This is a genomic window from Methyloglobulus sp., from assembly GCF_964779595.1.
The window spans coordinates 1-57,671 of record NZ_CBAROL010000010.1 but is presented as its reverse complement, the minus strand read 5'-3'; the positions used below and the strand labels follow the sequence as shown (position 1 = coordinate 57,671).

53 protein-coding genes, 1 tRNA gene and 2 pseudogenes (1 of these 56 running past the window's edge) are annotated in these 57,671 nt (G+C 45.5%); 9 read left to right on the top strand and 47 right to left on the bottom strand.

The window, feature by feature from the left end:
- The 14 genes from rpiA to rpsU form a co-directional block, all read right to left on the bottom strand.
- Positions 1-515, bottom strand: partial view of a ribose-5-phosphate isomerase RpiA gene (gene rpiA, locus AC1YY3_RS05740; RefSeq protein WP_481823499.1) — the 5' portion only. 139 nt of this gene lie to the left of the window's left edge; 515 of the gene's 654 nt are visible here — the first part of the coding sequence; its start codon is at positions 513-515; its stop codon lies beyond the left edge, outside the window.
- 365 nt (positions 516-880) lie between these two features.
- Entirely contained in the window at positions 881-1,306 is a 426-nt protein-coding gene (locus tag AC1YY3_RS05735; protein ID WP_481823498.1) for a PIN domain-containing protein, read from the bottom strand.
- Complete coding sequence (locus tag AC1YY3_RS05730) at positions 1,278-1,520, bottom strand: AbrB/MazE/SpoVT family DNA-binding domain-containing protein (protein ID WP_481823497.1); 243 nt, start codon at positions 1,518-1,520, stop codon at positions 1,278-1,280. The genes AC1YY3_RS05735 and AC1YY3_RS05730 overlap by 29 nt, the downstream gene beginning before the upstream one ends.
- A 65-nt stretch (positions 1,521-1,585) precedes the next feature.
- On the bottom strand, positions 1,586-2,509 hold the full coding sequence (locus AC1YY3_RS05725; protein WP_481823496.1) for a CPBP family intramembrane glutamic endopeptidase: 924 nt from the start codon (positions 2,507-2,509) through the stop codon (positions 1,586-1,588).
- Positions 2,506-3,261 carry a 16S rRNA (uracil(1498)-N(3))-methyltransferase gene (locus tag AC1YY3_RS05720; RefSeq protein WP_481823495.1) on the bottom strand — a complete coding sequence of 252 codons (756 nt, stop codon included), beginning with the start codon at positions 3,259-3,261 and terminating at the stop codon, positions 2,506-2,508. Before AC1YY3_RS05720 ends, AC1YY3_RS05725 begins: the two co-directional genes overlap by 4 nt.
- Before the next feature lies 1 nt (position 3,262).
- A complete protein-coding gene (locus AC1YY3_RS05715) occupies positions 3,263-4,624 on the bottom strand; it encodes an adenosylmethionine--8-amino-7-oxononanoate transaminase (protein WP_481823494.1) in 1,362 nt (453 codons plus the stop codon).
- Between the two features lie 108 nt (positions 4,625-4,732).
- Positions 4,733-5,578, bottom strand: coding sequence for a methylenetetrahydrofolate reductase [NAD(P)H] (gene metF / locus AC1YY3_RS05710; RefSeq protein WP_481823493.1), 846 nt, complete (start codon positions 5,576-5,578; stop codon positions 4,733-4,735).
- A gap of 99 nt (positions 5,579-5,677) precedes the next feature.
- The gene (ahcY, locus tag AC1YY3_RS05705; RefSeq protein WP_481823492.1) at positions 5,678-6,970 is read right to left on the bottom strand and encodes an adenosylhomocysteinase; all 1,293 of its coding nucleotides are present in this window, start codon (positions 6,968-6,970) and stop codon (positions 5,678-5,680) included.
- Positions 6,971-7,009: 39 nt separating this feature from the next.
- On the bottom strand, positions 7,010-8,170 hold the full coding sequence (gene metK / locus AC1YY3_RS05700; RefSeq protein ID WP_482194354.1) for a methionine adenosyltransferase: 1,161 nt from the start codon (positions 8,168-8,170) through the stop codon (positions 7,010-7,012).
- Positions 8,171-8,238: 68 nt separating this feature from the next.
- A tRNA-Ile gene (locus tag AC1YY3_RS05695) sits at positions 8,239-8,315 on the bottom strand.
- 19 nt (positions 8,316-8,334) lie between these two features.
- Entirely contained in the window at positions 8,335-10,158 is a 1,824-nt protein-coding gene (rpoD, locus tag AC1YY3_RS05690) for an RNA polymerase sigma factor RpoD (RefSeq protein ID WP_481823490.1), read from the bottom strand.
- A gap of 67 nt (positions 10,159-10,225) precedes the next feature.
- Complete coding sequence (gene dnaG, locus AC1YY3_RS05685; RefSeq protein ID WP_481823489.1) at positions 10,226-12,037, bottom strand: DNA primase; 1,812 nt, start codon at positions 12,035-12,037, stop codon at positions 10,226-10,228.
- Positions 12,000-12,452, bottom strand: coding sequence for a GatB/YqeY domain-containing protein (locus AC1YY3_RS05680; protein ID WP_481823488.1), 453 nt, complete (start codon positions 12,450-12,452; stop codon positions 12,000-12,002). The genes dnaG and AC1YY3_RS05680 overlap by 38 nt, the downstream gene beginning before the upstream one ends.
- 9 nt (positions 12,453-12,461) lie before the next feature.
- Entirely contained in the window at positions 12,462-12,695 is a 234-nt protein-coding gene (gene rpsU / locus AC1YY3_RS05675; RefSeq protein WP_349027748.1) for a 30S ribosomal protein S21, read from the bottom strand.
- Positions 12,696-12,809: 114 nt separating this feature from the next.
- On the opposite strand from rpsU, the gene tsaD reads away from it, so the two are divergent.
- Entirely contained in the window at positions 12,810-13,814 is a 1,005-nt protein-coding gene (tsaD, locus tag AC1YY3_RS05670; protein WP_481823487.1) for a tRNA (adenosine(37)-N6)-threonylcarbamoyltransferase complex transferase subunit TsaD, read from the top strand.
- An 8-nt stretch (positions 13,815-13,822) separates the two neighbouring features.
- Here the strand turns inward: tsaD and plsY are convergent, their stop codons facing one another.
- Positions 13,823-14,392 (bottom strand): glycerol-3-phosphate 1-O-acyltransferase PlsY, encoded by a 570-nt coding sequence (gene plsY, locus AC1YY3_RS05665; RefSeq protein WP_481823486.1) that lies wholly within the window; start codon positions 14,390-14,392, stop codon positions 13,823-13,825.
- An 88-nt stretch (positions 14,393-14,480) separates the two neighbouring features.
- On the opposite strand from plsY, the gene folB reads away from it, so the two are divergent.
- Together folB and folK are read left to right on the top strand one after the other, a co-directional pair.
- Positions 14,481-14,834 carry a dihydroneopterin aldolase gene (gene folB, locus AC1YY3_RS05660; RefSeq protein ID WP_481823485.1) on the top strand — a complete coding sequence of 118 codons (354 nt, stop codon included), beginning with the start codon at positions 14,481-14,483 and terminating at the stop codon, positions 14,832-14,834.
- A gap of 1 nt (position 14,835) precedes the next feature.
- The gene (folK, locus tag AC1YY3_RS05655) at positions 14,836-15,324 is read left to right on the top strand and encodes a 2-amino-4-hydroxy-6-hydroxymethyldihydropteridine diphosphokinase (RefSeq protein WP_481823484.1); all 489 of its coding nucleotides are present in this window, start codon (positions 14,836-14,838) and stop codon (positions 15,322-15,324) included.
- A 71-nt stretch (positions 15,325-15,395) separates the two neighbouring features.
- Here folK and AC1YY3_RS05650 read toward each other — a convergent pair whose 3' ends face one another.
- From AC1YY3_RS05650 to AC1YY3_RS05625, 6 genes are all read right to left on the bottom strand, one after another.
- Positions 15,396-15,806, bottom strand: a complete 411-nt coding sequence (locus tag AC1YY3_RS05650) for a hypothetical protein (protein WP_481823483.1) — start codon at positions 15,804-15,806, stop codon at positions 15,396-15,398.
- A gap of 354 nt (positions 15,807-16,160) precedes the next feature.
- Complete coding sequence (gene htpG, locus AC1YY3_RS05645; RefSeq protein WP_481823482.1) at positions 16,161-18,119, bottom strand: molecular chaperone HtpG; 1,959 nt, start codon at positions 18,117-18,119, stop codon at positions 16,161-16,163.
- Between the two features lie 248 nt (positions 18,120-18,367).
- A complete protein-coding gene (locus AC1YY3_RS05640) occupies positions 18,368-19,366 on the bottom strand; it encodes a glycosyltransferase family 4 protein (RefSeq protein ID WP_481823481.1) in 999 nt (332 codons plus the stop codon).
- A gap of 14 nt (positions 19,367-19,380) precedes the next feature.
- On the bottom strand, positions 19,381-20,724 hold the full coding sequence (locus AC1YY3_RS05635; RefSeq protein WP_481823480.1) for an MFS transporter: 1,344 nt from the start codon (positions 20,722-20,724) through the stop codon (positions 19,381-19,383).
- The gene (locus AC1YY3_RS05630) at positions 20,717-22,036 is read right to left on the bottom strand and encodes a dicarboxylate/amino acid:cation symporter (RefSeq protein WP_481823479.1); all 1,320 of its coding nucleotides are present in this window, start codon (positions 22,034-22,036) and stop codon (positions 20,717-20,719) included. The genes AC1YY3_RS05635 and AC1YY3_RS05630 overlap by 8 nt, the downstream gene beginning before the upstream one ends.
- Positions 22,037-23,314 carry a dicarboxylate/amino acid:cation symporter gene (locus tag AC1YY3_RS05625; RefSeq protein ID WP_481823478.1) on the bottom strand — a complete coding sequence of 426 codons (1,278 nt, stop codon included), beginning with the start codon at positions 23,312-23,314 and terminating at the stop codon, positions 22,037-22,039. It lies immediately after the preceding gene.
- 405 nt (positions 23,315-23,719) lie between these two features.
- Between AC1YY3_RS05625 and AC1YY3_RS05620 the strand changes: the two genes are divergently transcribed.
- Positions 23,720-24,442 carry a hypothetical protein gene (locus tag AC1YY3_RS05620; RefSeq protein WP_481823477.1) on the top strand — a complete coding sequence of 241 codons (723 nt, stop codon included), beginning with the start codon at positions 23,720-23,722 and terminating at the stop codon, positions 24,440-24,442.
- Positions 24,443-24,457: 15 nt separating this feature from the next.
- Positions 24,458-25,159, top strand: a complete 702-nt coding sequence (locus AC1YY3_RS05615) for a S8 family peptidase (RefSeq protein WP_481823476.1) — start codon at positions 24,458-24,460, stop codon at positions 25,157-25,159.
- A gap of 435 nt (positions 25,160-25,594) precedes the next feature.
- On the opposite strand, the gene secA is transcribed toward AC1YY3_RS05615, so the two are convergent.
- Positions 25,595-28,315 (bottom strand): preprotein translocase subunit SecA, encoded by a 2,721-nt coding sequence (gene secA, locus AC1YY3_RS05610; RefSeq protein WP_481823475.1) that lies wholly within the window; start codon positions 28,313-28,315, stop codon positions 25,595-25,597.
- Between the two features lie 219 nt (positions 28,316-28,534).
- On the opposite strand from secA, the gene AC1YY3_RS05605 reads away from it, so the two are divergent.
- Positions 28,535-29,032 (top strand): DUF3465 domain-containing protein, encoded by a 498-nt coding sequence (locus AC1YY3_RS05605; RefSeq protein WP_482194353.1) that lies wholly within the window; start codon positions 28,535-28,537, stop codon positions 29,030-29,032.
- Positions 29,033-29,109: 77 nt separating this feature from the next.
- On the opposite strand, the gene AC1YY3_RS05600 is transcribed toward AC1YY3_RS05605, so the two are convergent.
- Complete coding sequence (locus AC1YY3_RS05600) at positions 29,110-29,310, bottom strand: cold-shock protein (protein ID WP_349027737.1); 201 nt, start codon at positions 29,308-29,310, stop codon at positions 29,110-29,112.
- Positions 29,311-29,683: 373 nt separating this feature from the next.
- Here AC1YY3_RS05600 and AC1YY3_RS05595 point away from each other — a divergent pair, with 373 nt between their 5' ends.
- The gene (locus tag AC1YY3_RS05595; protein ID WP_481823473.1) at positions 29,684-30,163 is read left to right on the top strand and encodes a DciA family protein; all 480 of its coding nucleotides are present in this window, start codon (positions 29,684-29,686) and stop codon (positions 30,161-30,163) included.
- Positions 30,164-30,166: 3 nt separating this feature from the next.
- Here AC1YY3_RS05595 and lpxC read toward each other — a convergent pair whose 3' ends face one another.
- The 20 genes from lpxC to AC1YY3_RS05495 form a co-directional block, all read right to left on the bottom strand.
- Positions 30,167-31,090: a UDP-3-O-acyl-N-acetylglucosamine deacetylase gene (gene lpxC, locus AC1YY3_RS05590; protein WP_481823472.1), complete on the bottom strand. Its 924-nt coding sequence runs from the start codon at positions 31,088-31,090 to the stop codon at positions 30,167-30,169.
- Between the two features lie 79 nt (positions 31,091-31,169).
- Positions 31,170-32,330: a cell division protein FtsZ gene (ftsZ, locus tag AC1YY3_RS05585; protein WP_481823471.1), complete on the bottom strand. Its 1,161-nt coding sequence runs from the start codon at positions 32,328-32,330 to the stop codon at positions 31,170-31,172.
- A gap of 33 nt (positions 32,331-32,363) precedes the next feature.
- A complete protein-coding gene (ftsA, locus tag AC1YY3_RS05580) occupies positions 32,364-33,590 on the bottom strand; it encodes a cell division protein FtsA (protein ID WP_481823470.1) in 1,227 nt (408 codons plus the stop codon).
- 34 nt (positions 33,591-33,624) lie between these two features.
- Positions 33,625-34,365: a cell division protein FtsQ/DivIB gene (locus AC1YY3_RS05575; RefSeq protein ID WP_481823469.1), complete on the bottom strand. Its 741-nt coding sequence runs from the start codon at positions 34,363-34,365 to the stop codon at positions 33,625-33,627.
- 3 nt (positions 34,366-34,368) lie between these two features.
- The gene (locus tag AC1YY3_RS05570; protein WP_481823468.1) at positions 34,369-35,292 is read right to left on the bottom strand and encodes a D-alanine--D-alanine ligase; all 924 of its coding nucleotides are present in this window, start codon (positions 35,290-35,292) and stop codon (positions 34,369-34,371) included.
- The gene (murB, locus tag AC1YY3_RS05565) at positions 35,289-36,179 is read right to left on the bottom strand and encodes a UDP-N-acetylmuramate dehydrogenase (protein WP_481823467.1); all 891 of its coding nucleotides are present in this window, start codon (positions 36,177-36,179) and stop codon (positions 35,289-35,291) included. Before murB ends, AC1YY3_RS05570 begins: the two co-directional genes overlap by 4 nt.
- Positions 36,166-37,623 carry a UDP-N-acetylmuramate--L-alanine ligase gene (gene murC / locus AC1YY3_RS05560; RefSeq protein WP_481823466.1) on the bottom strand — a complete coding sequence of 486 codons (1,458 nt, stop codon included), beginning with the start codon at positions 37,621-37,623 and terminating at the stop codon, positions 36,166-36,168. The genes murB and murC overlap by 14 nt, the downstream gene beginning before the upstream one ends.
- Positions 37,620-38,675, bottom strand: a complete 1,056-nt coding sequence (gene murG / locus AC1YY3_RS05555; RefSeq protein WP_481823465.1) for an undecaprenyldiphospho-muramoylpentapeptide beta-N-acetylglucosaminyltransferase — start codon at positions 38,673-38,675, stop codon at positions 37,620-37,622. Before murG ends, murC begins: the two co-directional genes overlap by 4 nt.
- On the bottom strand, positions 38,660-39,823 hold the full coding sequence (gene ftsW / locus AC1YY3_RS05550) for a putative lipid II flippase FtsW (RefSeq protein ID WP_481823464.1): 1,164 nt from the start codon (positions 39,821-39,823) through the stop codon (positions 38,660-38,662). Before ftsW ends, murG begins: the two co-directional genes overlap by 16 nt.
- Complete coding sequence (gene murD / locus AC1YY3_RS05545; protein WP_481823463.1) at positions 39,820-41,247, bottom strand: UDP-N-acetylmuramoyl-L-alanine--D-glutamate ligase; 1,428 nt, start codon at positions 41,245-41,247, stop codon at positions 39,820-39,822. The genes ftsW and murD overlap by 4 nt, the downstream gene beginning before the upstream one ends.
- Positions 41,244-42,326, bottom strand: coding sequence for a phospho-N-acetylmuramoyl-pentapeptide-transferase (gene mraY, locus AC1YY3_RS05540; protein WP_481823462.1), 1,083 nt, complete (start codon positions 42,324-42,326; stop codon positions 41,244-41,246). The genes murD and mraY overlap by 4 nt, the downstream gene beginning before the upstream one ends.
- A 3-nt stretch (positions 42,327-42,329) precedes the next feature.
- Positions 42,330-43,691 (bottom strand): UDP-N-acetylmuramoyl-tripeptide--D-alanyl-D-alanine ligase, encoded by a 1,362-nt coding sequence (locus tag AC1YY3_RS05535; RefSeq protein WP_481823461.1) that lies wholly within the window; start codon positions 43,689-43,691, stop codon positions 42,330-42,332.
- On the bottom strand, positions 43,672-45,183 hold the full coding sequence (locus tag AC1YY3_RS05530) for a UDP-N-acetylmuramoyl-L-alanyl-D-glutamate--2,6-diaminopimelate ligase (protein WP_481823460.1): 1,512 nt from the start codon (positions 45,181-45,183) through the stop codon (positions 43,672-43,674). Before AC1YY3_RS05530 ends, AC1YY3_RS05535 begins: the two co-directional genes overlap by 20 nt.
- 12 nt (positions 45,184-45,195) lie before the next feature.
- Complete coding sequence (locus tag AC1YY3_RS05525; protein ID WP_481823459.1) at positions 45,196-47,022, bottom strand: penicillin-binding transpeptidase domain-containing protein; 1,827 nt, start codon at positions 47,020-47,022, stop codon at positions 45,196-45,198.
- Positions 47,023-47,313, bottom strand: coding sequence for a cell division protein FtsL (ftsL, locus tag AC1YY3_RS05520; RefSeq protein ID WP_481823458.1), 291 nt, complete (start codon positions 47,311-47,313; stop codon positions 47,023-47,025). It lies immediately after the preceding gene.
- A gap of 3 nt (positions 47,314-47,316) precedes the next feature.
- Positions 47,317-48,243 (bottom strand): 16S rRNA (cytosine(1402)-N(4))-methyltransferase RsmH, encoded by a 927-nt coding sequence (rsmH, locus tag AC1YY3_RS05515; protein WP_481823457.1) that lies wholly within the window; start codon positions 48,241-48,243, stop codon positions 47,317-47,319.
- Positions 48,244-48,256: 13 nt separating this feature from the next.
- Entirely contained in the window at positions 48,257-48,760 is a 504-nt protein-coding gene (gene mraZ, locus AC1YY3_RS05510) for a division/cell wall cluster transcriptional repressor MraZ (protein ID WP_481823456.1), read from the bottom strand.
- Positions 48,761-49,101: 341 nt separating this feature from the next.
- Complete coding sequence (locus AC1YY3_RS05505; protein WP_481823455.1) at positions 49,102-49,719, bottom strand: TIGR04282 family arsenosugar biosynthesis glycosyltransferase; 618 nt, start codon at positions 49,717-49,719, stop codon at positions 49,102-49,104.
- Entirely contained in the window at positions 49,719-50,516 is a 798-nt protein-coding gene (locus tag AC1YY3_RS05500) for a sterol desaturase family protein (protein WP_481823454.1), read from the bottom strand. The genes AC1YY3_RS05505 and AC1YY3_RS05500 overlap by 1 nt, the downstream gene beginning before the upstream one ends.
- The gene (locus tag AC1YY3_RS05495) at positions 50,504-51,193 is read right to left on the bottom strand and encodes a TIGR04283 family arsenosugar biosynthesis glycosyltransferase (RefSeq protein WP_481823453.1); all 690 of its coding nucleotides are present in this window, start codon (positions 51,191-51,193) and stop codon (positions 50,504-50,506) included. The genes AC1YY3_RS05500 and AC1YY3_RS05495 overlap by 13 nt, the downstream gene beginning before the upstream one ends.
- A gap of 244 nt (positions 51,194-51,437) precedes the next feature.
- Here AC1YY3_RS05495 and AC1YY3_RS05490 point away from each other — a divergent pair, with 244 nt between their 5' ends.
- Positions 51,438-52,019 carry a DNA-3-methyladenine glycosylase I gene (locus AC1YY3_RS05490; protein ID WP_481823452.1) on the top strand — a complete coding sequence of 194 codons (582 nt, stop codon included), beginning with the start codon at positions 51,438-51,440 and terminating at the stop codon, positions 52,017-52,019.
- 182 nt (positions 52,020-52,201) lie between these two features.
- Here AC1YY3_RS05490 and AC1YY3_RS05485 read toward each other — a convergent pair whose 3' ends face one another.
- The gene (locus AC1YY3_RS05485; protein ID WP_481823451.1) at positions 52,202-52,783 is read right to left on the bottom strand and encodes a beta-class carbonic anhydrase; all 582 of its coding nucleotides are present in this window, start codon (positions 52,781-52,783) and stop codon (positions 52,202-52,204) included.
- A 170-nt stretch (positions 52,784-52,953) separates the two neighbouring features.
- Here AC1YY3_RS05485 and AC1YY3_RS05480 point away from each other — a divergent pair, with 170 nt between their 5' ends.
- Positions 52,954-53,859 carry a LysR family transcriptional regulator gene (locus AC1YY3_RS05480; RefSeq protein WP_481823450.1) on the top strand — a complete coding sequence of 302 codons (906 nt, stop codon included), beginning with the start codon at positions 52,954-52,956 and terminating at the stop codon, positions 53,857-53,859.
- A 303-nt stretch (positions 53,860-54,162) separates the two neighbouring features.
- Here the strand turns inward: AC1YY3_RS05480 and AC1YY3_RS05475 are convergent.
- The 3 genes and pseudogenes from AC1YY3_RS05475 to AC1YY3_RS05465 all read right to left on the bottom strand — a co-directional run.
- Positions 54,163-57,015: pseudogene (locus AC1YY3_RS05475) on the bottom strand (class I SAM-dependent DNA methyltransferase).
- Positions 57,016-57,048: 33 nt separating this feature from the next.
- Entirely contained in the window at positions 57,049-57,255 is a 207-nt protein-coding gene (locus AC1YY3_RS05470) for a hypothetical protein (protein WP_482194352.1), read from the bottom strand.
- A gap of 82 nt (positions 57,256-57,337) precedes the next feature.
- Positions 57,338-57,523, bottom strand: a pseudogene (locus AC1YY3_RS05465) (aquaporin); the annotation flags it as partial.
- Positions 57,524-57,671 lie beyond the last annotated feature (148 nt).

Genomic DNA, 57,671 nt, shown 5'->3' with positions numbered 1-57,671 from the left:
TGGACATCAATAATCTGATTGCCGTTGTCGGTGATACAACCTTCTCGCCACACGGGCTGACCACCTAATTTAACCATTTCCCGCGCCACGTAGCTACGCGCCATCGGAATTACCTCAATTGGCAGCGGAAACTTTCCCAACACGTCGACACGCTTAGAACCATCTGCGATACACACAAACTTTTTACTGGCTGCGGCTATAATTTTTTCCCGCGTCAGCGCCGCGCCGCCGCCTTTAATCAATTGCTTATGCGGCGTGATTTCATCAGCACCATCGACATAAACCTCAATCGTACCCACGGAATTCAAATCCAGCACGGGAATTCCAGCCTGCTTCAACAATAACGTAGTTGCCTCGGAGCTGGATACCGTACCTTCAATGTCGCCCTTCATATCCGCCAGATAGTTGATGAAATACTTTACTGTAGAACCTGTGCCTACACCAATAACAGGCACATCTTTGATATATTTCAATGCCGCTTGCGCCACTTTTTGTTTTAGTTCATCTTGTGTCATGAGTTTACCGTTGTTGTGATTAAAATTAGGGGGACTTACAAAACCACAGAAAGTACCCGTTGGAAAACAGGCAGTTATAATACCTCAGATATGAAGTTTCCTCAGCCGATTTTTTATCGCTTTTTTTCTATCAGATAAAAATTATGGGTAGTGGGTTAATCCTGTATTTTTTAATGACCTCATCGGCTTCATGCCTGTGAGTCGCGTGTATTTTGGAGTGACAAACCTAGGTTTGTCACTCCAAAATATCAAGTCACAGGTTTAACCCACTACCAAAATTATGAGTGCTTGTTGAATTGAACAATGCGTTAGTCTATTCGTTGGTTTAGCTGATGTTAAAGGTAATGCTAGCTCGCGCCTTAGCCTTAAACCACCATTCGAATAACATCTGCACCTAAAACCTCAAATTCGGGGTCGCTGGCCAGTAAAACCGCTTGCTCTTTGATAGCCAAGGCTGCGGCAAAGCAATCGGCGTAAGACATGGGATAAGTCGCTTTCAGCTTTACCGCTTGCCAAAATATTTCTTCGGTAAAGGCAATAATTTCAATGGGTAACAAGGATATTTCACCGCGTTTACGTTCAGCAACTGTCCAGCCAAATTGTTTGCCGATACGGTAAACCACTTCGCCGAGATTGATTTGATGCAGCAATACCCGCGCATCGCCACTGGCTGCACCAGCTAAAATCTCGGCAACACGTTCTGCTCCAGGCTCATCCTGTGCCAACCGTAAGAGAGCGCAGGCATCCAATACGTAAACCTGTTTAACCTCTGCCATCTTGGGCAACTTCATTGCGATGTTCTTCAATCATCTGATTTGCCAAAGAATCAGTTGTTTTCAAAGAACCCCGAAAAGCTAAAATAGGATCAGAAGGTAATAGGTATAACTCAAGGTGATCTCCGACTTCACGAATCTCAAGCGGCATACCGGGCTTGATCCCATAACGGTGGCGTATTTCTGCTGGGATAACAATTTGACCTTTGTTCAGGACATTCATGGTTTGCATGTTTAACTCTTTGAATATAGTTTAACTCTGTTAAAAAAGTTTAACATAAGCCTTAAAGTGTGCCACTAATATTTTCGGTCATTTAGCCGTTGGTATAAGAAATAACCAACAATCGCCAAAGTTAACCATATTGTCACCAACGGCCCGATAACGCCATCGTAGCTGCTGACCAAATAGAGATAATCAGAGTTGGGATTGATGTTGAATAGACTTTTGCTTAATTTAATCTGCCACACCCAACAGGCATGGCAGCCTATACATAGCCCTAAACTGACTTTCACCTGGGTTCTTAGCACACCCAAGAACACGCCAACTGCAAATAAGGCAAAAAATGCCGACAGGATTTCGGGGTTTAGCAAATGCGTAAAGGCTTCTCCCAGCAACGTAAAACCGCTGAACAAATTAAGTTCTTGAGTAGGGATTTGGGTTTTGCTGTCCAAGAAATGCAGGATGGCGTAATAAAATGCGCTGATTAAAATCGCCGCCCGGACGGACATTTTCTTGTTTAACCCTGTCAGTAAAATTCCCCTGAAAACAGGTTCTTCAAACAATGAAATGAGCAGCGCGAGCGATAATTCAATACCCAGTTTTTTGCTTACCCAGAAGAGTGTCCAGGGCTGGGACTCATCAATAATATTTACGCCAAGCAGGTAAAGTGCGATAAAAACAGGCATCAAGGTGATAAAACCCAAACCCACTCCTTGCAATAACTGTTTTATAAACACAGGTCTCACCGAAAAACCCAGATCAAATTTGCTTAAGCCCAGATAGTGCATCGCTGGGAAAATGCTCAACACCAAAAATAACTGGGTAGATTTCCTGATGATAGTCCGAAACGACAGTCCGTCATCCCATATCGACACCATAAAATAAGCCAGGATGCAGGCAAGGAAAGTGGCAGTTAACAATACCAACAGCGGCACACTAGCGTACAGAAGACTAAGTACTGAGGGCTGAGGACTGAAGGCTGTAGCGGATTTTTCTGTCATCTGTCTTCAGTCCCCTGTCCTGTGACACCAAAATCCCCCCATAACATCTGCACGGCGGCCAAGGCGGCGATGGCGGCAGTTTCCGTCCTTAATATCCGGCTTCCTAAGCGCACTGGGATAAATCCTGCCGTTTTGGCCGTGTTACGTTCCTGGTCGCTAAAGCCGCCTTCAGGCCCAGTTAATAAAGTCACTTTCATATCATCAGGTTGTAACTCTGCCAATGACTTTTCTGCGTAAGGATCAAGAAACACTTTTAAACCTTGTTGATTGCTTACCCAGTTTTGCAAAGTCGTTATCTCTGTTAATTCAGGTAACACAGTCCTGCCGCTTTGTTCCGCCGCATGTTGGGCGATTTTCTGCCAATGTAATGAGCGTTGCAGTTTTTTTTCGCCCTTGAACTGCACGACACAGCGTTCCGTTATTAGCGGTGTAATCTGGTTAACGCCCAATTCCACGGCTTTTTGTACCGATAAATCCATGCGGTCACCACGGGAAATCCCCAACCCTAAGGTAACTGACAATGGCGACTCTACGCTACGGTCATTCCAGGATTTAACCGCAACCAGCACAGTTTTTCGGCTGACTTCGCCAAGTACGCACACATATTCTCCGCCATTGCCGTTAAACAGGATAACCGCATCGTCTTTTTTTAGCCGCAGTACTGTCCTCACATAATGCCCGCTGTCATCATCCAGTTCGACCTGCTCGTTCAGTGCAAGTGGCAAATCAACATATAGCCTGGAGACCCGCATATCAATCCCTTACCGCTTGCTGAATGCCATCCCAGGCCACTTCAGCCATTAACCGCAATTCGTCTTCGTTAATGATATAAGGTGGCATAAAATAAATGACATTGCCCAACGGACGTAATAACACCCCTTTGGATAGCGCATATTGATAAACCCGTAAGCCGCGCCGTTCCTGCCAAGGATAAGGTTCTTTTGTGCGTTTATTTTTTACCATTTCAATCGCCACTATCATGCCCGTTTGCCGTACTTCGGCAACGTGTGGATGGTCATGGAATTGTGCTGCCACTGTTGCCAGTGTCTTTGCCAAGGTTTGGTTTTTTGCAATGATGTCCTGCTGCTGAAAAATCTCCAGCGTTGCAAGCGCAGCCCTACATGCCAGCGCGTTACCGGTATAACTGTGGGAATGTAAAAATGCAGTCAACTTTTGATAATCATCATAAAACGCCTGATAAATGTCATTGGTCGTCAATACCGCAGACAAGGCCAAATAGCCGCCCGTCAAACCCTTAGATAAACACATAAAGTCGGGGGTGATTGCCGCTTGTTCGCAGGCAAATAAGGTTCCGGTACGACCAAAACCGACAGCGATTTCATCCGCAATAAGATGTACATCATATTTATCGCAAGCCTCGCGCAGTAATTTTAAGTATACGGGGTCGTACATCCTCATATTACCGGCACATTGCACTAAAGGCTCGATAATCACGGCACAAACCGTATCGGCGTGATCCTGTAAGGTATTCTCCATAAGTGCAAAACGGCGCGAGGAATACTCCGCCCAGGATTCGCCGGGTTCACGGTAATAGCAATCTGGCCCAGAGACGGTAATCACGTCCATCAATAACGGCGCATAGGTCTCCTTATACAACGGCACATTGCCGACCGCCAACGCGCCCAAGGTTTCGCCGTGGTAGCTATTTTCCAGCGTGATGAATTTGGTTTTTTGGGTTTGACCCGATTCGTTCGATTGATTCCGCCAATAGTGGAAACTCATTTTGAGAGCGACTTCCACCGCTGCTGAACCATTGTCGGCATAAAAGCAACGGTTAAGCCCTTCGGGCGTTATTTCCACCAGTTTTTCCGCCAGCTTGATAGCGGATTCATGAGTAAAACCCGCAAAAATGACGTGTTCGAGCGTATCAAGTTGGTCTTTTAGCGCCGCATTGATCGTGGGATTGGCATGTCCAAACAGATTTACCCACCAGGAACTGATAGCATCCAGATAACGGTTGCCATCGAAATCTTCCAGCCAAACGCCTTGCCCTTTTTTGATAGGAATGATCGGGAAGGTCTCGTGGTCTTTCATTTGTGTGCAAGGATGCCACAAAACGGAAAGGTCACGATTGGAGAAAGAATGGTTGGTCATGGGCAATGCACTAAGCTGTAGTCACAACATTCGTTCACAATGCGGTTTGGTGACTCTGGTTTCTTAGCACACAAAACAGGAGCTGAGGATTGTAAGGCAGATGCCGACTTATCGCCGCAAACTTTCTAAAATCGCCAACGTAGGTGCGGATTGGTTCATGGTATAAAAATGCAGCCCTGGCGCACCACCATCCAATAATCGCTGGCAAAGATTACTGACCAAATCCAGACCGAAAGCTTGTATAGACGCACGGTCGTCACCAAAATCGACCAAGCGTTTGCGTAACCAGCGGGGAATGTCCGCGCCGCACATTTCTGAAAAGCGGAATAACTGGGCATATTGGGTTATCGGCATTATTCCAGGCACGATGGGGATGGTTATGCCATTCTTTTCGCACAGATCGACGAAATAGAAATACGCTTCGGCATTGTAAAAATACTGAGTGATCGCCGCATTTGCGCCCACTTCAACCTTACGTTTGAAGTTTTTGAAATCTTCTGTTGCGCTGGGAGCTTGGGGATGCACTTCGGGGTAAGCTGCGACATGGATTTGGAAATCATCGCCTGTTTCCTGGCGGATAAATGCCACAAGTTCGTTGGCATAACGAAATTCCCCCGCCGACATCATGCCGGAGGGCAAATCACCACGCAAGGCGACGATCCTTGATATGCCATGTTCCTGGTAGCTTTTCAGGATAGCCCTTATGTTTTCCTTGGTCGAAGCCACGCAGGATAAATGCGGCGCGGCGGCTATACCTTTCTGCTGTATATCAACAACGGTGTCAAAGGTTTTATCACGGGTCGTACCGCCAGCACCAAAGGTGACTGAGAAGAATTCGGGATTTAATACCGCCAACTTACTGTGTACCAATTGTAAGTTAGCAGTACCTTCGTCAGTCTTTGGAGGATAAAACTCAAAGCTGAATTGTTGCGGATGATTTTGTTGTGATTGCATCAGTATCTGTAGGCTGGGTTAGCGTAGCGTAACCCAGCAATAATGCTGCAAAATGCTGGGTTACGCTACACTAACCCAGCCTACTATTATGAATACTAATTAATAACGGTAATGATCTGCTTTATATGGACCTTCAATCGGAACATTAATGTAATCTGCTTGCTTCTCAGTCAACACGGTAAGATTCACACCCAATTGTTCCAGATGCGATCTTGCTACTTTTTCATCCAATTTTTTAGGCAGGATATAGACTTTATTTTCGTAACTCTTAGCATTTTGCCACAATTCCATTTGCGCTAATACTTGGTTGCAGAAGGAGTTGGACATGACGAAGCTAGGATGTCCAGTTGCACAGCCTAAATTCACTAAACGACCTTCTGCCAAAATAATCAAGCGCTTACCATCAGGAAAAATGACATGGTCAACCTGTGGTTTGATGTTTTCCCAAGTGTATTGACGCAACGATGAGATCTCAATTTCAGAGTCAAAGTGACCAATATTACAAACGATTGCTTGGTTTCTCATAACAAGCAAATGTTTATGGGTAATTACGTTGAAATTGCCAGTTGCGCTAACAAATATGTTTGCAAGTGGTGCAGCATCTTCCATCGTGACCACACGGAAACCTTCCATTGCGGCTTGTAAAGCGCAGATCGGGTCGATTTCGGTAATCCAAACGGTTGCACCTAAGCCACGCAAGGATTGTGCGCAACCTTTACCGACATCGCCATAACCGCAGACGACAGCGATTTTTCCGGCGATCATGACATCTGTCGCACGCTTGATGCCATCGACCAGAGACTCACGGCAACCGTACAGGTTATCGAATTTGGATTTAGTGACTGAATCATTGACGTTAAAGGCAGGGACTTTCAAGGTATTTTTGGCAACCCGTTCATACAAGCGCAAAACACCTGTGGTGGTTTCTTCCGACAAACCTTTGACTTCCGCCATCAGTTCGGGGAATTTATCGTGCATCATGTTGGTCAGGTCGCCACCATCGTCCAGGATCATATTAGGCCGCCAGCCATTTGGTCCGATAATGGTTTGTTCAATACACCAGTCAGCTTCGGCTTCGGTTTCGCCTTTCCAGGCAAATACAGGAATACCCGCCGCAGCAATAGCAGCAGCAGCATGGTCTTGGGTCGAGAAAATATTGCAGGACGACCAACGTATTTCTGCACCTAATGCTGTCAGAGTCTCGATTAACACGGCGGTTTGGATGGTCATGTGCAAGCAACCAGCAATACGTGCGCCTATCAAGGGTTTTGCCGCACCGAATTCCCTACGCAAGGCCATCAAACCTGGCATTTCGGTTTCGGCGATATTGATTTCTTTACGTCCCCAATCGGCTAGGGCAATATCGGCTACTTTGTAATCGTTTTGGCTCATTTGAGTTCCTGAAGTCATTGTGTATATTGGGTCGTTGAATTAAATGCCAGCGGCATCTTTTAATACTTCGATTTTGTCAGTTTTTTCCCAACTGAAGGTGCTTTCCGTGCGCCCAAAGTGGCCGTAAGAAGCTGTCGGTTGGTAAATAGGTTTCAGTAAGTCCAACATGGCGATCAAACCTTTAGGTCTGAGATCAAAATGTTCTCGCACGATTTGCACTAATCTGTCTTCCGTCAATTTGCCTGTGCCGAAGGTTTCAACGGCTATTGAAGTCGGCTCTGCAACACCAATCGCATAAGATACTTGGATCTCACAACGATCCGCCAAACCTGCCGCGACTATATTTTTTGCCACATACCGTGCCATATAAGCGGCTGAACGGTCTACTTTTGAAGGATCTTTGCCGGAGAACGCGCCGCCACCGTGCCTTGCCATACCACCATAAGAATCTACGATAATTTTACGACCCGTCAAGCCACAATCGCCCACAGGACCGCCAATAATGAATTGACCCGTTGGATTAATGAAGTATTTGGTATCTTTATGCAGCCATTCTTTAGGCAAAACGGGTAGAATAATTTCATCCATTACTGCTTCATGCAGGGCTTTTGTGCTGATGTCTGGCGAATGCTGGGTCGATAACACCACAGCATCAATCGCTACCGGTATGTTGTTTTCGTAGCGGAATGTAATCTGGCTTTTTGCATCAGGACGTAGCCAAGGCAAGGTCTTGTTTTTGCGGACTTCGGCTTGGCGTTTGACTAATAAATGAGAATATGTAATAGGGGCTGGCATCAAAACGTCGGTTTCATTACTTGCGTAACCAAACATCAAGCCTTGGTCACCCGCACCTTGTTCGTGGTTTTCACCTTCATCCACACCCATCGCAATGTCTTCTGATTGTTTGCCGATTGCATTCAATACCGCACAGCTTTTGCCATCGAAACCAATATCGCCATTGTCGTAGCCTATATCGCAGACGACTTTTCTGACCAGTTCTTCCATATCCACCAAAGCATCGGTAGTAACTTCACCTGCTAAAACTACCATGCCGGTTTTGACTAAGGTTTCACAAGCCACACGGGAGCGAGGATCTTGCGCCAACAAGGCATCAAGTATGGCATCAGAAATTTGGTCAGCAACCTTATCTGGATGTCCTTCTGAAACAGATTCTGATGTAAATATGAAGTTATTGCTCACAATACCACCTTTGTTAATAGTAAACTTGAATAGCCAAAAGGCTGCACAGGCAGCCTCTATGTACTTAATGGTGGGCCCTGTAGGACTTGAACCTACGACCTGCCGATTATGAGTCGGATGCTCTAACCAACTGAGCTAAGGGCCCTGTGTTTATTTAAATGAAGCTATTCACCATCCAAAAAGCATCTTAATTGCTCTGATCTGGACGGATGCCGTAGCTTCCTTAAGGCTTTCGCCTCGATTTGACGGATGCGCTCACGGGTGACATCAAACTGCTTGCCGACTTCTTCAAGCGTATGATCGGTGTTCATATTGATGCCAAAGCGCATACGCAGAACTTTTGCTTCCCTTGCAGTCAATCCAGCCAACACATTCTGGGTGGATTCACGCAAGCCCGCAATAGTCGCCGCTTCAATTGGGGACAACACCCTTGAATCTTCAATAAAATCGCCCAAATGCGAATCTTCATCATCACCAATCGGGGTTTCCATGGAGATAGGCTCTTTGGCGATCTTTAACACCTTACGGACTTTGTCTTCCGGCATTTCCATACGCACTGCCAGTTCTTCGGGTGTTGCTTCACGACCTAATTCCTGGAGAATCTGCCTTGAAATCCGGTTCAACTTGTTGATGGTTTCTATCATGTGGACTGGGATACGAATCGTCCGCGCTTGATCGGCAATGGAGCGGGTGATCGCCTGCCTGATCCACCAAGTAGCATAAGTGGAAAACTTGTAGCCACGGCGGTACTCAAATTTATCGACCGCTTTCATCAAGCCAATATTGCCTTCTTGAATTAAATCAAGGAACTGCAAGCCACGATTGGTATATTTTTTCGCAATGGAGATAACCAAACGCAAATTGGCTTCGATCATTTCCTTTTTGGCGCGTCTAGCTTTTGCCTCGCCAATCGAAATGCGGCGGTTAATGTCTTTTAAACCACCAATGGTCAGCCCAAAGTTAACTTCAATCTCAGCTAATACTTTCCGAGCTTTACGTAACTCTTTCTCATACTCCTTTAAAACTGCCGAATACGGGTTATTCTTGTCAAAATACTGCTCTAGCCAGTCCGCGCGAGTTTCATTATTTGTATAAGCAGCAATAAACTCCAGACGGGGCATTTTTGCTTTTTTCACAAATATATCATGGATCACTCTTTCCTGTTCACGTACGGAAGCGACTCCATCAGGAATAATGGCTGTGAGTTTTTTCAGGTATTGTGGCGCCCATTTCAGCTCGATAAACAAGCCGGCGAGTGTTTCAAATGCGTTTTCCGTCTGCTCACTGACATAGCCATATTCACTAATAGCCGATGAAGCTGCTTTCAGTTGCTCTCTGAGTTGGTCAATTTTTTCTTTAACTTCATCTAAATTGAGTCCTTTTACATCTTCTTCAGGGCTGGCTACTTCAGCACCTTCTAAACCTTCAACGGCTTCAATAGAAGCCGGACTAATCAATAAGTCCTCAGGTTCGCTTAAGTCAGTAAAGCCCACAATCATGTCTGACAGTCTAATGCTGCTTTCTTCTTCAGAAATGGAATCAAATGATTGCAAAACATCTTCAACAACCACGCAAGACCGAGAAATAGCCTTAACAAGCTGTTGATTGCCTTCTTCAATGCGTTTGGCAATTTTTAATTCATCAGCGCGGGTTAACAACTCAACGGAACCCATTTCGCGCATATACATGCGTACGGGATCGGTCGTACGCCCAAATTCGCTATCGACAGAAGCTAAAGCGGCAACCTCTTCGGCATCTTCATCGTCAGTAGTAACCGTAGCAGAATCGGTAATCAGAGAGTCTTCATCAGGCGCAGCTTCGTAAACCTGGATACCTAAATCGTTTATGGTGCCAATGAATTCTTCGATTTGCTCAGGATCGGAAATATCACTGGGCAAGTGATCGTTCACCTCAGCATAAGTCAGGTATCCCTGCGCTTTGCCTTTGGCTATCAATTGCCTGAGTTGAGAATGTTGGTCTTGACTCATATTTTTCCCATGCCTTACTTTGGTTTAACCTGACTGAAATCAACCGCCAATTGTACTATAAAATTTGTTATATTGCACCGCTATGTTTAATAACCAAGAGCTTACGCAATAATTCCTTTTCGTCCTGATTCAAGCCATTGTCCTTCCCTTTTGCCAGCAATCCATCAAGACAAGCTTCTCTGGCTTGAGCTAGTAACCTATCCAAAGCATCACTAAATTCATTTTCCACGCCTTCCGCCTCGACATTTTGCCCCGAAGTCAGCAAACCCAATGAGGCTAGATCTTTAATAATTTTTTCATCAGGATGATTTCGGTAATGTTCAAGTAATACCGCAGTATTGGCTGGTTTTATTCTCAAAACCACCGCCAGAATATCTCTGAACAATTGAATACCAGAAAATTCCAGTCCATCCCAAATAATTTCCTTCTGCTCGACCTTGCTGATGAGTTCTGGATGCTGCACCAGTAAGGCAATGATTAGCCGTGGCAACGATGGCAAACGCCGTTCATGGGGTCGATTGCCTATTGATTTGGGATTAAGTCTAGCTGGATTTCCTGAAACATCCAGCAAACTTGATCGGGTTAATTCATTCAATCTGACAAACATCATGTCTCGAAACACACTTAATGGCAGCCTCTCTAAGTAAGGCTTTGCTTTATTTATCAATTGTGACCGACCTTCCATTTCGTCAAGCTTAAGGTCGCTAGCTAACGTGCTAAAAAAATAATCCGATAAGGGTTGAGATTGCTGTACGCGCTCGGCAAAACCCTCCGCACCTTCTTCACGCACCAGCGAATCAGGGTCATGGTTCTGCGGCAGCAACATGATGCGGACTTGCCGACCATCTTTAAGTGCGCCGAATGCCGACTCCATTGCACGCCAAGCGGCATCACGTCCGGCTTTATCGCCGTCAAAGCAAAATACCAGTTCGGATGAAAACCGGAATAATAAATCGAGATGGGCTTGCGATGTCGCAGTTCCCAAGGTTGCTACGGAATAGTGAATTCCACTTCCCGCCAAGGCGATAACATCCATATAGCCTTCAACGATGAGAATCCGTTTGGGCTTAGCTTCTTTACGGAGCAACTCGAAGAGGCCATAGACCTCTTTGCCTTTTTGAAAGACTGGTGTTTCCGGTGAATTCAAGTACTTAGGCATTGAATCATCCAATACCCGCCCACCAAAACCGACAATTCGACCGCGCTTGTCCCTAATAGGGTACATAACGCGCCCACGAAAGCGGTCATACGCCCTACCATCCTTATCAATCAACAGTCCTGCTTGGATTAGCTGGTTTTGATCAAAACGATTAGCTAATGCCTGCCATTCATCGGGCGCGTAGCCAAGCATGAATTCCTTGGCACAATCGTCATTAACGCCCCTGGATTTTAGATAGCTAACGGCTTTTTTTCCGGCTTCGTCGGTTCTAAGGCATTTCACGTAGTAAGCCGCCACTTGTTCCAGTAGCTGATATTGGTCGCTGATGTTTTCTGGTTTTTGTGTAGTTCCTTTAAAATCAACCGCTTCCCTAACCACGTCAACACCCGCAAAAGTAGCGAGGTCTTCGACGGCTTCGACAAAATCCAAATGGCTGAAATCCATCAAAAAACCAATAGCATTGCCACTTGCGCCGCAACCGAAGCAATGAAAAAACTGTTTGTTGCGGTTGACTGAAAAACTAGGCGTTTTCTCGGAATGAAACGGACACCGAGCGACGTAGTTCGCGCCGGTTTTCTTAAGTGGAACGTGGGAATCGATTAAATCGACAATATCAACCCTGGTCAGCAGGTCGTCGATAAAATGCTTGGGAATCCTGCCGGACATCGCCAGAGCGGGATGCTTAGTTGGGGAACGCGGCCTTGATTTTGGCGCTGACAACTGCCATATCGGCGCGTCCTTGCATTTTTCCTTTGAGCAATGCCATCACTTTGCCCATATCTTTCACTGATTCCGCGCCGGATTCGGCAACGGCGGCATTCACCATGCCATCAATTTCGGCTTCGGTAAGGGCTTGCGGCATAAAATCCTGGATCACCAGCACCTCTGCTTCCTCAATGGCGACCAAATCCGTTCTACCGGCATCAGAAAATAGCCGGATGGACTCACGGCGCTGCTTCATCATCTTGTCCAGCACTTGAAGGGTTCGCGCATCGTCCAGCGTGATGCGTTCATCGACCTCAACCTGCTTGACAGCAGCCAGCATTAACCGGATGACTTGCAACCTAGCTTTCGCGCCCCCTTTCATGGAGACCTTCATATCGTCCTTGATACGGTCTGTTAGCAAGCCTGTCATAGTTCTGATTTACAGTACGGGACGACCACGACGCAAGTTTTTGAGTGCGTAACGCTCACGCGCTAGCTTTTTCAAATGGCGTTTAACCGCAGCAGCACCTTTACGTTTACGCTCTGAGGTAGGTTTTTCATAGAATTCACGGCGACGCACTTCCGCCAACACACCAGCCTTCTCACATGCACGTTTGAAGCGGCGAATAGCGATATCGAAGGGCTCATTTTCTTTAATTTTGACTGACGGCATAGCTTTCCATTATGTTAATATTTGAATGAAACGGTTTTTAAGCGCGGCATTTGTGCCCACGCAATAAAAAGAACCGTTGATTATAACCCTATCTTTTATTTTTTCAAAAACTCAATGTATGTTTTAGGGATAGAAACCTCTTGCGATGACACCGGCGTTGCCATTTATCACTCCGAACACGGGCTGATTAGCCACCATTTATACAGCCAAACTGCCATGCACAACGAATACGGCGGTGTAGTGCCGGAGTTGGCATCCCGCGACCATATCCGCAAATTAATTCCGCTAATCAAGCAAACCTTACAAGAAAGCCGTCTGCAAAAAAGCGCTATTGACGGTATAGCGTACACTGCAGGCCCAGGTTTGATGGGGGCTTTGCTGGTCGGAGCAGCCACTGCGAGAAGCCTTGCTTGGGCTTGGGGAATACCCGCAATAGCCGTACATCACATGGAAGGCCATCTACTCGCGCCCATGTTGGAAGCTTATCCGCCGCCATATCCCTTTGTTGCACTATTAATATCTGGTGGACATACCTTGTTAGTGCAGGTCGAAGGCGTAGGTCGTTATCAATTATTAGGTGAATCACTGGATGATGCCGCTGGTGAAGCCTTTGATAAGACTGCAAAAATGCTAGGCTTAGGCTATCCCGGTGGGCCGAAATTATCTAAACTTGCCGAACAAGGTGAGCAAGTTTATAAATTTCCACGTCCCATGACAGACAGGCCAGGGCTGGATTTCAGTTTTAGCGGACTAAAGACCTTTACGCTTAACACCTTCAACAAAAGCCAAAAAACCGAGCAAGACAAAGCCGACATCGCTTACGCCTTCCAACAAGCCGTTGCCGAAACCCTCAGCATCAAGTGCAAACGCGCAATCCGGCAAACTGGCATTAAAAGATTAGTGGTGGCTGGCGGCGTTAGTGCAAATAAGCAAATTCGTGCTGCTTTAAGTGAAATGGCGGCATTGGAAAAAAGCGAAATCTATTTCCCCAGATCAGAATTTTGCACCGACAACGGTGCAATGATTGCTTATGCGGGTTGTCAGCGCTTAGTAAGAGGTGAACAGCAGAACCTTGAAATAGTCGCCAGACCGCGCTGGCCGATTAGTGAATTGATCTAAAGCTTTGGCTATTCTTCCCCAGCCAACAACCGCTGTATATTGCTTTTGTGCCGGAACAGCAAAAACACCATCATCACCATAGCCGCACCAACAATAACCTTATCACCCAAAATAAACCAAGCATAAACCGGCGATAACACCGAGGCGGTAAGCGCAGACAGCGATGAAATCTTCCGTAATTTATAAACCAACAGCCAAGTGCCGATAACAGCCAATCCCAAAACCCAAGAAAACCCCAGCAAAACCCCTAAGGAAGTGGCAACGCCTTTACCGCCTTTAAGCCCAAAAAATATGGGATAAAGGTGACCGAAAAATGCAGCCAGGCCGGTCATAGCCAAAATAATCGGTGTCACACCCAATAAATTCGCCAGATAGGCAGGGATAAAACCTTTTAGCATATCCCCCAGCAAAGTGATCGCCGCCGCTTTTTTGCCACCAATCCGCATCACATTGGTGGCACCTGGATTACCAGAACCTTGCCCTCGAGGATCGGGCAAACCCATTATGCGGCAGGTAATAATCGCACAAGAAACTGAACCCAATAAATACGCCGCAGGAATTACCAACCACTCAAACATTAACCACCTTCCATCCAAAACTTGTAACTACTGTTCATATCCCCGATACTTACCGCTTCAAAACGGCACATCATAACCGGAAATTACTATGGACATTATATTTTTAGGCGGGCTTCAAATCGAGACTATTATCGGTATTTTCGACTGGGAACGGGAAACCAAACAAACAGTCATATTGGACATAGAAATGGCTTACGACATCCAAAAAGCCGCCGTAACCGACGATATTGCATTCACCTTAGATTATAAGGCAGTATCCAAACGGATTATCGCTTTCGTCGAAGCCAGTAATTATTTTCTGGTGGAGCGGCTGACAGTGGAAATTGCCGACATTATTATCAATGAATTCAATGTGCCTTGGGTAAAAGTGACCCTGAACAAAAAAGGCGCGATCCGTGGTGCCAGCGATGTCGGTATTATTGTTGAACGAGGGCGTAAGTAACATGCCAACCGGATATATCAGCATTGGCAGCAACATCGACAAGGAAAAACACATTCCTGCCAGCATCAAAGCCCTGACTGGACTTTATGGTCGGCTTACCTTATCCAGTATCTACGAATCTGAATCCATGGGTTTTACAGGCGATGCGTTTTATAACTTGGTCGCAGCCTTTGAATCGAACCTAGATATTAAGAAAATCGTCGATCAATTACGACAAATCGAACTGGACAATGGTCGCAACCGCGACTGTAAAAAGTTTTCCGCACGAACGCTGGATTTAGACCTTGTACTCTATGGTGACGTGATTATCAACGAAGGTCGCATCCAAATACCGCGCGACGAAATCGAAAAATATGCCTTTGTGTTGGAACCGTTGGCAGAAATTGCGGGACATTTACGACATCCTGTCACGCAGATGCGCTATGCAGAATTATGGGAAATATTTGATAAAAGTGATTTAAAACAACATCGTGTGATGCCTGTTTGGTAGCAAGGTAGGGCGGTAAGGAAACAAAGGTGACCACATCTCCCGCCCCGCCCTCATGACACGAAACCTACAACTCACCCATATTGAGGTTTTTTGCGGTTGATTCTCAGCAAGCCCATTAAGCTCGGGGCGAACAACCAAAACGCAGCAGGAACGGGTACTTCGTTATGACCGCCGCCCCAGTCGCCATCATGACCACCCTGTCCGTCATGATCGCCATGCCCATAATCATGATCGTCTTCCTCATTTCTGCACATTCTCAAATAGACGTTATGGTTATGATGATGGTTTCCTACCAGTTCCTTGATGCGGTCATCAAAATCGTATCGATTGTCTTCGTGGTAAGAACCACCGTGACCGGGCTTCTCGTTCAGTCCATGTTGTGCGTATGAATCATCGTGATCCATACCCTTCGTTGCCGCATAAGTGAAAGATCCATAACTAACAAATACGGGTACAGCCAATACCATATATCTCAATTTCATAATTTTCTCCCTTAAAATTAACCTGTCTAGTAGTGTCAAGGTGATTCTTAACTGGGCATCAGACTGCGCCCCTGTCCAAGAATCAAGCTTAGGGCTAATTATGAAGAGATGATGATTAAAAAATGATTAAGCGCGTCAGCTAAAATAAAAATAGTTTGATACGAATCGTTATGGCTTGGCAGGTTTCAGTGGGTGGTTAAAGCGGCAATATGTTAAAACACTTAGTGACGGGTTAACATAACCCGTCACGCGGGAGTACAAACCTTGGTTTGCACTCCGGCATTCGCTGTTTATAAGGATTCAAAAAACATGTTTTTTGACTCCGTATTTCTTAACTGTGGGTATCTATTAAAACTACTTCAACAACCCCTGTAACAACCCATTCAATTTATGCACAAACGCCGCAGGATCGTCTAATTGTCCGCCTTCGCTCAAGATTGCTTGGTCAAATAGGATATGGGTCAAATCGGCAAAACGTTCATCATCTTGCTCAATCTTTAGTCTTGCCACTAAAGCATGGTTTGGGTTGATTTCAAAGATCGGCTTTCTGTTCATACCCATGCCCATACCCTGCCCGGCTTCCTTCATGATCCGCTCCATGTTCAGGCTCATGCCGTAAACGTCGGCAACCACACAAGCAGGGGAGTCGGTCAGGCGTTGGCTTAATTTGACTTCGCTGACTTTATCGCCCAATACGTCTTTGATTTGCTTGATGACTGCCTCGAAATCTTTGCTGACTTCTTCCTGTTCTTTTTTGGCTTCTTCATCATCCGGCGTACCTAAGTCCAGGTCGCCTTTAGCAACCGATTGCAAATGCTTACCGTCAAATTCTTCTAAGTGGGAGATCAACCACTCGTCAATTCGGTCAGATAGCAACAAGACTTCGATGCCTTTTTTGCGGAATATCTCCAGATGTGGGCTTTTTTTGGCGGCGGCAAACGTTTCTGCTGTTACGTAATATATTTTGTCCTGACCTTCCTGCATCCGGCTGACGTACTCTTCCAAAGTAACTTCTTGCTTGTCGGTATCGGCTTTGGTCGAGGCAAAACGTAGCAATTTGGCGATGCGCTCTTTATTGCCATGATCTTCAATCGGGCCTTCTTTCAGCACTTGCCCAAATTCCGCCCAGAATTTTTCATATTTTTCAGGCTCATTCTTGGCAACACCTTCCAACATGCCCAGCACCTTTTTGACTGCGCCAGATTTGATGGTGCTAAGTTGTTTGCTTTGCTGCAAGATTTCCCGCGATACGTTCAATGGTAGCGAGCCAGCATCAACTATTCCGCGTATAAAACGCAGGTAACGCGGCATGAGTTGTTCCGCATCATCCATGATGAAGATTTTACGCACATACAGTTTTACGCCGTGCTTAGTGTTTCTGTCCCACAGGTCGAACGGCGCACGGCTTGGCACGTAGAGCAACAAAGTGAATTCATTCGTGCCTTCTACCTTGCTATGAACATGTACGAGCGGATCTTGCCAATCGTGGCTGACGTGCTTGTAGAATTCGTTGTAGTCCTCGTCTTTTATGTCCTGACGGGCTTTCATCCATAAGGCCGAGGCGCTATTGACGGTTTCATCTTCGGGTTCTGGCGGGGTTTTCTCTTTGAGTTCAGCTTCCTCGCCGTCCTTTTCTTCCTCTTCCTCCTCATAAGTCGGCATGACCTCTTTAGTCATGATAATCGGAATAGAAATGTGGTCGGAAAATTTTCGTACGATGGAACGTAATCTGTAGCTATCCAAAAATTCAACTTCGGATTCTTTAAGATGCAAGACTATTTCCGTCCCACGCTGTTCCTTGGTCACAGTTTCCAGTGTGTATTCGCCTTCTCCAGCCGATTCCCAACGTGCGGCTTCGTCTTTGCTGGCACCTGCTTTACGTGTGGTCAGCGTAACTTTATCGGCGACGATAAAAGATGAATAAAAGCCCACACCAAATTGACCAATCAATTCGCTATCTTTGGCTTGTTCGCCAGTTAGCTTTTCAAAAAACTGTTTAGTGCCGGATTTAGCAATCGTGCCGATGTGTTCCTGCACTTCGTCGCGGGTCATACCGATGCCGTTGTCGATGATGGTAATAGTGCGTTTTTCTTTATCGAACGCCAGACGAATTTTTAATTCACTGTCGCCTTCGTAAAGGTCGTCATTGGATAACGCCTCAAAACGCAGCTTATCAGCCGCATCTGAGCTATTAGAAATCAACTCGCGCAGAAAAATTTCCTTGTTGCTGTACAAGGAATGGATCATCAGATGTAAGAGGTGTTTGACTTCGGTTTCAAAACCTAAGGTTTGTTTTTTTGCTTTGGCAGACATTTTTGTATTCCTAAAAATAAGATGAACTTAACTACGCTTGATTTAAGGGCAGAATTTATTTTTTCAAGGGTAACTGGGATTTAGCTTTAGACTCTTTCCCATGCTGAAGAGTACTGCCCACAGTTAAGCGTTGAGACATCGTTAACTTGGCGTGCAAACCTAGGTTTGCGCGTCGACATGCACTGTTTATAAGGGATCAAAAAACATGTTTTTTGACTCCGAAAACTTTTGAGTATGGTAACGCTTTATCAAACAATATGAACAAGATTGTCCACAAATTGCTGGGTGCATTTTTCCCAGGTGTATTCCAACGCGTATTTTCGGCAATCTTGCGGATTTAACGATAAAGCCGACATTGCGGCATGTTGCAGGTTCTCGCTCAAGATTCCGACCTTGACATCAGTGATGACCCCTTTGGGTGCTTGCACGGGGTAAGCTGCGACCGGAACACCGCTGGCTAAGGCTTCCAGTAGCACGACACCGAAGGTATCAGTCAAGCTGGGGAAAACAAAGACATCGGCGGCGGCCATAAAACGCGCTAGGTTTTCACCTTGCTGGTATCCGGTAAAACGGACGGCAGGATATTTTTTTGCCAATAGGTCTTTGTGTGTACCATCGCCGATGACATATTTGGTGCCAGGGAGTTCAAGTTTCAAAAATGCTTCGATATTTTTTTCGATGGCAACCCTCCCGATACACATAAATATCGGACGCGGGTCTTTAATAAAATCTTTGTCACGGGGTCTAAATAGCTCGGTGTCTACACCCCGCGACCAGCGCACCAAACGCTGATACCCCTTTTCACGCATTTCCTGTTCCAGGGATGCAGTCGCCACCATGACATTAGCGCTTTCACAATGAAACCAGCGCAGGTAAGCTTCGCTTATCCACATCGGAAAACCGGTGCGGAGCTTAAAGTATTCTGGGAATTGGCTAAGATAGGAGCTGGTATATCGATAGCCAAGCTCGCGGCAATAACGCCGAGCCGCAAAACCAATCGAGCCTTCAGTGACCAAATGAATCGCATCCGGCTTAAATGCCTTGATGATGGGTCTTAACCGAGAGCCGCAAAGAAACGCCATACCTACGTCGGGGTAGCCCGGCCAAGGGTAAGTCTTAAAACGATCAGGCGTGATGAGTTCAACCTCATGCCCCAGCCTTTTCAATGTAGCAACGGTATTGGTTAAGGTCGTGACCACCCCATTGATTTGAGGATGCCATGCATCGCTGATTAAGGCAATTCTCACGATGTTATCTCACCTTACTTAAGCCTTGCCTCAATTTGGCTACGCAGCGCTTGTTGTTTCGCCTTGGTGATCGGGAAATGCCACATAAGCGGGAATCCCAGTAGCATAATAAAACAAGGCAGCCAGCCATAAATTCTCATCAGGGCAAATTCGGTAGCCTGACTATGGGCAGCCAACGAAGGTTCGAAGCCGTAAAATGCAGGCAATGATGTTCCCAAAAACACACCCAAGCCGATAGCCAATTTGATAGCCATGCCCCACAGCGAGAAATAAAAACCCGTACGCTGACGGCCTGATGCCAGTGTGTCATGATCGACGACATCGGCGGCTATCGAGTTAGACAAGAAAATGATAGATGCCAGGCTACTACCGCGCAATACGATCAAGGTGACATACAACTCTATGTCACCATGACCGACCCAGGGTAATGCCAAACTCCACAAACCGATCCAAAGCCCCGCGAATGTCAGCGTCCGATGTTTACCTATCTTATAAGAAAGTGCAATCCATAATGGCAAACAGGCGAGAGATGCCACGGTTTCGGCAAGTATCATCGGGGAAAACAACTCAGGTCGTCCTACAATATGCTTCAACACCATTTTATGTAAGGTGGCCTGTATCATCAGCCCCGTGCCAAACAGCACGAGCGTAATCAACGTTCTCACAAAAGCCTGGTTACGGAACACCAGCTTCAGCCCCGACCAGCCGATGACGTGTTCTTGATTATTCAAATTTTCCGCTGGTTTTTCAGGCACTTTAGACACCGCCAGAACCACAAAAATTGGCAATCCAACGCAAACCAACAAAGCAATCACCTGAAGATGCTCACGATTACCGTGATAACCCAGGTAACCCATCACCATTAGAATGAACAGAAACAAGATATGCCCACTGGCACCAAAAGCTTCTCGCCAAGCCGCAATGCGCGAGCGTTCGTTGTAATCGCTAGAAAGTTCCGCTCCCCAAGCCTTGTAAGGCAAATCAAAAACCGTAAACGACAAAAACAGCAAGCTAGACCACATAAATAGATACCACACGGATGCCGATTGCTGTGGCACAAAAACCATCCAGGTTGCCAGGATTAATAACGGCGTACCAACCACTAACCAAGGTTTGCGCCGCCCCCAACGGGTAAGCCAGCGGTCACTCAGGATGCCCATGAAAGGATCGATAAACACATCCAACAACCGTGAAGCCGCAATCGCCAGCCCCACACTTGCCAAGGGCAAGTCCAAGTCATCTGCGTAAAACGACGGGATAAACAACACCAAAGGCAACAGCACCATCGAATGAGTAAGATGCGGCAAGCCATACAACGCCATCAGCTTGTGAGAAAGCGCGGAGAAAACTTTAGGCATTGTTTGGAGAGTTTGCCTTAAGTTGCGTATTAAGCTTTTGATAATCTAACTCATTTTCCCACTTTGCCGCGACTATCGTGGCTACGCCGTTGCCGATTAAGTTGGTCAAAGCACGGGCTTCGGACATGAAGCGGTCAATGCCAAGTATTAAGGCAAGCCCTGCAACCGGAATAGTCGGCACGGTTGAAAGCGTGGCAGCCAGCGTGATAAAACCACTACCCGTCACTCCCGCCGCACCTTTGGAAGTCAGCAGCAACACGCCCAGCAAAGTTAATTCCTGCGTCAAGGTCAAAGGCGTATTGGTTGCCTGGGCAACAAAAAGTGCCGCCATAGCCAAGTAAATCGACGTGCCATCGAGATTGAACGAATAGCCCGTGGGGATAACTAGCCCCACAACCGATTTGGAACAACCTAATTGCTCCAGCTTTACCATGATGCGCGGCAATACCGATTCTGACGATGACGTACCTAGCACGATAAGCAATTCATCCTTGATGTAAACGATGAAGCGCACAATGCTGAAACCAGTCAATCTTGCAATCAAGCCCAGTACACCAAATATAAACAGCAAGCAAGTCAGATAAAAGCTACCTATCAAAGCTGCCAGTGGCACAAGTGAAGCAACACCGTACTTACCAATGGTAAACGCCATCGCCCCGAAAGCGCCGATGGGAGCGAGCTTCATGATTGTCTCCACGATCCCGAACAGGGCGTACGAAATTTTGCTTATAAAGTTCACAACCTCCGCCCCTGTGTCTTTCATGGCAGCGAGGGGAAAGCCGAATAACAATGAAAACAGCAGCACCTGCAAAATATCGCCCTTGGCAAAGGCATCAATCACGCTGGTCGGGATGATGTTGAGCAGGAAATCGACCACTCCGTGAGCCTTTGCGGCATCCGTATAAGTGGCAAGGCCTTTGGTATCCAATAAACTGGCATCAACATTCATACCCACGCCGAGTTTAATGAGATGAACGACCAACAAGCCGATAATCAGCGCCAACGTGCTTACCACTTCGAAATAGATCAGGGCCTTAACACCGACTCGCCCGACCTTGTCCATCTCCTGCATACCGGCAATGCCCGTTACCACGGTGCAGAAGATAATCGGGGCGATAATCATCTTGATAAGCTTGATAAAACCGTCGCCCAAGGGTTTCATCGAAACGGCTATATCAGGACAGAAATGACCGAGCAAAATACCGAGCGTAATAGCAGCCAAAACCTGAACATAAAGGGTTTCGTGAAGCTTCTTACTGCCTTGCTTGTTAAGTTCAATCGCCATGACAGATTCCTTTTGCGAATCAGCCATCTACTTCAACGCCTTTTCCCATCGACTAATCACCGCTGATGCCATGCTATTGCCGAATACGTTAGTCGCGCTGCGCCCCATGTCCAAGATTTGGTCGATTCCTAGCAACAATAATAATCCGGCTTCGGGGATATTGAACATCGACAAGGTGGCGGAGATCACAATCAACGATGCCCTGGGTACGCCTGCTACGCCTTTGCTGGTGAACAGCAATACCAACAGCATCAAAAGCTGGTCAGCAAGCGGCATATCAATGCCATAAGCTTGGGCGATAAACAGGACGGCAAAAGTCATGTACATCATGCTGCCGTCGAGGTTGAAGGAATAACCGAGCGGTAGCACTAAGCCGCAAACTTTTTCGTCGCACCCGAAGCGTTCCAGTTGCTGCAAAAGCTTGGGGTAGGCACTTTCGCTACTGGCTGTGCCGAAAGCCAGTAGCATCGGCTCACGAATGTGGTTGATTAACGAAAAAATCCTGCGCCCTAGAAACAGGAAAGTAAAACAACCGAGCAAACTACACAACAAAAACAGCCCGAAATAGAATTCTCCGATAAATTTGCCATAAGTCAGCAACACGCTTATGCCTTGTTGTGCGATCACGGATGCTATGGCGGAAAATACCGCCACGGGCGCATAGTGCATCACGTAACTGGTAACTTTCAGCATGATATGCGCCAGTGAATCCAGCAATTTCACCATCGGCTGCGCCAGCTCGCCCAACGATGCACAAGCCACGCCAAAGAACATGGAAAACACCACGATTTGCAATATCTCGTTGTTTGCCATCGCTTCAACCACACTTTTCGGGAAGATATGGGCGGCAAATGTGCTGAGTGTCGGCTTCACGTCCGGCAAACCCGTTGCAGTACCAACAGTGGGTAAGTCGATATGTAGCGAACTCCCTGGTTCAAACACATTCACCAGCAACATGCCCAACAACAAGCTGAACAAAGATGCCGAGAAAAACCACAGCAACGCTTTAATCCCAATACGACCAACGGTATTGATGTCGCCCATCTTAGCCATACCTACGACCAGCGTGGAAATCACCAAGGGCGCGATAATCATCTTGACCAGGCGCAGGAAAATATCAGTTAGCACGGTAAAAACCGTGATAATCTGACTTAATAGCGGGTTAGGCTTGACTTCCCCTGTGCCACCGAATGTTATGTTGAGCAGTTCTCCAACTACAATGCCGAGTACGAGTGTGATAACGACGTAGAGGGTTTGGCGATTGGGTTTGTGGTCGTGGGCGTGGGCGTGTGTATGAGTGGTCATTGAATAAGCACCTTATTGGCTGTATTCAAGCAACTTTAACAGAGTGGGTGTTATTAAGACAATGTGTCACTACCGCGACGATTGATTTTAATTGGGTTCTCGCACCAGAAGTGCGAGTCGCTTTTTCTCCTGCAAGAGTAAACGTAAGCCAATGGCATGGCTAAACTTTAGATATCACAGTACTTTCAATCTATTCTGACTAATATCCTTCGTTTTTCATGGTTGGTTAAATCTAAGGTAGATCGTGCATGCGTTACACTGAACATGTGCTGGCAATTGAAACAATATCGGCGAAATATCATAAAAAAGTGTAATTAATACTATACTGATAGCTTTTTTATGTATTGCAAAAGAGTGTCATAACACTAATTTCCGCCCATTACACATACGCACATGGAGCAAGATATGAAACGATTTCCTTATCTTTACTTATTAACAGTACTTTTATTTTGCTGCCCGCCCCTTCTTGAGGCATCACCTCCAACACAAGAGACTTCAACTTCCGAGTCAACCGACTCTGATGTAGACACCCCTGCTGAAATCAATCAACTTGCTAAAAAAGCCCATAATAAAGGTAACATAAAGGTTCTGGTCGAATTAAATGAACGCTTAACTGAAAAAGATTATTCCAAAATTAAACAAAAACGAATCAAGCGAACTCGATTAATTGAGTATCAACAAAAAGCGTTATTGGAAGATGTTTCAATAGGAAATGCGAAAGCAATGAAGCATTATCAGCACCTCCCATTAATGGCCTTATCAGTAACAGAAGATGAATTAAAGAACTTGCGTAAGTCAGCGCGAGTCAACTCAATCTCTGAAGATCATATTTACTTTCCCTTATCTCACGAAGTCAGTATTGGTCAAATAGGTGCAGATGTAGGCTGGAGCCTAGGTTATACAGGAAAAGGTCAATCAGTCGTAGTCATCGACTCCGGTGTAGACAAATCTCATCCTTATCTACGTAAAAAAGTGGTCAGGGAAGCCTGCTTCTCATCTAGGATAGAAGACAAGCCAACTGGGATAAAAACCGTTACACCTCTTTGCCGTAATGGGCATACCTCAGTTATTGGAAAAAATGCCGCCAACGTCAGATGCAAAGTAGGTGACATTGGTTGTGCACACTGAACATTTGTTGCTATCTTGGCAGCAGGAAATAGCAGGTTGCCAGGCTTTGTAGGTTCCGGAGTTGCCCCAGAAGCCAAGGTTATTGCCATCAAAGCGGATTCTTTGTTCACTCAAAGCGGATCTTGTGCGCCAGATCCAGCACCTTGCATAGGATTTTATAATAGCGATATACTAAAATCTCTGGATTATATTCTCAAAATTCATCGTCGCTTCCATGTTGCAGCCGTTAATATGAGTCTTGGTGGACCTGGTGAGTGCTTTAGAGGGCCACTCCGTCGAACCGTTAAACTACTCCGTCAAGCTGGGGTTGCAACTATCGTTTCTAGTGGAAATGATGGTACTCCTTACCAAGTTAGCTCACCTGCCTGCATTCCTGAAGCTATTAGCGTTGGTGCGACAGACCCAGTAACACATGCAATTACCGACTTTTCAAATGGTGCCCGTTCTCTCGATCTGCTTGCGCCGGGACAAAATATTGGCATCCCCTATTTTGCTATTGATCCCACTGGAAATGAGGTTGTATTGGCAGGTACTTCCTTTTCTGCGCCATTGGTTACTGGAGCGTGGGCAGCACTTAAATCCCATAAGCCCAAAGCTAAGGTTAGTAAAATATTAAATATATTAAAAAGTACCGGCGTTGGTGTAGTTGACCTCAGGAATGCTACTATCAAGCCTGAAATTAGGGTTGATAGTGCACAGCGTGCGTTAACACCATAAGTAATTTTTGAATCCGTGACATTAATTCCCGATAACTCTAAGCATTTCCTTTCCTGTAAAAAACGAACCCAAATATTTAGTGTATTGTAGTGTTAGAGGGTGGGTGAGAACACTCTAGTATTTCTGAGCATCAAATATTCTGGTACGTCCTCACCAACAACCAGTGTCCACTATGCTGCGAGTTCTAATGATTTATTTATTGGGCGTAATCTGAAAAAGACATCGTGAGCGAGTGGCATCCCTGGATTTTTTCATTTAAATGTTTTGCATGTTGTGTTTCTGTTATTTCCACATTCATCCACGCATATGGCTTAAACAAGGCAAAGAAAATATCTCACTTCAGCGACCTTGCTTAAAAATGACCATCCTTTCTGGTTAGCTACACCTCATCCAACCCTCTCCCCTTAGAGAGGGTTACAACAGCTACCCATAAACCTAATTCAACTTCCCATGACATTGCTTAAACTTCTTTCCTGACCCGCAAGGGCAAGGGTCATTACGACCTACCTTGTTGCTTTCCCTTACGAAAGGCTGGGCAGGCGCGGCTGGCATTTCTTCGAGAGCGGCTTCTGGATCGTATTCGCCCAAGGCAGATGATGCCTCGGCGTGTTCAAAATGTAATTCCCTAGGGGCTTGCATTTGCTCATCCATCGCCTGTACGTCTTCCTCTTGGCTTACTTGCACACGGAACAAGATTCGGGTGACTTCGTACTTGATGTGGTCGAGTAAGTTGGTGAACATCTCGAAGGCTTCGCGCTTGTATTCCTGCTTGGGATCTTTCTGCGCGTAGCCTCTAAGATGTATGCCTTTACGCAGATAATCCATTGCGGTTAAATGCTCTTTCCAACTGTTATCCAACACTTGCAGCATGACGGATTTTTCAAAGTGGCGCATGACATCTGAACTCATTTGCTGCTCTTTGTGCTTGTATAACTGCCCCAACGCTTCAATAATCCGAGTGCGTAGCCCTGCTTCTTGTAGCTTTTTGTCTTGGTCTAGCATGGTTTGGATCGGGACTTCAGTATTGAATTCCTGATAGAGATGTTCTTCTAATCCCTTGATATTCCACTGCTCTTCCATAGTTTTAGGTGGGATATACTGGGTGATGAGGTTATTCACCACATCCTTGCGAATTTCGACGATGATGTCGGAAATGTCCTTAGCTTCCATTAACTCGTTACGCTGCGAGTAGACCACTTTACGCTGGTCATTGGCAACATCGTCATAAGCCAGGATTTCTTTACGAATATCAAAGTTGCGGTTTTCTACTTTGCGCTGGGCATTTTCGATGGAGCGGGTAACCCAAGGGTGTTCGATAGCCTCGCCACTGCCCATGCCCAGTTTTTGCATCAAGCCAGCCACACGGTCAGATGCAAAAATACGCATCAGGTCATCTTGCAACGCCAAATAAAAGCGTGAGGAACCAGGATCGCCCTGACGACCAGAACGACCGCGCAATTGATTGTCAATACGGCGTGATTCATGGCGTTCTGAGCCGATAACATGCAAGCCGCCAGAGGCAATGACTTGGTTATGACGTTCCAGCCAAGTAGCTTTAACCTTATCTTTATCTGTTGCACTGGCATCAGCACCTAACGCGGCTAATTCAGCGTCTAGGTTGCCGCCCAAGACAATATCAGTACCTCGACCCGCCATGTTGGTAGCGATTGTTACCGCACCAGGCATACCGGCTTGTTGGACAATATGCGCTTCGCGTTCGTGTTGCTTGGCGTTCAGCACTTCATGCTTAACACCCAGTTTGTTCAACAAAACCGATACCCGCTCGGAATTCTCGATGGACGTTGTACCCACCAGAACTGGCTGTCCACGCTGAACGCAATCTTTGATGTCTTCTGCAACGGCGTTATATTTTTCGTCGGCGGTCAAATAAACCATATCGCCCAAATCCTTGCGGATCATTTTCCGATGCGTGGGGATGACGACAACTTCTAAGCCATAAATCTTATTTAATTCAAACGCTTCGGTATCAGCCGTACCCGTCATGCCAGAAAGCTTTTCGTACAAGCGGAAATAGTTCTGGAAGGTGATCGAAGCCATCGTCTGGTTTTCATTTTGGATTGAGGCGCGTTCTTTCGCTTCAATCGCCTGATGTAAACCCTCTGACCAACGCCGACCTGGCATAATACGACCCGTAAATTCGTCAACAATAATGACTTGATCGTTTTGTACGATGTAATCGACATCGCGTTTGAACAAGGTATGCGCTCGCAAAGACGCACTTAAATAGTGCATCAAACGGATATTGGTCGCATCATATAAACTGGTGCCTTCCGCCATTAAGCCGTGTTCCACCATTAAATACTCTACATGCTCATGACCTTTCTCGGTCAAATGGGCTTGGCGTTCTTTCTCATCAACCCAGTAATCACCGTTGCCTTGTTCTTTTTCCTGTCTAATTAGGAAAGGGATGATGGCATTGGCTTTAATATAAATTTCAGTGCTTTCTTCTGTTGCCCCAGAAATAATCAGCGGCGTTCTAGCCTCGTCAATCAGGATGGAATCGACTTCATCAACGATGGCAAAATTTAATCCGCGCTGGACTTTTTGCTCCAAGTTAAACGCCATATTGTCACGTAGATAATCGAAGCCGAATTCATTGTTGGTGCCGTAAGTGATGTCTGCTGCATACGATGTTTTTCGTTCATCGTGTTCCATCTGGCTGATAATCACGCCTGTGGTCAGCCCTAAGAAGCTGTACAACCTGCCCATCCATTCGGAATCCCGTTTGGCGAGGTAATCGTTGACGGTGACGACGTGTACGCCGTGTCCAGGCAAGGCATTGAGGTAGGCGGCTAAGGTAGCCATTAAGGTCTTACCTTCCCCAGTTTTCATTTCGGCAATTTTGCCGTCGTTAAGGATCATCCCACCGATAAACTGCACATCGAAATGGCGCATTCCAAAGACCCGCGAAGAGGCTTCTCTGACTACTGCAAAGGCTTCTGGGATAAGGTTATCAAGCTTTTCGCCTTTATTGAGCCGATTACGAAACTCATCAGTTTTGGCTTTTAATGCTTCATCAGATAATTTTTCATAGTCTGAGCTTAACGCATTAATCCTTTTGACAAGTTTCTTCTTTTTCTTGACAAGCCTGTCATTTCGGCTTCCAAAAACAAATCTAACCAGCTTGTTCAGCATGTGTATTTCCGATGTAAATTGAATCAAACCGTTGATTATATACTGTCTGGCTTATTAGGTACATAAAACAGCCGCAGTTCTGAGTGCAGAAGCTGTTGTATCAGCTAAAACATACGCAAACAATATTTTTAGGGCATTTTGCCTGATAATCAATCCGTTTGTGAATATTGGGCTAAGGCACGATAATCTCAAGTCATACGCACAATTTAGCTTACCGTTATGTTTAGCAAACTAAAACCCTCTATGCAAAAATCATCGGTTAATAAACGATTTATAAAGCTCATTATTTTGCTTTTACTGGGCATTTGCTCGGTTTTTCTACAATCTAATCGAGGTAGTTTTGGACTTAAGCCTTTACCACAAAGTACTAGCTCTGATTTAACCGACTTAGACACCTTTAAAAAAGCGTTCGATAATCAACAAAGTAATATTCAGGTAAACCAAACAGGGCGAATTGCCAAAATTTTCTGGGACGACGACCACGGGCTAAAGCATCAGCGGTTTTTGGTGCAGTTAGATTCTGGGCAGAAGATTCTCATCGCACACAATATTGATCTAGTGGCTAAAGTTGAGGGCTTGAAAGAAGGGGAGGTTATTTCTTTTTCTGGTGAGTACGAATGGAACAATAAAGGCGGCGTTGTACATTGGACGCATCGAGATCCAAGAGGACACCACCCTAATGGATGGCTGCTTTATAACAATCGTAGATATGATTAACCGTAAAATTTAGGCACAAAAAAACCACAGCCCCGTCACACCTTGGTGCGATAGGGCTGTGGTTAATTATTTCTTAATTAAGCGAGAGTAACTTCTTCTGCCTGTGGGCCTTTTTGGCCTTGTGTGATAGTAAAGTTTACTTTTTGGCCTTCATCAAGAGATTTAAAACCACCACCACTGATGTTGCGGTAATGAACGAAAACGTCAGGACCGCTTTCTTGTTGAATAAAACCAAAACCTTTTTCTGCGTTAAACCATTTAACTGTACCAGTTGTCATGAGTGTTCCTTTTGTATAGAGTAATTAAAGCCGTCAGGCTGATGGAGCTGGGAAATTTGAAGGTTACTTAATGATAAACAGGACGAGTAATACAGAAAAACTTCGTAGAGATAAGCATAGCGGTAAATCAATTTCGAGCTGGGTCAAGTGTATAGAGATGTGGACACCGTGTCAATGACTTGTTAATAAAAAACAATATCTCTTGATGCTTAACTATTTGAGTAAGATCAATAACTTCTATTAAAAGCCTAATCTTGATGATGAGCCGAAGCGGCTAAAATCAAGGTGCGGTGAAATGTTCTGTCAATATTGTCGGTTATGTTGCGACCAAATTCGGCTATGATAGCTATACAAGTGACGACTAGCATCCAATATGGTACAAAACGCAAGACCCTTAAAGGCAGTTTTATCTTACCCTAACAAAACAATTGCCTTGCTTTGCCTACAAATCAACCAGCAATTAGCCATTTTGGAACACATTAAAGCCGTATTACCAAAAGAATTGGCCGATCATGCTTTACATTGCGTTTTTAATAACAAAAATCCCAATAACAAAAAACTGCTTATTTACACAGATTCTGCGATTTGGGCCTCTCAATTACGTTTTTACGGCAACACCATACTAACCGCCATTGAATCTATTAACTCAGATACTGTATCCGCATTACAGATCAAGGTAATCAATGTGTCGGAAACTGCGAATACCCGCAAAAAACGCATTGCAGTTATTCCTTCTCAAACCGTCGCAGACGATATTAATAGCTATAGCCTCACCATAACGGACTCACAACTCAAGCAATCGCTGGATAAACTCAGCTCAACCCTAGCACGTTTACACCTTAGAAATAGCTAATCTTTATGCAGCAGACCGAGGCGACTCAGCAGATGGCATGAAGGAAATCGGCGCTTGTTCTTCGTCGTCAAAGGTAATCTTTTCCCAAGCATCGGTATCGGCCAGTAAAGTTCTAAGCAGCTTGTTGTTTAGCCCATGACCGGACTTGTAACCGGTAAATTGACCGATCAGGCTGTGACCTAAGAGATAAAGGTCGCCAATCGCATCAAGAATTTTGTGCTTAACGAATTCATCAGCGTAACGCAAGCCGTCTTCGTTGAGGATTTTGCTGTCATCTACCACGATGGCATTATCCAGACTACCACCCAAGGCGAGATTATTTTGTCTGAGCATCTCAATATCTTTCATAAAACCGAAAGTTCTTGCCCTGCTAACTTCCTTTACGAACGTCGTTGATGAAAAATCCATCGTCGCCGTTTTAACATTATCTTCAAAAGCCGGATGTTCGAAATCTATAGTGAAGGTAACTTTGAAACCATCGAACGGCTCGAAAGCTGCCCATTTATCACCATCTTCGACCCGTACACTGTGCTTAATACGGATATATTGCTTAGGGCAATCTTGCTCTTCAACACCTGCTGATTGCAACAAAAACACAAAAGGTCCAGCACTCCCGTCCATGATAGGAACTTCTGCGGCACTGACATCAATGATTGCATTATCGATGCCTAAGCCAGCAAAAGCGGAAAGCAAATGTTCTATCGTCGAAATTTTGGTAGCACCTGAAACCAAGGTAGTTGAAAGCACCGTTTCGCCGACATTTCCAGGTGTCGCCTGAATAGTAACTGGGAATTCCAAATCCACACGCCGAAACCGAATCCCAGTATTAGGCTCTGCTGGGCGTAAGGTTAAGTACACCTTTTCGCCAGTATGTAGACCTACACCAGTCGCTCTAATCGTATTTTTTAAGGTTCGCTGTTTAATCATATCTTAAGCCAAGTAAGTGGGGCAGAAAGCTATTTTAACACATTCAGCCCCAATGTAAGGTAATGCAAACCATAAACTGCTAGTCTGCTTGCCGTCTTAAAAAGGCAGGAATATCCAAATAGTCTAAATCCATCTCTTTCTTGGGCTGTGCGCCAAACCGAGTTTCTCTAGCTTCAGGTCTGTTTTGGCGCATGACAGTCGGCTTATCCAGCACACCATAATTTATTTCACCAGCGGCCGCTCTTTGCATCAATCTATCGGTAGATCTGATAATTTGCGCTCGTGGCAGACCCATTCCGGTAGCTACCACGGTTACTTTTATTTCATCACCTAATGCTGAGTCTATGGCTGTGCCGATTTTTATGACGGCATCTTCTGAAGCAAATTCATGGACAATATTACCCACTTCATTAAATTCAGCAATGCCCATATCAGCAGCAGATATATTCACCAAAATGCCACGCGCACCTTGTAAATTGATGTCTTCCAGCAAAGGGCAAGCAATGGCTTTTTCTGCCGCTTCCCGTGCGCGGTTTTCGCCTTTGGCTGTACCTGTACCCATAATGGCAGCACCCATGCCTGACATGACTGTCCGTACATCAGCAAAATCGACGTTAATCATGCCAGGATGAACGATTAGATCAGTAATGCCTTGGACAGCATCCAGTAATACGTCATTCGCTGCTTTAAACGCATTCATCAAGGAAGCATTCTTTCCTAATACCGGCAATAATTTTTCATTGGGTATGGTGATGACTGAATCAACATATTTTTCCAGCTCGGCAATACCTTGCTCTGCTACCGCCATTTTCTTTTTACCTTCAAATGAGAAAGGTTTAGTGACAACTGCCACTGTCAATATACCCATCTCCCTGGCAATTTCAGCAATTACCGAAATGGCTCCAGTACCTGTGCCACCACCCATGCCAGCCGTCAAGAACACCATATCCGCACCAGTAATCACTTCTTTAATGCGATCTTTGTTTTCTTCCGCAGCTTGCCTGCCAATTTCTGGGTTTGTACCTGCACCTAAACCTTTGGTCAGCTCAACACCCAACTGAATAATCGTACTGGTATTCAGTTTTCTAAGCGCCTGTGCATCAGTGTTTGCACAAATAAACTCAACACCTTCTATATGGCAATCGACCATGTGATTGACTGCATTACCGCCACCGCCACCTACACCGATAACTTTAATTACCGCATTTTCACTACACATATCCATTAATTCGTATTTCATAATTACACCTTCATTAGTAAGACTTGCTATTGTTTAAAAATTTCCCTGAAACCAACTTTTCACTTTTGCAAAAAATCCTAAATCCTCTGGATCAACACTCCTGTTCCCACCTTGATGCTCCTTCCCATACATTAACAATCCAACTCCAGTAGAGTGGATTGGATTTTTTACCACTTCTGTCAATCCGTTGACATTTTGTGGCATCCCCATACGCACTGGCATGTGGAATATTTCTTCCGCCAATTCGATTAACCCCATAACCTTTGAACTACCACCAGTTAACACGATGCCAGCAGCAATCAATTCTTCATAGCCACTACGCCTTAGCTCCGATTGCACGAGCAACATGAGTTCTTCATACCGTGGCTCGATAATTTCGGCTAGATTTTGTGTGGAAATTTTCCGTGGTGGACGGTCGCCAATACTGGCTACTTCAATAACCCCATCAACACTGGCTAATTGGGTTAACGCACACGCGTAATTGCGTTTAATTTCCTCAGCATTAACCGTGGGAGTCCGTAAAGCCACGGCAATATCGTTAGTCACTTGGTCGCCGGCTATAGGAATGACGGCGGTATGTTTGATCGCACCCTCGGCAAAAATTGCAATGTCCGTCGTACCACCGCCGATGTCGATTAAACAGACACCCAGCTCTTTTTCATCTTCTGTCAATACTGAATTGCAGGAAGCCAATTGTTCCAACACGATGTCTTCAACTTCCAGACCGCAGCGCCGAATACATTTGATGATATTTTGCGATGCGCTGACACTTCCAGTCACCATATGAACCCTGGCTTCTAGGCGTATGCCCGACATGCCGATTGGCTCCTTGATACCATCCTGTAAGTCGATAATGAATTCCTGCGGCAAGATGTGGAGAATCTTCTGATCTGCTGGAACTGCGACCGCACGAGCGGAATCAATCACTCTATCTATATCGTACTGAGTGACTTCCTTATCTTTGATCGCCACCACGCCATGCGAATTTAGGCTACGGATATGGCTACCAGCAATACCTGCAAACACGGATTTAATCTGACAGCCTGCCATTAATTCGGCTTCCTCGATGGCGCGTTGTATGGATTGCACTGTCGATTCCAAGTTAACCACTACGCCTTTTTTTAGGCCACGGGAAACCGTAGAACCTATTCCTATGACCTCTAGGACTCCATCGCTGGATAGCTCACCTACGATAGCAGCCACTTTGGAAGTGCCTATGTCTAGCCCGACTATTAAATTACGTTCTGTTTTCTTCGCCATATTATTTACTCTGTGTCGTCTTTATATTGACAATCTATTTTGTTTCTTGATTTTTTGGTTTACCCCAATCTATCGGCTCACTTTCGGGCTTCCATGACACTGCGTAACCATTCGGATAACGCAAATCAACTACCTGCATCGCTGCGATTTTTTCCTGCCCAATAACGGGGAAAGTATCCAAAAATCGCTGTAATTTCTTTAACTGACCAGTTCGTCCTAACAATATTTCCAGACCTGTTTTTAATTTAATTTCCCAAGCTTCTCTGTCATTCACCTTAAATTCCGCCAGTTCCAAGGCTTGATCTTCCAAGGCTATGTTCACGCCCTTCATAATTTCTAAGGTTTTAGCTTCCTGCTGTTTTGGCCCATCTACTAATAATAAAGATTGAAACTGATCCACATTGCTAGGTGTAAACAATTCCCCATATTCAGTCAGTAAGCCATTTTGTCCCCAACGCACATAAGCCTTACGTTCATGAACCCTTATATCAATCGTATCCGGCCAAACTCGTTCAACACTTGCATTTTTTACCCAAGCCAATTTTGTAACCGTCTCGTGTATCTTCTGCATATCCGCATCAAAAATACTGGCTGTAACTAACGGCATCAATGCCGTTTTAATTTCTTCTTTACTTAAATACTGAAAAACACCTTCGGTACGCACATAGCGGACAGGCAGGGATTCTGTTACCTTATCGCTAACAACCTGCTGTCTCAAGCCCCAAACTGCCAACGCTAGCAGCGCAAAAACCAACAGTGTTTTTACAGCTTGCATCGTTTACTTCCGACAACTCGTTTCCAATATTCGCCAAACCAGTTCATCAAATTCAATACCCGCTTGTTTCGCCGCCATAGGTACTAAGCTATGGTCAGTCATACCCGGCACGGTGTTGATCTCAATGAGTTGGGGCTGACCCGATTCATCAATGAAAACATCGACTCTTGCCCAGCCTTTTACGCCGACCACATCACTTGCTGTTACCGCCAACTGCTGCAACTGTTTTTCCTGATCGGCACTTAAGCCAGATGGGCAGTGGTATTTGGTCGTGTTGGCGTTATATTTGGCTTCATAGTCATAAAACGCATTGGGTGTTTCCAAACGAATGACTGGCAAGGCTTCGCCATTTAGCAAACCTACGGTATATTCTTTGCCCACTACCCAAGATTCCGCAAAAATGTCACAGTTGAATTCAGCCGTAACTTGCAAGGCTTTTGCCAATTCATCCCGATTGTTGGCTTTGCTCATACCAATACTCGAACCTTCATTAGCTGGTTTGACGATGACCGGAAAGCCTAAGTTTTCAATACAACAATCAAGGTCATCCGTACTTTTTAACAGATACCATTTAGGTGTAGGCAAACCATAACCTAACCAACATAATTTAGTCCGCATCTTATCCATGCTTAAAGCAGAAGCCAGTACGCCACTGCCGGTATAAGGAATGTCCAATACTTCAAGTACGGCTTGCAATACCCCGTCCTCACCGCCGCGACCATGAACAATATTGAATACCCGATCAATCTGTTTTCCTTTTAGTGCATCAATAGCACTACCTGTTACGTCGATGGCAGTAGCATCTACACCCTTGCGTTGTAATGCTGCAAAGACTGCCGCACCGCTGTTCAACGATACTTTGCGTTCCGCCGCAGACCCACCCATCAGTACTGCTACCCGTCCAAATTCTTCCGGTTTTGTTATCACGCTTTTTCCTCGCCTACCATGCACACCTCTGTTTGCAATTCCACGCCATGAAGGTATTGCACTCTTCTTCTGACATATTTAATAAGGTTCTCAATATCTGTTGCCGTTGCTGTGCCGGTGTTCACAATAAAGTTTGCGTGTTTTTCTGACACACATGCACCACCAATGCTATAGCCTTTTAGCTTTGTTACTTCGATTAACCGCGCCGCAAAATCACCTTCTGGATTTTTAAATACTGACCCGCAACTTGGCTGGTTGGTTGGCTGGGTCTTAGCCCTTGTCTCCAGTAAGTTTTTAATTTTCTGGATGCTGCTTGCGGAATCACCTGGAGCTAACGATAAATTTGCGGACAAAAACCATTCATTATTTTCGTTCTTTACTGAACGATAATTAATCTCAAAATGCGTTGGGTCTCGCTGTGTAACATCGCCTTTAGCATTCAACATTTCCACGCTTTTTACGATGCGCCAAGTTTCGCCACCAAATGCCCCCGCATTCATTTTCAATGCGCCACCTATCGTTCCTGGGATACCCGCCAAAAACTCTGCGTCAGCCAAGCACTTATCCGCGCAAAAACGTGCCACATGGGCACAGGGAACGCCAGCTTCCACATAGACCGATCCGTCGTCGTTAATCCGCATGTCTTTTAAGCGGCCTTTGGTGTTAATCACCGTACCCCTAATTCCACCGTCCCTTACCAACAGATTACTACCAAGACCCATCCAAAATACCGGCTCGTTGTCAGGCAGAGTTTTGATGAATGCACATAAGTCCTGTTTATCAAATGGCAAATACAGTCGGTCAGCCACGCCTCCTACTCGCCAACTGGTGTACTTAACCAATGGTTCGTTGATTAATAAGCGACCTTTTAATTCAGTCATTGCCATGCCCACTCAAAGCGGCTATTGCTTTTGCCAATAATTCTGGTAACTGCGTAGCAATCTGACCAACATTCCCTGCACCTACGGTTAAAATTACATCATCCTTTTTGACTATACTTGCCAATACGGCTGCCAGTTCTTCCCAATCTTCCAAAAACACCGGATCAACCTTGCCACGCGTTCGTATTGCTCTACTCAATGCCCTGCCATCTGCGCCTGGAATGACGGTTTCACCTGCCGAGTAAACATCCATCAAAATCAGGACATCGACTGTAGAAAGTACATGTACAAAATCTTCAAATAAATCGCGGGTACGGGTATAGCGGTGCGGTTGAAATATGATAATCGCCCGTCTATCCGGCCAAGCTTGACGTAAGGCTTCCAGCGTTGCTGCAAGCTCGCGGGGATGATGTCCATAGTCATCTACGAAGGTCAGCTTACCGTTGTTAAAAGCTAGGTCGCCATTGACCTGGAAGCGTCTACCCACGCCCTTAAATGCGGCTAGGCTTTTGACGATAGCTTCGTCAGCAACTTCCAGCTTGGTTGCCACTGCGATGGCCGCAAGTGAATTGAGCATATTGTGCCAACCCGGCATATTCAAGGTGACTTGTAATTTTGTTGCCTTACCTTTTCGCACCACTTCAAAAGAAGTGTGCATCCCTGATTGCTTGACATTTTCAGCGCGTACATCAGCATCTTGATGGACACCGTAAGTTGTTACTGGTTTGGATATTGCTGGCAAAACCTCTCTAACACCTTCATCATCAATACACATCACAGCCAAACCATAGAATGGTAAATGATGCAGGAACTCGATGAACGTATCTTTCAAGCGTTGGTAATTGTTCTGGTAGGTCGCCATGTGGTCTTGGTCGATGTTGGTGACTATCGCCATCATCGGTTGCAAATACAGAAAAGAAGCATCGCTTTCGTCGGCTTCTGCTACAAGGTAGTTACCCAATCCCAACTTGGCATTTACACCCGCACTATTTAACCGACCGCCGATGACGTAAGTAGGATCCAGTCCACCTTCGGCAAGCATGGAAACCGTCAGGCTCGTTGTTGTCGTTTTACCGTGCGTCCCCGCAACGGCAATACCAAACCTGAACCGCATTAATTCCGCCAACATTTCCGCACGGGGAATAACGGGTATCCTGCTTAGGTAAGCCTCGTCTACTTCTGGATTGCCACGGTCAACGGCACTAGAAACCACGACCACATCGGCTTGTTTGATATTTTCACGTTTGTGACCAATTGCTATCGTCAATCCTAAGTCAGCCAGCCTTTGAGTGACCGCACTTTTTTTAATATCCGATCCCGATACGGTGTAACCCAGGTTATGCAAAACCTCGGCTATTCCACACATGCCCGTACCGCCAATACCCACAAAATGTATCCATTTGATATTGCCAAATACACGGTTTGGTTCTAATAAAGTATTAGCAATCATCTGCTTGCCTCACTGATACAAAACTGTGCTACAACTTCTGTTGCATCCATCCGCGCACATTGTTTAGCTGCTTTTGTCATTACATCAAGTTGCTGTTGAGCCTTGGTGATAAGTTCTATCAGGTTCTTTGTATTCAAGTCTTTTTGCGGCAATATCATACCTGCACCTGCATCAGATAAATAACGCGCATTAGCCATTTGATGATCGTCAATGGCATTAGGCAACGGAATTAAAATAGCTGGTAAAGCCATTGCCGATACCTCGCTTACGGTCATCGCACCGGCTCGGCAAATAATCATGTCAGCCCATTGGTAGGCAGATACCATATCTTGGATAAAAGCCGTGGCTTCTGCCTTTACGCCTAATTCTTGATAACGTCTGGCTACCTGTTCTTGCATAGCTGTTCCGGTCTGATGCTTTACTTCTAAATCGTTAATGCTTACCAGTGCATCAGGGATGAATTCATTTAATACTTGTGCGCCTTGGCTGCCGCCTATAACTAATAGCCGCAAGCTGTGCTGGTCAAACTTAGCTTTTGCTTCTGGCAAATTTTGGAACTGTTTTCGTAATGGGTTACCCGTGCATTTGGCGTTAAATTCTTTTTTAAAACTATTCGGAAACGCTTCTAAAACTTGGTTTGCGATTTTTCCCAACAATCGGTTGGTTGTTCCAGCGACACGATTTTGCTCATGGATAACCAGCGGTATCCTTAACAACCTTGCCATCAACCCACCTGGTCCTGCAACGAAACCGCCCATACCCAGTACCACATCCGGTTTACGTCGACGTAGAATTGCCAGCGCTTGTCCGCAAGCTTGTATCAGTTTAAAACCAGATATCACTTTCGATAGCACGCCTTTCCCACGTACTCCGGTGACAGAAAGCCAATCTATCTCTATCTCGTTTTCAGGTACAACTTTGCTTTCCAGCCCCTTATGAGTACCTAGCCAACTGACTTGCCAACCATTTTCGATAAGCCACTGGGCGACCGCCAACGCAGGAAATACATGCCCGCCTGTTCCCCCTGCCATAATGACTATGCGCTTACCCATTTTGACCTTGCCTGTGGTGTTTCTATGTTAAGTGCCGCTGTTTCACTATGCACCCTGAATAACAAGGCAAAAGCGCAGCACATGACCATCATGCTGCTACCGCCATAACTCATTAATGGTAAGGTTAAGCCTTTGGTAGGCAAAATCCCCATATTGACACCCATATTGACGAACGATTGAAAGCCTATCCAAATACCCAATCCATAAGCTATAAAAGCAGAGAACTGCTGACCCGACTGTTCGGCGGCGACAGCTATGGTAAAGGCACGCCAAATTAGCAATGCGAACAGACCAACCACGGTCATCACACCAAGTAAACCCAATTCTTCACCGATTACCGAAAACAAAAAGTCGGTATGGGCTTCTGGTAAATAAAATAATTTCTGAATGCCGCTACCTAGACCCACCCCAAGCACTTCACCACGACCAAAAGAGATAAGCGCTTGCGAAAGCTGATAGCCTGACTTTAGATAGTCATCAAAAGGATTAAGAAAACTCAGCACCCTAGCCATTCGATAGGGTGCAACAATAACCAAGGACGCTGCTAAGGCGACAACTAACGCCAGCAAAATGATGAACTGCTTTAATCTAGCCCCACCCAAAAACATCACACCCATAGCGATCATAAGAATCACGACGGCTGAACCAAAATCTGGCTCCAGCAATAACAATACACAAGCCACAGAAAACAACAATAACGGTTTGATAATGCCGTATGCCGAGCCTTGTAAATTCTCCTTATGTCGGGTGACATAACCTGCCATATAGATCACCGAAAAAAACTTCACCACTTCGGAAACTTGGATTCGAAGCCCACCTAACGATAGCCAACGAATACTGCCATTAACCTTTACGCCTAAACCTGGAATCAATACGATAACCAGCAAAAACAAGCCACCGATGAACAAGCCAGAACCGATTTTTTCCCAGCTTTCCATTGGAATTCTGGCGACAGCTAAACCTAATCCTAAACCTAATAAAATATGAACCAACTGCCTAATGGGATAATAAAAGCTATCTTGTTTCTGCTCCAAACCCAAATGTAAAGAAGATGATGCCACCATAGCGTAACCTATCAACAATAGGCTGAGAGTGACCGTAACCAACATCGGATCGAAGTGGAAGCGTTGCGCCGCTTGCCTGTTCATACGCCCACCCTAGATGATCGTGATGTTGCACCATTACAATTATGATTTGAGTCAACCAACCCCATTACGGCTTGAGCAAACTGATCGCCTCGATCTTGATAATTTTTGTATTGGTCAAGACTGGCGCAAGCGGGCGACAACAACACGGTATCTCCAGCGGTTGCGATGCTTGCTGCGACGCTAACTGCTTGCTTCATAGTTGAACAATTATGTACTGGAACACAACCATTGATGGCTTGCTCTATCAATCCGGCATCTTTACCCATCAACACTACAGCTTTAGTTTTTTCCTTTATTGTTGGAATCAGATCACGCATATCTGCGCCTTTTGCATCACCGCCGGCAATCAAGATCACCTTATGTTGATAACCTTGTATTGCGGCAATGCAAGCACCGATATTCGTAGCTTTGGAATCGTTAACCCAGGTGATACCTGCACTTTCAGCCACTCGCTGCATCCTGTGTGGCAATCCGTTAAATGCTTTGAGTGCTTTGCACATGGCTTGTTCGTCTAAGCCAACTGCTGTACCTAATGCCAATGAAGCCAAAGCATTTGCGGCATTATGTCTGCCTTCAAGCGGCAGCTCAGATAAAGGCATCAATGCTTTTTCCCCGCACTTTAAATACTCAACGCCATTGTCTTTGCCAATGCAAAAATCGGCTATTGTCTGTATCGAAAAAGTAATGGTACTTCTGCCTTCTTCGTGCATGTCGAGTACAACGGGATCATCAACATTGATAACCATTACGCCATCACCGATAAATACCCGCTGTTTTTGTTCAGCGTAGTCGGCAATATCTGCGTGCCTGTCTAAGTGGTCAGCACTTACATTCAATACTGTTGCAGCTGCTGCGTTCAATTGGCTAGTTCTTTCCAGTTGAAAACTGGAAAGCTCCAGTACATATAAGTCTGCTGATTCATCCAACAAATCCAGTGCGGCTACGCCAAGATTTCCACCCACACCTGCTTTTATTCCTGCTGCATCAGCCATTTCACCCAACATAGTGGTCACTGTGCTTTTGCCATTGGAACCAGTAATGGCAACAATCGGTACATCGACGGAACAGGAAAACAAGTCGATATCCCCGATGACTTGTGTACCTTTGCTTACAGATTCCACTATGGCTTTTTCAGTTAATGGGATGCCAGGACTAACTATAAGGTGGGTCGCATTACTGAATGATTTCTCGTCAAATGCGCCAGAAAACACGCTTATATTACCTAATGCTTCCCGCAGCTGATTTATGCCAGAAGGCTGTTCCCTGCTATCTGCAACAACAAAATTAAAACCTAACTGCGCCAAATAATGCGCGACTGAAACACCGGTAACTCCCAGGCCTACGACCACAATTTTGGATGTAGCAACATCCAAACCCAAATTGGCTTTTAATCGTTTAATAATGGTGCTTTTATCCAATTTCATCTTAATTTCAAAGTCGCTAAACCGACCAATACCAAAATAAAAGTGATGATCCAGAATCTTACAATCACGCGCGGCTCAGGCCAGCCTTTTAATTCAAAATGATGATGTATAGGTGCCATTTTAAATACCCGCTTGCCGGTCATTTTGTAGGATGCCACCTGAATTATCACGGACACCGTCTCCATGACAAATACACCACCCATGATGACTAATACAATTTCCTGTCTGACCAACACAGCTAATACACCTAAAGCACCACCCAAAGCTAATGCGCCAACATCACCCATGAACACCATTGCTGGGTAGGTGTTGAACCATAAAAATCCCAATCCAGCACCCACTAATGCCGCACAAAAAACGATCAATTCGCCTGCGTTGGGTAAATAAGGAATAGCTAGATATTCTGAAAAACCCACATGTCCTGACAGGTACGCAAATATGCCTAAACCTGCGGCGACCATAACCGTCGGCATGATTGCCAAGCCATCCAGTCCATCGGTCAGATTGACGGCATTGCTGGTACCGACGATAACAAAGTAACTTAGGACGATGTACATCCAGCCCATATCGAGCATGACATCTTTAAAAAACGGCACGAAGAACTGAGTTTCTGCTGGAACAATGGCAGTTTGATAAAGAAAAACAGCAGCCATGAATCCAATAATGGATTGCCAAAAATATTTGGCTTTTGCTGATAAGCCATCGCTGTTCCGTTTGACTACTTTACGATAATCATCAATAAATCCGATAACACCGTAACCCAAAGTGACCAGCAAAATAACCCAGATATAGCGATTGCTTAGGTCGGCCCATAACAAGGTGCTAAAAGCGATGGCAACCAATATTAACGTACCGCCCATCGTTGGTGTACCGGCTTTTTCGTAATGAGACTGTGGACCTAGTTCTCTAATGCTTTGACCGATTTTCTTGCGGGTCAATTTCCTTATCATGAAAGGACCAATAATGAACGAAATTATCAGGGAAGTCAGCGCACCTAAAATGGCTCGAAAGGTCAGGTAATGAAATACCCTGAACCCACCCTCGAATGTCATTAAATAGTCCGCGAAATAAAGTAACATGCCTTATGTCCTGAAATTTTCCACCAGAGCAGCAACGACATTCTCCATGCGCTGTGTTCTTGAGCCTTTGATCAAAATAGTCTCGTCACCTTTAAGCTCGTCTTTTAATGTGCCAATCAATTCATCCTGGCTATCAAAAAAAGTGGCTCCTCTGCCAAAAACCCTTGCGGTATTTTTGGCATCAGAGCCCAGAGCCAACAGGCGCACAACACCTTTGGAGCTTATTAATTTACCGATTTCTTCGTGTATTCTTGGGCTTTCTGGACCTAATTCACCAAATGCACCTAGCACAACCCAGTGTTTGCCTTTGCAGTTAGCCAGCACTTCAAGACCTACCTTTAAGGAATCAGCGTTAGCATTGTAAGTGTCATCAATGATGATATTGCCTAATCGACCTACCAAGGGCTGCATTCTGCCTATTACTGGCTTAACACTTTCAAGCCCTGCTTTAATTTGTTCCAGACTTAATCCCAAAGCCAAACCTGCCGCTGTTGCAGCTAGCGCATTAAGCACATTGTGCTGCCCAGCTAATTTCAAATTCACTTTTAATACGGCTGTTGAAGTCAACAAATCAAAACTTGTTGCAAACGCATTTTCGATAATTTCTGTTTGGATATTTCTGGCGATAATATCGGCATCTTCACGTAATCCAAAAGACAATACTTTCCTGTTGCCTGCAATGGATAACCAATACTCGAAGTACTTGTCATCTTTGTTAAGTACGGCAACACCATCTGGCTTGAGGGTTGCTATGATTTCGCCTTTACCTTTAGCAATCCCATCCAGGCCACCAAAACCTTCAATATGTGCCGCTCCAGCATTATTAAGGATTACTACATCCGATTTTGCTATAGTGCTTATGTAAGCAATTTCCCCAAGATGATTAGCGCCCATTTCGATTACGGCATAACGATGATCTTCATTGAGACGAAACAATGTCAACGGCACACCTATATCATTATTTAAGTTGCCTTTGGTAAACAGCACTGAACCCGCCACACCCAACACAGCGGCGGTCATTTCCTTAACTGTCGTCTTGCCGTTACTGCCAGTAATACCGACAACTTTCGCGCTAGCTTTATCCCGCCATGCACCTGCTAACTGCGCCAATGCCAAGCGTGTATCATCCACCAAAACATGCGGTAACTTGCTAGTAAAATCTTTATTTAGAATTGCCGCTGCCGCGCCAGCTTGTTCGGCTTTATCGACGAATTCATTGCCATTAAACTGATGCCCTTTGATAGCAATATACAGATCGCCAGCCTGAATAGCACGGGTATCGATGCTGACCGATGCAACTTCCACATCAGATCCAACATGCGTTCCGTTCGTCACTTTGGCTATTTCACTGAGCATCATCTTCATGTGTTACAAACCTTACTTGTAGCGCCTGTTCTGCAATTTGTTTGTCGTTAAATGGATATTGAATCCCATTGATTTCTTGGTAAGTCTCATGACCTTTTCCGGCTATCACAATGCAATCATCTTCTGCTGCATTGGCGATGGCATGTTGTATTGCCTGTTTTCTATCTTGGATTAATATCACCTTATCTGATCTGCATCCTGCCAAAATTTCATTGGCAATTTCTACGTTATTTTCAAACCGTGGGTTATCATCGGTGACAATAATGCGATCTGCCCATTGCTTTGCGATACCACCCATTTGTGGACGCTTACCTGCATCACGGTTGCCGCCACAACCAAATACTACCCAGAGTGATTGCTGACAGTGCTTACGTAAACTTGCTAACACCCGATACAAAGCATCCGGTGTATGGGCATAATCAATAAACACATTCAACCCGTTTGAGCTTGTGCTGCAAGGCTCTAAACGACCTGTTACCGATTTTATCGTCTGCATTTTCTTTGCTATATCGGCTAAGGATTCTCCCAGCGCAAGCATCACACCCAAAACACACAGCAAATTCTCTACATTAAAATCGCCAAAAAGCGGTGTCTTTACCTGCTGGACAACGCCTCGCCAATGCACGGTAAATTCAGTTCCTGACGAGGTGTGCTTTACTGCATCAGCAATAATGGATTCACCTTGCTTAATTGTTTTGCCTTTTACACTCACACCCCACACTACTACGGATTCCGGCACAGCTTCAATTATTTGCTCGCTACTTGCATCGTCTAAATTGACAACTACAAACTCCAGCCCAGGTGCTGCCAATAACTTCAATTTAGCACTTAGGTAATTTCCCATAGTACCGTGATAATCCAAGTGATCGCGGCTGATATTAGTAAACACTGCACCCTTAAAATGCACCCCATTTACTCGACCTTGATCCAATCCATGCGACGAAACTTCCATCGCTACAGTTTTCATTTTTGCCTTAACAAACTCAGCCAATATTTGCTGAACAGTTAGCGCATCTGGAGTCGTGTTGATCGTTTTGTTAAGCTGACCCCACTTGCCCCAACCCAAAGTACCAACTACCCCACAATCATCAAGTAACTGGCCTAAAAACTGGCTACAAGAGGTTTTGCCATTCGTTCCAGTTATGCCTACCACACTCAAGCCTTGGGACGGATTGCCATAAAATTTTGCTGCCAACTCCCCCAGTACAGAACCAAGGTGTTCAACGGGCACAAGGAGAATATCCGTTGGTTGCTCCGCAAGTCGATTACCATCGCCTGATGGATCAAACAATATTGCACAAGCTCCCTTTTCAATAACCTTATCTGCATAAGTCAAACCATGTTGGTTGGCTCCTGCCAATGCTATAAACAAATCGCCTACTGCAACTTCTCTGCTATTTAAAACTATGCCGCTGATGCTTAAATCATCAATGAGTTGCAATTCTTCATCGGTAAGAAAAACCAAACCTTTCAGTAATTTCGTAAGCCTCATTCCTGGCTAATCTCAATTCTTCCTAGCTATCAGGATAGGCATGGTGTTTTCCTGATCAGGTGTTACACCTAATAATCTTAAAGCACCCCCCATCACCTTGGAGAATACCGGCGCGGCAACCAAGCCGCCGTAATACTGCCCCGCCGATGGCTCATCTATCATGACCACAATAACCAAACGGGGATCACTAGCGGGTGCTAATCCTGCAAATAACGCAAAGTAGCTGTCTGCCGAATAGCCATGTGACCCAGCTTTTTTTGCCGTTCCGGTTTTGCCTGCAACCCGATAACCGTCAACCCTGGCTTCGTAAGCCGTACCTTCTTTACTTATCACGGTTTCCATCATTGTTCTGATGGTTTTGGCTGTTTTCTGCGATAACACGCGTTGTGCGTCTATGTCCTCATCACGTTTTAGCAAGCTCACCGAATGCAATACACCATCATCAGCCAATGCTGTATAAGCCCTAGCCAACTGTAAGGCTGATACATTTAGACCATAACCAAATGACAAAGTCGCCTTATCAAAATCACGCATCCGCTTCATGACTGGCATACGACCATCAGTTTCACCAGGGAAACCCGTGGCGGGTGAAGCACCAAAACCCATCTTGCTGAACATGTCCCAAAAATAATTGGTCGGCATCTTTAACGCCATCTTAGCGACACCGATGTTGCTGGATTTCTTGATCACACCTTCTACATTTAACACGCCATAATGATGCGTATCCCTGACGGTATGATTACCAACGGGGAATACACCATCCGTGTTAAAAAAATCTCCTGGGCGGATATACTTGCCTTCCAAGGCAGCCGCCACAGTAAAGGGCTTGACTGTTGATCCAGGCTCGAAAACTTCCGTAAACGCCCGATTCCGATAAAGACTTTCTTTGAGAAAGGCTTTCGAATTAGGATTAAATGACGGCTGATTGACTGCCGCCAGTATTTCTCCCGTCTTTGCATCCAACACGACGAGCGCACCCGCTTTAGCTTTGTTGCTGTCCACTGCATTTTGCAATTCCCGATAGGCCAAGTATTGAATACGCTGATCAATGCTTAATTGCAGGTTCTTGCCTGGAATGGGTGAGGCGATATTTTCAACATCGGCGATCACTTGATGCAGCCCGTCCTTGATGACCCGTTTTTTGCCATCCGTGCCTTTCAAAAGTGTTTCGTAACTTTGCTCCAGTGCAACTTGCCCTACATCTTCCGCATTGGTGAAGCCAAGCAAGTGAGCTGTTACCTCACCGGATGGAAAAAAACGCTTGAACTCGCGCAGAATATCAATACCCGCCAGCTTTAAATCTTTAACCTGTTCGGCAAGTCCAGGGTTGATTTTTTTTGCCAAGTAGGCAAAGCCTTTGCCTTTTTTCTCATCGAGAATGCGATTTACCTTGCCGGAAGGTAAGTCCAGCAGTTTTTCTAGTTGAGCAATCTTTGCTGCTTTTTCTGTCTTGTATGCGACTTTTACTTCCTGGATTTGGCTTTCGGTTAACTTTTCACCGCCATGATCCGCTCTGAAATGTTTTTCCATTTGCTTAATAACGCTCTCGTTATCCTTAACGAATTCTTTTGGATTTATTGTTATGGAGGGCGCAGGAGAGCTGATTGCTAATGCCTCACCATTACGGTCTTCTATAATGCCTCGGTAAGATGAAATTGATACCGTGTCCACATAGCGACTACGCTCTTGTAAAAAATCTTTTTTGAATACCTGCAAATGCACCGCACGACCAACAAGCACCACCATGCAGCCCATTATAAAGCTGAGTAAAAACCGCCTTCTTCCTGAAAAATCACTGGCCTGTTTCCGTGGCTTGTTTGCATTAGTTAATATCTGCATCTAAGGCTTTATATAAATAATACTTTCACGCGGAGGCATAACCAGCTTTAATCGCTCTTTCGCAATCCGCTCGACTCGATTTTGTTCAGCCAATGTCGATAATTCCAATTGCATTTGCCCCCACTCCACTTCATATTGATCTAATGCCCGTTCGTGACGCTCAATATCTATAAAAATGGAACGCGAGTAATTTTTGCTATAGATAACTGCTAATGCCGACGACATCAGCATGATCAGCAGCACGATTATCCCTACCGTACTAAGCCTACTGATAACTCGGTCATTTGCCATTGCCTAAACCCGCTCCGCTACCCGCATAACCGCACTACGTGATCTTGGGTTTTGTTCAATTTCAAGCTTATCTGCCTTCAACGGCTTACCTCGTTTCACTAAAACACCCTTAGCTATATCCGCTTCCTTAACAGGGAATTTACCTGGATCGTACTTAGCGCCAGATTCACTTCTTATAAACTGTTTGACTATCCTGTCTTCCAGGGAATGAAAGGAGATCACTACCAAACGACCACCTTGCTTCAGCACTCGTATAGATTGCTGCAATGCCTCTTTCAGCTCATCCAGCTCTTTGTTGACTTCAATCCTTATCGCCTGAAAACTACGTGTTGCCGGATGTTTGTGTTTCTCGCGCTTTGGAATAACATCCTCTATCAGCTTCGCCAGTTCGCGCGTTGTGGTTAACGGCTTTTCCGCTCTGACCTCAACAATCGCCTTGGCGATACGCCTTGCAAAGCGCTCTTCACCGTATTCAAATAACACTCTGACCAATTCTTTTTCATCAACCTTGGATAACCATTTCGCAGCCGTCAGATCAGCACTGCTGTCCATCCGCATATCCAAAGGACCGTCTTGCATAAAACTAAATCCCCTGTCAGGATTATCCAATTGTGGAGATGACACGCCCAAATCCAACAAAATGCCGTCTATTTGTCCTAGCAAACCCTCACTAGCAACCACGCTTTCCAACGCTGAAAAACAATTGTGCTTTAAGGCAAAACGCTTATCCTCAAGCATTGACCTTGCTACATCTGAATCAACTGCATCCACATCACGGTCAAACGCCAACAAACGCCCCGACGACCCCAGCAACGACAATATTCCCTGACTATGCCCACCCCGTCCAAAGGTGCCATCCAGATAAATACCGCCCTCCTTTATTGCTAACTGCTCCAAAACCTCAGACAACATAATCGGCTTGTGCTGCACTTGATTAATCCGCTTAAAAAGACAGATTGCCTAACGCTTCTAACTCTTGATCGTCCTCATCATCCATAAATTGAGCCTCTTCTTTGTTCCAAGCATCTTCATTCCAGACCTCAAAACGATTAAGATTGCCCACCAAAACCACTTTTTTATCCAAATTGGCAAACTTCCTTAATTTTTCTGGCAGCAAAAGGCGACCTTGTGCATCCATTTCACATTCAGTGGCATAACCAATAAGAAAACGCTTTATTTTGACTGATAACTTTTTGAAAGCAGATAACTCACTGAGCTTAATTTCGAGTTTTTCCCAAGCGGGCAAAGGATAAATCCACAGACATCCATCCATTCCAACACAACGTTCATCCACAGCAACGGTGGCGATTAAATGGCAGTCACAACTCTTCTGCACCAACTCACGATAGCGAGTTGGAATTGCAAACCGACCTTTTTCATCGAGATTAACTGTGGTATTGCCTCGAAACAAGATTTCCCCCGCAAGCTCTCTTCTGAGCAGCTCCACAAAATATCCACTGAGCTACCCTTATTCACCACAAAACATCCACTTGAATTTAGAATAGCACAAGCAAAGGGGAATTAAAATAAAAAAATATCTTTTTTGACAATCACTTAGGTAAAAACTACGGAAAACTATAAAGTCAGAATCAGCTAAAAATAAATTCTATTTTTATCAGCCTGTTAAATAATTTAGTTAACAAATTACATTAGACTTGATGGCTTTTTTGAGCTTGTTTTCGATTGTTTTTAGAAAAATACAGGGAAATAACTTTGAAATTGACAATCTTTGTCCAGCAGAAGTGGATAAGATGAAAAGACGGGGTCACCTTATAAACAACGTGGAATTCACAAAGAAGGTCGGTAGCGTTTAAGGTCATCCACCGTATCCAGATCCCATTGTGTGTCTAATTCGTGGTAGTCGAGACTTAGAGATTGCAATCTGACACGGGTTAAGCCCAAGACTTCATCGGTTCCCCAAGGCATATTGTCGAACAAGGCTGGTTGTGGCTGCTTAAGACCTATCAGCACATAACCGCCGTCTTCCGCAGGGGCTAAAACAGAAGGTTTACCTTGGGTTAACTGGCTTAAGCCTTGCTCAAGATCGCCATTGGTAAGGGATGGACAATCGCACCCTATGATAATTGCACTACTAAACTGGGCTAACGCCTGACCAAAAGCATGGTGCATTCGTTCACCCAAGTCTGCACCTTGTTGTAAGTGCTTATCTACAGAATACGTTTGCGCCAATGCCGTAAAAAAAGGATGGTCGATAGTCGGCGAACACCATACACACACCTCACATAAGTGATTTTGTGTGGCTGTTTGTAATGTCTTTTGGGTCAGTTCGCAATGCAGTTGCGCCGCCTCTTCGCCAGTTAAGGGCGGAATTAGCCTAGTTTTCACTTGTCCAGGTATTGGTGCTTTGCAGAACACCATGATTACCGCATCAGGAAATAGGTACATTATCCTCGGCGATTAGCCGCTGATTTGAAAGGAATAAGCAAACATCGCATAAAACCTAATTCCTCTTGTTTACGGTAAGCATTTAAACCGATGGGCATCATGGTTTGGGCTTGCTTAGGCTCTGCGGTATAGGTTTTGCACAGCCTGTCCCAACAGGCAATAGAAAAGCCGTAATTGCTATCCGTTTCAATGGGTTCTGCGGAATGGTGAATGCGGTGCATGTCCGGTGTGATAATCAACCAGCGGAGTATTTTATCCACTTTCTCTGGAATCCTGACATTGCTGTGGTTAAACGTCGCCGCGCCATTAAGGATAATCTCAAAGGCAACAATAGCTTCAGGATTGCCGCCAATAAGCACAATACACATTGCCTTATAAAACATGGAGATAACGATTTCCAGCGGATGGAAACGCACCGCCGTAGTCGCATCAAATTCCAGGTCGGTATGGTGTATTTTGTGTAGCCGCCATAATATCGGCCATTTGTGCATAAGGATGTGTTGCCCATAAATGGCGAAATCAAGGATCAGCAAAGTCATTATTATCGAGAAACCCGATGATAGCCGCCATATATTCAACAATCCGTAACTGTGTTCTGCTACTACGACTGCGCTCGTGTATGCTAGTCCACCAATAGTAAAGCGCATTAAGACCATATTCAACAACGCAAACCCCAGATTCACAGGCCAACGCCGCCTACGGCTGACCTGTTGGACACGCCTCGGCTTTATGGCTTCCCAGCTTACCATGATGCCAAAAATGCCTAGTGCTGCACCCAGCCGGATCAGGTTTTCCAAAACTGCCCCTTACTGTATAAAATCGCCAAGGTTTGCGGTTCTGCACCTAGGGCATAACGTAAACGTAAGCTCCACATCAGCAAAATTGTCCAAACCACACCGAACTGTTCCCAGCGTCTGCCCGAACTAATCACTTTGGTTTTCAGGCAGACCGATGGAGTAATTTTCTTAAGCTTTTTGCACAGCGCAATATCTTCCATCAACGGTATGACCGGATACCGCCCTACGGATTCAAACAATTGCTTATTGACGAAAATAACCTGATCGCCCGTAGCAATTCCAGTTATACGAGAACGCCAATTCATCAACAAGGCAACTAGATTCAACATGGGATGTTTGCCACTCAATTGCACATCAAACCGCCCCCATCTCGCCTTGTTATTTCTTGCTTGTGTAATCTGGCTTAGGGCATCATCCGGCAAAAAAGTATCGGCATGTAAAAAAATCAGCACATCACCTTCTGCACTTTCAGCACCGATATTCATCTGGATAGCACGACCTTTTGCTGATGACATGACCTTATCGGCAAAAGGCTGGGCAAGCCGTTTGGTATTATCCGTACTGCCGCCATCAACTACAATAATTTCACAACAATCCCGTAATGGTTGTAATTCCATCAGGCAATTTACGATAACTTGCGCCTCGTCAAGTGTTGGAATAATGATAGAGAAATTCATAGCAAACCAATAAGTTGAGCCCTACGTAAGGTAATCCCGTTTTTGTCTTAATATTGCATTTATCAAGCTAAAAGTTTAACACGCCTATTCGCAGCATAACTGTTTTAAGGCTTTAATCAACAAACGTGTGACGCATGGAAACCGTAAGGTGTTCCGTCTCGCCGACCAAATATAGTATATTCATATCTAACCAAGGTTAAATGATCCGATAACCTCTCGTACCTTGCTAATACTGGAAAAGACTATGAACAAATGCAAGTGGGCGCTGCATAGCGCGAATGAAGAACATTACCATGACCATGAATGGGGCGTACCTGTGCATAACGACCGCCTGCTGTTTGAATTTCTGGTGCTTGAAGGCGCACAGGCAGGTTTAAGCTGGTCAACCATACTGAATAAACGTCAGGGTTACCGGAAAGCCTTTGATAATTTTGATGTGGAAACCGTGGCGCAATATGACGAAAACAAGGTCATCGAATTATTGCAGAACTCGGAAATCATCAGGAACAAGCTGAAAATAACAGCAGCAATCACAAATGCGCGGGCTTTTATCAAAGTCCAGGAAGAATTCGGTAGCTTTGACGATTATATCTGGCGTTTCGTGGACGGTAAACCACTGCAAAATAGCTGGCAACATCACCATGAACTCCCCGCTTCCACTGATTTATCTGACCTGATAAGCCGGGATTTAAAAAAACGCGGCTTCAAGTTTGTCGGCAGCATTATTTGTTATGCCCACATGCAGGCAACAGGCATGGTGAATGATCACACGGTGGATTGTTTTAGGTATACTCAGGTAAAGCAACTGGCGGAAATAAAGCTTTAAGCAGAATACCGCTTAAAAGCAAGCATTTAGTGGCTGTTGATTAGCGATGCGTTTATTTTATAGGACATAACGCCATAACCTTAACCGAACCCCCCTGCCCAGAACTTTATAATAGGGGGATTCGATACTTTGCTATTGTGCGGTGATTAACGATACTTACCGCTAATCAATCAGTACAATCTTTAGCAGCACTTACCCGCTTGCGTTGCGCCAGGGACTTCAATCAATCGTCCTGAGGTCACGTCGTAGATATAGCCATAAATGGGGATGTTGCCTGGTACTAGCGGGTGACATCTGATGCGGCAAACGTCTTCGGTGACACTTTCTTCCTGGGTTTTGATGGTCAGCCAATTGATGTATTTGCCTTCGGTACAACCTGAACCTTCGCAGCAATCATGCCAGCCGTTTTCGTCGATGGACGCAGTTTTCAAGCTGCTGGATAGCAAATCACCCATGATTTCGTTGGTGAATAATTCCATGCCGCAGTTGGTGTGGTGGATGACAAACCACTCTCTGGTTCCGAGTAGTTTGTATGATATTACCAATGAACGAATCGCATCGTCACTGGCACGACCACCGGCATTGCGGATGACATGGGCATCACCTTCTGACAATCCGGCATATTTGGCGGGATCCAAACGGGCATCCATGCAGGTCAAAATAGCAAAACTTCTGGCTGGGGGCAGGGCTAACGAGCCTTTATCGCCAAAATTATTTACATAGTCTCTGTTTGCTGACAGCACTTCATTAAGAATGTTACTCATATCTCACTCCGTTATTATTATTTATGGGCAATAAAAAGCCGCTTGATTCTGCCATATCACATGAGAAAAACCAAGCGGCATTAACTATCTCCGGTGCAGAGTGTATACTCATAAACCAGAGTTTTGAATAGCCGATTAAATTTATAAAATATAAATTTTAAGTTTATAGTATGGATAAACTGAACAATATGCAGGTGTTCTGCCGCATTGTCGAACTGGGCACTTTCGCGGCGGTCGCCAGGGAAATGGATTTGTCCGCGATGATGATCAGCAAGTATATCGCGCAATTGGAAGAATCCCTGGGGGTTGCGCTGTTAAACCGGACTACCCGTAAAATCAGCCTGACTGAGGCCGGGGAGGTTTATTATCACCGCAGTAAACAGCTTCTTGATGATTTTTCTGAACTCGACGAATCCACTTCCCAGCTAGGACGGAACGTCAAAGGTACGCTACGAATCAGCGCCTCGATTGATTTTGGTGGCCTGTACATGGTTCCGGCCATCGACGCTTATCAACAGGTATATCCTGAAGTCAAAATCATGATGACCTTGCATAACAGCCAGGTAAATTTAAGTGAAGGCAGTATTGACCTTTCTATCTTGGTGACCGACAGCCTTGATTTGAGCGTGGTTGCCAGGAAAATTGCCGAAACCCGGCTGTGCACCTATGCTTCACCCGCTTATATCCGGCAATACGGCGAACCCAAAACCATTGAGGAGTTAAAGTTTCACCATTGCCTTTACAACACCGACACGCCGCACAAGGATTACTGGATTTTTATGGTCGGTAGCGAAGAAGTCAAAGTCAGGACAACCTGGCGTTTCGCCTCAAATAACGGCAGGGCATTATGTCAAGCGGCGGCTTTGGGCATGGGCATTACGCAAGCGCCGGAACTATCCGTCGCAACCTATCTCGCCCAAGGCCAATTGGTGGAAATATTGCAGGATTACCGCATTCCAACATTGGCAATTTATGCCACTTACTTGCAACGGCGATTTATGCCAGCGAAATTGACGACATTTGTGGATTTTTTAATTCGTTATTTTGCTGAGATTGATATGCACAATCTGCAATGAGGCATGTTGCCCAGTCACTCGGAAGTTACATCGTTCCCATGCCGGAGCGTCACTGCCATTAAGGTAAGCGTTGAGACATCGTTAACTTGGAGTGCAAACCTAGGTTTGCGCGTCGGCATTTGCTGTTTATAAGGAGGTCAAAAAACATGTTTTTTGACTCCGTATCCCTTAACTTAATGGCAGTGATGCCGGAGCGTGGGAACGGTAAACAAATGGAGTAAAAAAAACATGTTTTTTATTCCCCTAGAACCATTTTCCAGTTGCCGTTTTTTCCAAGCAGCTTCTAAGCGTCATCTTGGCCGCTCACGGTAAGCCCGTGGCAATGGATTGGTATATTTTGAACAAAAACGCCACCCGTGCGGCATCGTCTTTTTTGCTCCCTTCGACTTTGCTAGGCTTGTACCCGTAGGCGGCATCAACGGCCTTATCCAGTTGGTTGTGGGCTTTGCGTAAGGTTTCGGGCATGTTATTGGGTGCGTACAGTTGGGCTAAGGAACAGCGTTGACCTTGGTCGGCACAGCGGGTTTCTTCGGCGGTACGGGCATCCAGTATGGCTAGTGCGGCAGTTTCGATTTTTTGTTGGTGGTCGGGTTTGACGGCTTGCGGGAAGGGGAAGTTGTTGTAGACGATGGTGTTGGAGTAGCGATAATCGCTTTTAAGCCGACCGCAAACTGTCCGCATCCAGGCATTGTGAAAGGTGGAGCAGAGTATGCCGAAATAGTACAGGCTGGCGTTGGGGAGCATAAAACAAGCGTTACTGGCAATAACCGACGCAGGGAAATAACCGATGGGAATAAAGTTGCGTTGTTCTGAAGAAACACTTGGAATCAATAAGTATGGCTGGTCAGTTTGGCGTATTTTTTGGAACAAATAAGGCGTACCGGCATCTTTTAAGGTTTCCTTATCGGTACTTGCAGAACGCATTTTTACAACGGCTGCCATGCGGCGTTTAATTTCTGGTGACTTAATACGGTCTTCTGATGTACTGTCTTTTAGCCACAAGCAATAACGAGGTATGTTTTTAATAAATTCTTCTGCACCTATAAACAAGCGTATATATTTGGCGGCGATTGGGTCGTTTTGACGAATATTGTCAGCTTCTGCTTGCGATAACAGTAAATTTCCACCATCGGTGGGTTTGCTGCCATAAACCATTTCTGGCACGTTAGGGTTTAAAGGCTTAGTGCGCTTATCAATTAGCACGGTATCAGCATCGACCAGATACGGATTGATCTGCTTGGCGGTGATTTCGGTCGGCAGGCCTTTGATGTTGTCGCCGTAATCAAACAATCGGTGCGGTGTAGAGGCGAAAAATTTTTCGCCTCTAGCGCAGATGAAACCCATGATGACGCAATGGACGGCGGCGATGCCTTTGCCTTCGTTGCTCCATTGGAAGGTGCGGTGGGCAAAATGCAGTTTGATGTTGAGCTTTAATAATTCTGTCCACAATAAGGCGACTTGTCCGCCTTGGGTCAGGCTGTTGGTGGACACAAACGCCACCGGAATAGCCGTATTAGCTTGGATATAACGCGCCGCCTTAACATGCCAAGCGGCAACTAAATCCAATACTCCCGCACCGTCCATGCCTTTAAATACTATGGTGCAATCGGCTTTTTGTTCTTTAGTTTGGAAAGTACTGCCGACAAACGGCGGATTGCCCATGATGTAACTGCATTGTTACGGCGCTATCACGTCTACCCAGTTAATCCTTAAGGCATTGGCGCAAACGATGTTGGCTTTTTTTGTGAGCGGGATGCGGTGGTAGTAAAGCCCAAGGCTTTGCACTTTCAGGTTCATTTGGTGGTCAGTGAGCCAGAGCGCGGCCGTGGCGATTTGCACTGCGCTGGGGTCTATTTCGATACCGTGGAATTGATGGACGTTGCAGCGTATCAGGGTGTCGATGTCGATTTGGGCGGTGAGCCGTTTGCCCCAGATTTTTTTGATGACTTCCAATTCCAGCAAGCGCAATTCTCGGTAGGCAATCACTAGGAAATTGCCGCAACCACAGGCGGGGTCAAAAAAGTTAAGGCCAGCAAGCCGGTCGTGAAAGGCGTTCAGTTTATGGTCGTTCTTGCCACATTTGGCAAGTTCTGTGCGTAAGCCGTCCATAAACAGCGGGTTGATGACTTTCAGGATATTTTCTTCGCTGGTGTAATGTGCGCCCAGTTCGCGGCGTTTTTTGGTTTTGGCGGTGGCGGCTTCATCATCAAAGTGCATGATTGCCTGAAATAACGAGCCGAAAATCGCGGGGCTAATGTCGCTCCAGTCCAGTTTGGCGCATTCGATCAGCGTATTACGGGCGGCTTCGTCGAATTCGCAATGGGCAAGGCCGCCATCAAACAATGCACCGTTGATATAAGGAAAACGGCTGCGCTGTTCTGGCAGGCTTGCCAACCGCTTTTGCCCCTTATAATCGGGGTGTGCTTTCAGGTAGCTGTCATCGGGCTTGTTGAGCGTATCAAACAGCGCGGTCAATTCGCCATGCAGGTCTGAGCCGTCCCGTTCGGTATGGTTTATCAGGTAGTCGAGGAACAGGCCGTTCTCATTGAACAAGCCCGTGTCTTCGGCAAACAGGCAGAACAGCAAACGCACCAGGTAAGTCTCCAAATCTTTGCCGGTGTAGCCGGTGGCTTTAAGCGCATCATGCAGTTGCGCCATCTTTTCGGCGGCTTCTTTGTTGATGTGGGCTTGTTGTTCAAGGGCGATGGTTTCATAGCCTGCAAGAAACAGGAACGGCCCCAGGTGTTGCGGCAAGTCGGCGAGCTTGATTTCAAGGCGCGGCACGCCCGTTTTGCGGTCATACAGGTGCAGGTTGGTAAAGTCGCTGACCAGGATATAGTCCGGCAGGTCTTTGTCGGGAAGAAAGCTGACATAACGGCTAGCTTGGCGGTAAGCCTCGTCAAGATCTTTTCCGGCAGATTTCATTTCAATCAGCAAGAAACCTCGCAACAAACCATCTATCCATTTGGCTTGGCTTTTGTTGTTTTCCTTAACCTGATATTGCCAATCAATCCGGTTTGGGCTGATGCCGAATATCCCGCAAAATTCGCGCATGAAGTCCTGGTCGCGCCGTTTTTCTGAGGTTACGCCCTCAAAGTCTTTGGCGAACTTACTGGCGCGTTGACGAATTGAGTTTAGGTCAAGGGTTGCGGTCATATTCTTTCAATAATTGTTTAACCAAACAGCTTCTTAAAAACGTCGAGGACGGGGTTTCAAGCCCAATACCGTTAAGTTAAAGAAAAAATCGTCGTTCCGGCATGGATTGCCGGAACCCAGAAGCCAAGGATGGCTTACGTTGTTCACATCCCTGTGGGCTGGATACCGGCAATCCATGCCGGTATGACGGCTTAACTTAATGGCAGTGACGCTGAAGCGTGGAAACCATGAATGGGGCATTCGCAATAATAACGATATTGTCAATCACACAATTCACAGAAATTAACTACCGTATCGGTAAATTGTGTAAATCAGAATTTGTCTACTTTTCTTCGCAGGGACACCCCAGATAACGATAAACCGCCGCACCCAGCAAAGCACCAATGATAGGCGCAACCCAGAACAACCAGAGTTGTGCCATCGCCCAGTCACCCACATAAAGTGCCACGCCCAGACTTCTTGCTGGATTCACTGAGGTGTTGGTTACGGGTATGCTGATTAAATGGATCTTAGATTCAACTCATAAGTGCAATTCATTTTAACGTGATTGAAAGAGGTTAGCTGATATAGTTCAAGGCTTTTTCAATCCGACCAAAGATGAGGAAGCTTATGAAAGGTTATAAACAGCTAACCCAGATACAAAGATACCAGATTGA

Excerpts from the sequence above, each read along its gene's own strand:
- folB (WP_481823485.1), top strand. The coding sequence starts at position 14,481 with ATGGACATTATATTTTTAGGCGGGCTTCAAATCGAGACTATTATCGGT.
- murC (WP_481823466.1), bottom strand. The coding sequence starts at position 37,623 with ATGATTGCTAATACTTTATTAGAACCAAACCGTGTATTTGGCAATATC.
- metF (WP_481823493.1), bottom strand. The coding sequence starts at position 5,578 with ATGCAATCACAACAAAATCATCCGCAACAATTCAGCTTTGAGTTTTAT.
- AC1YY3_RS05600 (WP_349027737.1), bottom strand. The coding sequence starts at position 29,310 with ATGACAACTGGTACAGTTAAATGGTTTAACGCAGAAAAAGGTTTTGGT.
- tsaD (WP_481823487.1), top strand. The coding sequence starts at position 12,810 with ATGTATGTTTTAGGGATAGAAACCTCTTGCGATGACACCGGCGTTGCC.
- mraY (WP_481823462.1), bottom strand. The coding sequence starts at position 42,326 with ATGTTACTTTATTTCGCGGACTATTTAATGACATTCGAGGGTGGGTTC.
- murD (WP_481823463.1), bottom strand. The coding sequence starts at position 41,247 with ATGAAATTGGATAAAAGCACCATTATTAAACGATTAAAAGCCAATTTG.
- rpoD (WP_481823490.1), bottom strand. The coding sequence starts at position 10,158 with ATGAGTCAAGACCAACATTCTCAACTCAGGCAATTGATAGCCAAAGGC.
- murG (WP_481823465.1), bottom strand. The coding sequence starts at position 38,675 with ATGGGTAAGCGCATAGTCATTATGGCAGGGGGAACAGGCGGGCATGTA.
- AC1YY3_RS05490 (WP_481823452.1), top strand. The coding sequence starts at position 51,438 with ATGAACAAATGCAAGTGGGCGCTGCATAGCGCGAATGAAGAACATTAC.
- AC1YY3_RS05720 (WP_481823495.1), bottom strand. The coding sequence starts at position 3,261 with ATGCGGGTCTCCAGGCTATATGTTGATTTGCCACTTGCACTGAACGAG.
- AC1YY3_RS05735 (WP_481823498.1), bottom strand. The coding sequence starts at position 1,306 with ATGAAGTTGCCCAAGATGGCAGAGGTTAAACAGGTTTACGTATTGGAT.
- AC1YY3_RS05630 (WP_481823479.1), bottom strand. The coding sequence starts at position 22,036 with ATGGCTGATTCGCAAAAGGAATCTGTCATGGCGATTGAACTTAACAAG.
- AC1YY3_RS05635 (WP_481823480.1), bottom strand. The coding sequence starts at position 20,724 with ATGCCTAAAGTTTTCTCCGCGCTTTCTCACAAGCTGATGGCGTTGTAT.
- htpG (WP_481823482.1), bottom strand. The coding sequence starts at position 18,119 with ATGTCTGCCAAAGCAAAAAAACAAACCTTAGGTTTTGAAACCGAAGTC.
- plsY (WP_481823486.1), bottom strand. The coding sequence starts at position 14,392 with ATGTTTGAGTGGTTGGTAATTCCTGCGGCGTATTTATTGGGTTCAGTT.
- AC1YY3_RS05505 (WP_481823455.1), bottom strand. The coding sequence starts at position 49,719 with ATGTACCTATTTCCTGATGCGGTAATCATGGTGTTCTGCAAAGCACCA.
- murB (WP_481823467.1), bottom strand. The coding sequence starts at position 36,179 with ATGGCAATGACTGAATTAAAAGGTCGCTTATTAATCAACGAACCATTG.
- AC1YY3_RS05620 (WP_481823477.1), top strand. The coding sequence starts at position 23,720 with ATGAAACGATTTCCTTATCTTTACTTATTAACAGTACTTTTATTTTGC.
- lpxC (WP_481823472.1), bottom strand. The coding sequence starts at position 31,090 with ATGATTAAACAGCGAACCTTAAAAAATACGATTAGAGCGACTGGTGTA.
- AC1YY3_RS05470 (WP_482194352.1), bottom strand. The coding sequence starts at position 57,255 with ATGCCCCATTCATGGTTTCCACGCTTCAGCGTCACTGCCATTAAGTTA.
- ftsL (WP_481823458.1), bottom strand. The coding sequence starts at position 47,313 with ATGGCAAATGACCGAGTTATCAGTAGGCTTAGTACGGTAGGGATAATC.
- ftsA (WP_481823470.1), bottom strand. The coding sequence starts at position 33,590 with ATGGCGAAGAAAACAGAACGTAATTTAATAGTCGGGCTAGACATAGGC.
- AC1YY3_RS05650 (WP_481823483.1), bottom strand. The coding sequence starts at position 15,806 with ATGAAATTGAGATATATGGTATTGGCTGTACCCGTATTTGTTAGTTAT.
- AC1YY3_RS05680 (WP_481823488.1), bottom strand. The coding sequence starts at position 12,452 with ATGACAGGCTTGCTAACAGACCGTATCAAGGACGATATGAAGGTCTCC.
- AC1YY3_RS05595 (WP_481823473.1), top strand. The coding sequence starts at position 29,684 with ATGGTACAAAACGCAAGACCCTTAAAGGCAGTTTTATCTTACCCTAAC.
- AC1YY3_RS05575 (WP_481823469.1), bottom strand. The coding sequence starts at position 34,365 with ATGCAAGCTGTAAAAACACTGTTGGTTTTTGCGCTGCTAGCGTTGGCA.
- AC1YY3_RS05530 (WP_481823460.1), bottom strand. The coding sequence starts at position 45,183 with ATGAGGCTTACGAAATTACTGAAAGGTTTGGTTTTTCTTACCGATGAA.
- AC1YY3_RS05480 (WP_481823450.1), top strand. The coding sequence starts at position 52,954 with ATGGATAAACTGAACAATATGCAGGTGTTCTGCCGCATTGTCGAACTG.
- AC1YY3_RS05730 (WP_481823497.1), bottom strand. The coding sequence starts at position 1,520 with ATGCAAACCATGAATGTCCTGAACAAAGGTCAAATTGTTATCCCAGCA.
- AC1YY3_RS05605 (WP_482194353.1), top strand. The coding sequence starts at position 28,535 with ATGTTTAGCAAACTAAAACCCTCTATGCAAAAATCATCGGTTAATAAA.
- AC1YY3_RS05625 (WP_481823478.1), bottom strand. The coding sequence starts at position 23,314 with ATGACCACTCATACACACGCCCACGCCCACGACCACAAACCCAATCGC.
- AC1YY3_RS05715 (WP_481823494.1), bottom strand. The coding sequence starts at position 4,624 with ATGACCAACCATTCTTTCTCCAATCGTGACCTTTCCGTTTTGTGGCAT.
- secA (WP_481823475.1), bottom strand. The coding sequence starts at position 28,315 with ATGCTGAACAAGCTGGTTAGATTTGTTTTTGGAAGCCGAAATGACAGG.
- folK (WP_481823484.1), top strand. The coding sequence starts at position 14,836 with ATGCCAACCGGATATATCAGCATTGGCAGCAACATCGACAAGGAAAAA.
- ahcY (WP_481823492.1), bottom strand. The coding sequence starts at position 6,970 with ATGAGCCAAAACGATTACAAAGTAGCCGATATTGCCCTAGCCGATTGG.
- ftsZ (WP_481823471.1), bottom strand. The coding sequence starts at position 32,330 with ATGAAATACGAATTAATGGATATGTGTAGTGAAAATGCGGTAATTAAA.
- AC1YY3_RS05725 (WP_481823496.1), bottom strand. The coding sequence starts at position 2,509 with ATGACAGAAAAATCCGCTACAGCCTTCAGTCCTCAGCCCTCAGTACTT.
- AC1YY3_RS05535 (WP_481823461.1), bottom strand. The coding sequence starts at position 43,691 with ATGAAGATGATGCTCAGTGAAATAGCCAAAGTGACGAACGGAACGCAT.
- AC1YY3_RS05485 (WP_481823451.1), bottom strand. The coding sequence starts at position 52,783 with ATGAGTAACATTCTTAATGAAGTGCTGTCAGCAAACAGAGACTATGTA.
- rpsU (WP_349027748.1), bottom strand. The coding sequence starts at position 12,695 with ATGCCGTCAGTCAAAATTAAAGAAAATGAGCCCTTCGATATCGCTATT.
- AC1YY3_RS05525 (WP_481823459.1), bottom strand. The coding sequence starts at position 47,022 with ATGCAGATATTAACTAATGCAAACAAGCCACGGAAACAGGCCAGTGAT.
- AC1YY3_RS05495 (WP_481823453.1), bottom strand. The coding sequence starts at position 51,193 with ATGAATTTCTCTATCATTATTCCAACACTTGACGAGGCGCAAGTTATC.
- ftsW (WP_481823464.1), bottom strand. The coding sequence starts at position 39,823 with ATGAACAGGCAAGCGGCGCAACGCTTCCACTTCGATCCGATGTTGGTT.